A 57,671-nucleotide genomic window follows, 5' to 3' on the forward strand; every position below is an offset into this window, starting at 1 on the left:
GATTCAGGGCAATGAGATCATGTCTTATTCGAGCCCGAGCATGGCTCGCACCGTCGCCTCCACTTCGTCGGTTACAGGTTTGTTCGCCGCATCTTCAAGCGCCTCACGCTCCAGGTCTGGCTGCTGTTCAACTTGCTCAGTTAGATCTTCAACTTCTGCAACCGCATCGTTGTAGTCGACAGCATCCTGCAGCTCATCCGCAATTTCCTGCTCCTCCTTTACGGCTTCCGCAAGCTCTGCTTCTGCAATGCCCAACGCCTCTTCGATTGCTTCATCCTCACCACCGGCATCCGCCAGGTCTTGTTCCAGACCGTCGACAACCTCTTGTTTCTCGTCGACATTTTGCTGCGCTTCATCAAGCGCATCTTCGATCTCATCGGTTGTACGATCGGGCTGTTCCAGGCCCGCAAGCGTTTCGATCGCTTCTTCCAGATCCTCTTCGAGGGCAAAACCTGCCAGCACGGTATCACGATAGATTGCGATCCGGCCGACACGGGAATTCGGAGAGGCATTCAACAACGCTGTCGGGCTGGCATTGGCCGCATTCAAGGCACCAAGTTCAGAAGGATGGGCCTGAAGAAGCTCGGACGCTTTGACCTTTTTGCTCCGGCCCTGTGGCCGAACAGATGTTGTCACTTCGGTCACGGCATCTTTCTGCTGAGAGCCAGAGGATACGGAACGGCTGGACTTGGACGATTTCTTGGACGACTTATTGCCTTGGAAAAAATCCTTCAAAGAGAAGCCTTTTCCCCCAAGCGACTTACTTCCCGACCCCGCGGTTTTCTTACCGCTACGGTTGAGTCCCCCTTTACCCTTTGCGCCATCATTTTTGCCTGCGCCTTGGCCGCCATTCCCTTTGCCGCTGTTACCTTTTTCTCCACCGTTACCGCCGCCATTGCCTTTACCGCCACCGTTGCCCCCGCCATTGCCTTGCCCCCCTTTGGCAAAGGCGGGTTCAGGCACCGCGACCGTCATAACAACAGCAGCAGAGCCAACTAAGGCCACGGCAACAGCAGAAGCTTTCAGGAGGTTTGTCGTCTTGATCTTCATGTTCATTTACTTTGGCCCTCGCGGATCGAAATATTCCGAACGACAGCCCCCACTTAGTCGCCAGAGGCAGAATCACCCCTTTGACTGCATTTGACATGATGCACACTGAACACACGAAAAACTGTTTGTTCATCACTAGTTCACATAGAATTAATTAATCTTTAGGATGATCTACGCAAAGACAGTGACCGTGATGTTAAAGCTTGTAGCAGTAACGCTTTTTGCCACCCTTCTCATGACTGGTGAGGGGTTTGCTGACGCGCGCGAACTTAAGCAATCCGAGTTACGCCAGGCGACAAAGACTGGCAGTGCAATTCGGTTGAAAAGAGTTATTCGTGGCGTTGAAAAAGTGTTTGGCGGCACTCCTGTGGACGCACGCGCGTTTCAGACGGACAGGGTCTACTACCGGATTCTGGTCAAAAAACCCAACGGCAGCATTATAAGTGTTATTGTCGATGCCCAGACCGGCGTTGTCGTGTCGAATCGATCTAGTGTTGGTCGGCAAATACGAGAAGCGGCTCAGGCAAATAACGGCAAATCGGCCAATTCCAAAAGCCAAGCTGGAAACCGGGCCAACAGCGGAAACAACAATGCCGGTGGAAACGGCAAAGGCAACTCCGGTGGCAATGGTAATGGCAATTCCGGCGGCAACGGCAACTCCGGCGGTGGCAATTCCGGTGGTAATGGCAATTCCGGCGGCGGTAACTCCGGCGGCGGTAACTCCGGTGGTGGCAACAGCGGCGGCGGTAACTCCGGTGGTGGCAACAGCGGTGGCGGCAACTCTGGCGGTGGCAACAGCGGTGGTGGTAACTCCGGCGGTGGCAACAGCGGCGGTGGCAACTCCGGCGGCAACGGCAACGGAAATGGCGGACGCGGAAGATAACCGATGAACATTTCGCCGAAGCATTGTAGTTTTCACCTATGAGAGTATTGCTTGCAGAGGATGAGCCGCATCTTTGCGCTCAGATCAAAAAACTTCTGAACGCCGAAGGCCGGGTTGTGGACGTAGCCCACAATGGGCTTGAGGCGCTTCATCTTGGATCAACTGAACCGTACGACGTGATCGTTTTGGACGTCGGTCTGCCGGAACGGGACGGTATCTCGGTTTTGCGGGAATGGCGCGCAAACGGCGTCAAGACCCCAGTGCTGATCCTTACTGCACGGGATGGCTGGAGCGAACGGGTCGACGGTCTGGATGCTGGCGCCGACGACTACATGACCAAACCCTTCCATATGCCCGAGCTGGCAGCCAGAGTGCGTGCGATCCTACGGCGACAAAGCGGACAGCTTAATCCCCTGATCGAGATGGGGGGTGTGTCACTGGATACCAAAAACGGACGAGTAACCGCGAAAGATGTTCCGGTTGATCTGACTGCACAGGAAATCGCTGTGCTGACCTATCTGGCGCATAACCGCGGCCGTCTGATTTCGCGCACCGAGCTTTCCGAGCATATTTACGAATATGATGGTGATCGGGATTCGAACACGATCGCTGTCTTCATCACACGTCTTCGAAAAAAGCTGGGTCCCGAACTGATCAAAACCGTACGCGGGCGCGGCTATATGATCGACAGCGCCTGATGCTGTCACTACGGGAACGAGCCCTGCTGGGCGGCGTTGCCACGGGTGCCATCTCGGTTGCGGTGGGCACTTTGGCAGTTCTATCCTACATCAACTCAAGGGTCTCGGATCAATTTGACTCCAATCTGCGTGACCGCCACACGCAGCTCGTTGTCGGGCTGAGTGTCACGACAGACAACCCGGATGCATTGCAGGATCTGATGTTCGATCCGGCCTATGGCACACCTTATTCAGGGCGGTATTGGCAGGTGACCAACGGAAGGGATGAGGTTTTCACCTCGGCTTCTCTGTTCGATGAAACCATCGCGGAACCTGTCGTTGCCACGGCGTCCGCAACCTTCTGGAACACAACCGGCCCTGAAGGTGAGGCCCTGCGCAGTATCTATCAGGAAATCTCGTACGAGGACGGAACCGTATGGGGCGTCAGTGTAGCCGAGAGTCGCAACGAGCTCATTGCCGAGCGCCGGGCCGCGCAGCGCAGCCTGCTGCCGGTGTTTACTCTGGTGGGCCTGATTGGGGTCGCCGGATCTTTGCTTTTGATGTCTGCGATCATGGGCCCTCTTCGCAAACTTCGCACGGATGTTGCGCATCGCTGGGACACGGATGAGGGGCTCAAGCCTGACGACTATCCTGATGAGGTGTCGCCATTGGTCGACGACCTCAACAAACTTTCAAGGCGTAATCGGGATATTGTATCAGGGTCGCGTCGACAAACTGCCGACCTCGCGCATGCGCTCAAGACGCCGACAGCGATCCTTCGCAATGAATTGAGCAGCCTTGCTGAACATGGCGCCACGATCGACACCGCGCAGGAAGCACTGGACAGGATAGACGCTCAACTCAGTCGTTCATTGGCACGAATGAGGGCTATGAACACAGCCGAACTTAGCCATTCGCGCGCAGATCTGTCCAATTCGGTGGACCGGTTGTCGCGCCTGTTTTCTCGCATGGCCGAACGTGACGGCAAGGAGCTCGAAGTCATCCGACAAAAAAACCTTTGGGTACGGATGGATCCCCAGGACATCGAGGAAGTCCTGGGTAATTTGATGGACAACGCTGTCAAATGGTGTCGTCAAACTGTGCGTGTTTCGGCGATGGCCAAAAGGAACAGTATTGAAATTCATATCGAGGACGACGGACCGGGTATCCCCGAGGATGACCGGCGCGAAGCTCTTCGATCAGGCGGGCGACTAGACACCTCTGTCGCTGGAACGGGACTAGGTTTGGCGATTGCGGTCGATTTGCTCAACGCATACGGAGCCAAGCTGGATCTGGGCAGATCAAAGGTGCTGGGCGGGTTGGAATGTCGTGTTGTGATCAACTCGATCCACAAGAAACCATCAAAATAGGCGGAAGAGCACACAAATTCTGTGTTGATGGCGGAGACGAAGGCAGTATAACTAATTCATTAAAGCACTATTAAATATAAACAATATTTAATACTCTTTTGGAACCACCACCAAATGTACCACACCGATCCTAATGTCAGGCGGAGCTTAAACCGAGGCTCAAGCAAAGCAGATGATCCGCTTGCTGTCTCATAGAAGCCACTCATGCAGAGCTCAACGTATGCCGCCGATGAGCTCAAAACGGCTATCGCCGCGATAGCCAAGTGCAGTCGATCCTAGAAAAAGCAGATTGCGCATAGTCCACTTACGAGACGAAGCAGATTAGAAAGCTTGCGTTGAACAACGACCACATCGAAGCATTACAACCCGCCTATAGAAGGCAACTCAATCCTCACTCCGCCACAAGTGCAACAATATCATTGCAGGGCTCAGAATGGTCGTGATTGGCCGAATTTATTTTGTTGAATGTTCCTCGATACACCAAAGCGAAAACGGGTGGAGTGAAGTAAAACGATACAACGGTTGACAACAGAACGCCTCCGGCGATTGCCACGGCGAATGGTGGCCAAAATGCACCTCCGCCCAATATCAGAGGCAGGAAGCCGCCAAATGTTGTGACCGTGGTCGAGACAATGTGACGGCTGGAACCAATAACGACGCGAGCCATGGCCGCCTGATCGCCCTGGCTGGCCTGCCGGTCTTGTTGCAACCCGGTCAAGATAATGATTGCAGCGTTGATCGAAACCCCGATTGAACCAATGACCCCAATTATCGCGTTTATTCCAAATGGGAATTGCATAACTGCCAGCGACAACATTGAAAGGCCTGCGGACAGAACGCAAACGACCAAGGTCACAAGTGTCAGGCGAAACGAGTTAAAGGTTAGCACGATGGTCGCGATGGAAAGTGTTACGATCAAACCCACGGACGCGAGCAGATTACCCACGGCATTGGATCGAGCATCACTGTCGCCGCCTAAAGTCATCTTGTAGCCTTGCGGCAGATCAAACTCCGACGCGTCAAGCGCTGCTAATACGTCCTGCAATGCTTCTTCAGGCAAAACACCGGGCACTATAAACGCCTGTAAAGTGTTCTCGCGCGTGCCATCCGTTCGGGTTATGACGCTTTCGGCCGGTTCGATCACTGGCCGGGCTAGTTCTGACAACGGTACGCCGGGAAAAACTCCGATCGCAGATATTTCAGCAGCGTTCGGCAAAAGGATCGGCATACTGACAATTGCGCTAAGATCTGATCGTACCTCGTCGCCTAAGCGAACGCGTACTGGCAGTTGTTCTGTCCCTTCGATCAGTGATCCGCCGGTAATGCCCACAAGCGCCGAGTCCATCTGGCCAGCTATATCCGCTACGTCCAGCCCCAGCAGACGGGCTTTGACCTCATCAATCTCGAACCGAATTTGGGGATTGCCTCCGTTCACACTCGCACGCGCCTGGGTCACCAAATCGAGATTGGCCATGACCGAACGCACTTCGTCGCCAAGATCGCGTAAAACCGTGATGTCCTGCCCCTGAATTTTGACTTCAACCGGTGCGGCGACTGGGGGGCCCTGTACAAGATTGCGAACGATGATCTGGGCGTCAGGAAAGTCGACATCTAGACGGTTCTGCAACGCTCCAACAAGGCGGGCAGCGTCGTCGGCCGTGTCGGTCGTGATCATGGCTTGTGCAAACCCAGGCTCGCGAGAACGGTTACCAACGATGTTGTAGTAGAATGCCGGGCCAGACTCACCCACAGTCCAGTAAACACTCTTGACGCCATCATCGGCCAGTAGGATTTCGTCAATCTGTCGCGCGGTTGCTTCGGTGGTGGCGATTGAAGTTCCACCTGGCATGTCGACCTCGATATAGAACTGGTTTCGGTCGACGCCCGGAAAGAACTGCGCAGTCAGGGTCGGAAAGGCCGCAAAGCCAAGCACGGGCAAGACCAATGCCAACGCGATGGATCGCACCGGATTAGCAACGGACAATCGAATTGACGCCTCAAACAAGCGGGCAAGCGGTGGGATACTGATACCACGGCTCAGCATTCCTGCGTCAGGGCGATCGGATAGTAACCAGCCGGCAACGGCTGGAGTGACTGTCAACGCCACAACCAAGGACCAGACAAGCATAAGCACGACGGCTATAGCGATAGCACCGACAAAGTCGCCAGCGGGCCCCGGAAGCAAGATCATCGGCGTGAAGGCAAGCGCCGTTGTCACGGTCGACGCCAGCAACGGTGTGGCCAACCGGCGAACAGCATCTCGCACGGCCGCAAGCCGTTCCATCCCATCCTGCAGACGGCGCCGAATTTCATCGGTCATTACGATCGCTGCGTCGACCAGCAGACCGAGTGCAACAATCAAACCCGTTACGGACATCTGATGAATTGGCAATCCAATCATGTTCATTGTTGCCAAAGTTGCCAATGAGACAACCGGCAACACCAAAGCGACAATCGCTGCTGCCCGCACCCCCAAGGTAATGAACAAAACAGCCACGACCAGAGCCACGCCAATAGCCATGTTGATCGCAACCTCTGACAAACGATCCGTCGTGTACTGGCTTTGATCAAACAGCAGTATTTCCTTCATGCCCAAAGGTACCGATGCGGTCCCGGCCTCAAGCTCATCCCGAAGAAAACCGGTCCAGCGGTCGATCTGTACGCCATCCTGCGCCAGTACCCCGACTAGAACGGACGGATTGCCGTTGGCAAACGCGATTGAAGACTGCGGTTCGCGCGCGCCACGGTCCACGCTGGCAATATCTCCGAGCTGCACAACGGCACCTTCCGCGTTTTCACGCAGGACGATGCTCCTAATACGGTCCAGAGTTTCAATTTCACCGCTGATGCCTATGGTCAGGTCGACATCGGACTGCAACCGCCCAGACTGAACCTTTCCATCTGCTTCGGCGATTCTCTGCGAAATTTCTGCGGCGCCAAGCCCAAGCGCAGCGGCCTTGTCCATATCGACACTTACGAGCACCTCTTCTTCCGGCTGACCGAAATAGTCCACTGCCCGCGTAGCAGGTATCGCGCGCAATCTGTCACCCAACGCTTCGGCATGACGCGAAAGCAAAGTTATCGGAAAGTCAGGCTCTTCGGCCGCGACCGCGATAACAGCAGAATAGGCAGAAATACCCTCGGCATCGATTTCCGGCTGCCCGACTCCACTCGGAAAGTTTTGTCGAGCGTCTTCAACCGCATCCCGAGCCTCGGCCCAAACCTGCTCAATCGTGGCCTCGTCCAGCGTCTCGAGCAATTCCACCGAAACAACCGAAACGCCCGAGCGGGATACAGAACTGATTTCATCCACCTCGGCGATTTTCCGAAGCTCTTCTTCGATTTCTGCAGTAACCAACGCTTCGACCCGTTCAGGGTCTGCACCCGGGAACTGCGTCGTAACAGTAGCGAAGAGGTTGGTAATCGTTGGGTCTTCCTGCCGCCCCAGTGATAGGAACGAAGACAGGCCTGCAGATACAAGCACCAAAATTATGAGGGCGACGAGCCGGGGATGGCGAAAGGTAAGGGTTTCCATCGTGTCGCTCCGTCACTCGCCAATGCTGAAATCGACGCGCTGACCGACGGTAACGCGCTGCGGCCCTTGATCAATCAGGACGGTGCCTTCAGGAAAAACGCCTCGCACAAATACACGGTCATCTTCGGCATGAAGCACTTCGACCGTTGTCAGTCGCACAGTCTTCTGCGCGTCGGCAACCAGCAACGTCCATTGCCCGCGCGTCCCCTCTTTAAGTGAAGTCGTGGGCACCCAGGTTCCCGCGTTCTGGACGGGATCAAGTACATGCACCCGGGCAGTTTGTCCGAAGGCAACGTCCGGTCTGTTCCTAAGATCGAAAAGCGCAGTTCGGGTTCGGGTTACCGGATCAATATCGGGTCGCAAAGTTGCAAGGTCAGCCCTATAGCTTTGATCTTCTATTTTAATTTCAACGTCGGATAGCAACGCAGGGTCAACGTCGAGCGGGATACCGATCCGGACCTGCGGCGACACGACCTCGACTATTCCCAAAACCAACTGGCCCGAACGCAAAGTCTCTCCGCCGTCCACGTGCCGAGCGGTTATTTGACCCGCAAAAGGTGCCTCGATGCTAGATTTCGCGATCCGTACCGTGACGTCGCGCAATCCCGCATCCAGTTCACCAATTCTGGAAAGCAATTCATCTTGCTGGGAAACTGCCTCATCGAGGCGGGCCTGACTGGTAAAGCCTTGCTCGATGAGTTTAGCGTTTCGCTCGACGGTTTTCTTTGCGAATGCAAGTTGGGCTGCAATGGCATCGCGTGATGCTGACAGTCTTTCGCGTTCGACCTCCAACAAAGCTACGTCCAGTGTTGCGAGAAGCTGGCCCTTAGCGACCTCGTCACCCTCATCCACCAGGATGTGGTCCAGCGTACCATTCAATTCGAAAGAGATATCCGCTGAACGCTGAGGTTCGACTTGTCCGATGAATACACGGTCGACCGTGTAAGCGCTCTCCGACGTGATGAGCGTTGCTGAAACAGGGGTCACTGCGGCCGCTTCCGGTGAAGGAACAGCATCTGCCCTACGATTAAGCTCTGAAGCGCCTAGGTAAACTGCAGCAGCTGCGACGGCTATAAAACAGATAGTTACCAAGAGACGCACAATACCGCGCAGCATACGCGAAAACAGGTTCGGCTTGGTCGTTTCAGTTGATAAATCCGCAGGACTCGACATTTGGGGACCTCATCAAGTTAGCATCTCTAACATATGTTAGAAGTTCTCACTTTGACAAGGAATACGTGATCTGGCACATGTTGGATCATGAGCAGCACAGAAAAATATCACGCAACAACCAGCCATTCAGTAAGCAAGAAAGCCTACCATCACGGCGATCTCCGCGCTGCGCTGATCGAGGCAACGCGGCAGTTGGTTGAAGAGAAAGGACCAGACAGGTTCTCCGTTTCCGAGGCCTGCAGACGGGCGGGCGTATCGACTGCGGCACCGTACAAACACTTCAAAGATAAGACAGAAATGCTGGTCGCGACAGTTCTGGAAGGGATGGACCGTCACCGAAGCAAAATGCTAGCAGCGCTTGACGGCATTCCTGAAGGATCTCCCGAGCGCATTACTGCAATCGGTATGGAGTATATTGCTTTCGCCTTAAGTGAGCCCGGGATATTCAGATTAAAATTTGGCGGCTTTACAGACCGCATCGCGGATCCCCGACTGGAAGAAGGCGGTCAGCAAAACTTTTCGATTCTGCTAACTGAGGTTGCAAAATGCCTTGGGGAACCGGGAATCACAGAAGAAGTCCGTCGTCGTGGTTTTTTGTTGTGGAGCTTCGTGCACGGGCTGTCTTTCATTCTGCACGATAGGAGACTTGCGGAAAAAGGCGAAGAGTTTGATCTGCACGCTATTCTTGAGGACGTTTCGGAAAGAATGCTGAATTAATCGTTCTTTATCGAAAAAACGTGACTAGCCGCTGATAGGATACAATCTAGAGCATTATCACGCAGACTTCGACGCGACTGCCTAGGTTCACAAAAATAGGCATTAACATTGCGTACCGAATGTCCGTTCTAAAGCCAAGGTACTTCTGCGCCAATGCTAAGTACTAAGATCCGCTGTTCAAACAAAAAACGCTACTGACAGGAACGTTGGCGCAGCGGTCACTGAGGAATTACGCACAGAACGTCTTCTTCGGGCCGCTAGTTACCGATGCAGCGCGGTCAACCGACGGCGACTACGCATGGAAAGCTGACTTCGCAAAGCCTCGCGCTCGGCCCGCAGATCGGGAACACCACCTGGCAAATTCCTGCCGGGGAATAAACTGGGCTCTTTTCACAGGCCGAAAGATCGCTTTAAAACTCTAAAACCACTCATACCGGCAATGTAGTTTCTTGCAAAACAGCGACAGCAAAACGAATGCCAAATGGCAGCGCCTACCCGGCGCTGCGCGTACTGCGTTTGCGATGGGGTTTTTTGTTCTTGTATCTGCCTGTGCTCAGAGTTCAAACGACGCGGATCTCGACCCAGAACGTCAGTCCATGGCGTTGCTCGATTTCTCACAAAAACAAGCTCGAGGACAAAGGGTGTGGTGCGTACCCTACGCACGCAACCTCAGTGGCATCGAAATTCGCGGAAACGCCAAGGACTGGTGGGGCAAAGCGCGCAATAATTTTGAGCGAGGCAGTGAACCGGTTGTCGGAGCGGTCATGTCCTTTAGAGCAACCCGAGGGATGCCCCTTGGTCACGTGGCTGTCGTATCCGATGTTATCACCGACAGGGAAGTCATCGTGAACCATGCCAACTGGCACCGCAACAAGGTATCATTGAAAATGGGCGTCAAGGATGTATCCAAAAACAATGATTGGACGTTGGTCCGGGTTGAAAGCCATCCGGGGAAATATGGCAGTTTTTACCCGGTGAACGGTTTCATTTATCCCAAATTCGGCGGTTAGCCTTCATCAATTATACGTCGCATCGCGCGCAAATCCGACGGATGCGTCACAAGCGGCCGGCGGGCGCAAGCGGGTCAAGGACAGAAAAGACGGCTTACCCTTCCAGCATTGTTTTTTGGTGTTGGCTGTATCCACCTACCGCTAGACTACGATCATGCTAAGGTCAGCCGCCTTCAAAACCATCATGCTTGCGCTTGTTATCGCGCTCGTCATCATTGGAGTTTGGCTCACGTTTCAAAAACAAAGCCTTCCCTGAAACTGGGCAGAGCTTCAAAACTCTCGTGAGAAAGAAATACCCATCCCGTTGGCGGCCGCTTTCCGGGATGACGTCGGGTTTGTCTGCATAAACACACCTTACTCTGACCCGACACAACTACCTAAAGACAGCTCTACGTCACTTGTTGATCAGCTCGACATCTCTTGGGTGCCGGAGAACGCCATTCGGTTCTCGCTGTTCAACCCGGAAGTGAAGCTTATTCATGAATACGACCAGCCTTTTGTTACCGACCAACTTGTTTTTTCCAACACTGAATTACGCGGCTTTTGCGGGCAGGCTGGAGCGCTCAGGCTAAGAGTTCATGGCGCGCCCGAGCGGCTTTTGATCGAACTGTTGTACCCTGACTAACGGGCATCCGCCTTCGCGATTAGAAAAACAAACCTTGGTTCAAGATCGGCAAGCTGCAGAAAAGTCCGCAAAATAGGCATTCAACCTACTTGGCCGCGCCAGAGGGAACCGCAAGCGGCTGCTTTGGATTCGCGTTGGACCTAGTAGTGGACAGGTCGCCTCCGATTGATACTCTTCTTGTTCATACGCGCAAAGGAGCTTGGCAATGCATCCGACCGAAAAGATCGTAAGGCAATTCCACGAATCTTGGGACATGCGTGATCCCGAACGCGGCGTTGCTGTTATTGCGAGCGACGGCCAGTTCGAGGATATCCCACGAAGCGAGAGCCAGATCGGACCTGAGGGCTACAGAATGGACTATGAACGCTGGCGACGCGCGTTCCCCGATGGAGAGGTGAAGGTCACAAACGTAGTAGTAGATGGCGACAGAGCAGTGGTTGAGTTTATTAATCGCGGAACCCATACCGGCCTTCTTGAGTCTTCGCTTGGATCGTTCGAACCAACTGGTAGGTGGCAAGAGACGCGCTATTGCAGTGTTATGCGGGTCAAGGATAGCAAAGTAGTAGAAGGTAGGGATTACTACGATGCTGCTTCTATCGCTCAGCAGCTGGGTCTCGTGTCATGACGAAATATCTCAAGGCATACTGGCCATCTCGCTAGCTAACGTTGAACGTCGGCTTGATCTGCACAGCGGTCACCGATGCACTGCGCAGCGAACGACTGCCTTGAGCCCAAAGCTGGCCGGTTTAATTCCAGCACCAGCGCCTAAACGAATGATTGCCAATCGCCTAATGCAATTGAACGTTATGTGAAAATTTCGTAAGAAAAAACCTCTAAGTCTTCCTCAAAACCCCGCAAAGAATGCCGCCCCAATTTTTTCGGCTCTTCAGATACCAAGTTCACAAAATCGCCTGTTGCTAAAAGCCGCGCCTCCAGTTTTCGCGTCAGGCCCTCTAACCTGCTGGCTATCGCGACTGATGGGCCAGTTACCGTAAAGTCCAAGCGCTTTTCAGTACCAACATTCCCGTAGACAGCCGCCCCAGTGTGCAAACCGACCCCAAATTCAGCACGGTCTAATGGATCAAGTTCTTCATTCCTTTGGAACGCTTCACGCGCCGCGGACAGGGCAGCTTCGCACATGTCTTCGGGTAGTCTTCGTTGACCATCAAAAGGAAAGATCGCAAGCAATCCATCGCCAACGAATTTAAGAACCTCTCCGCCGTGATCGTGTACCGCCCCACCGACACAATCGAAGAATTGGTTGACCGTCGCGACATATTTTTCCGATGACAAGCGCTGGCTCAAAGCCGTAGAGCCGCGCATATCGCTGAACAAGAGAGCACAGTCAATTATGCTGACATCTCCCCGGGCTATTTGACCGTTCAGAACGGATCGACCGGACAACTTGCCTAGATAGACCTCCATCAACTCAGCTGCCAAGAACTGCTCCGACAATACACGCGCTGCACCAAGCAAAGGTAAAGATAGCCGCGACAGACCATCTACCTCACGGTCTGTGAAACCAGAACGACGCTTTGTAGCAAAAGACACCGACGCGCCCAAAGCCCACTCCATATCTCCGTCAAAGACAACGGTACGATTGCCGAATGGTGCACTGCATACGACATAGTCGGTAACACCTGCTTCAGCGAGTTTTCGGAAAAGCGGAAATTTGTTACGGGTCGCTTGGTCTGTCAGATTTGCTCGCATGAAAGGAAACTTGATTGTGCCGTTCGCAAGTCCATCCGCCAAGTCCCAAACTTCCTCATTAAAGTGCTGTTTCGCAATCTCATTGGCCAATTTCGAATTCTCTCCGAAGGGTGCTTTGTCGAAGAGATCAGCCGTTACTGAGCTGCGTGGAAGAACAGTCCATTCAATACGATGGTTCGATGCATCCCACGTTGCATCGAGCAAGCCAATTACAGGGTGCATCATCAGGCGGCCCAAGGAAACACGCGTGACCGGCACGCCACCATCGATCAGCCTGTTACTTAACTGCTCGACTAGTCCACCAAGATCAGCATCAAAAAAGGCCAGCTTTTGCAGCCAATCTGCAATGCGATCGAAAACATCCGCCATAACTTACACCTCCACCATCATCTTGTTACAGCCGAAGGCTCGTGTCATTCGGTTTGTCTTCGAACGCTCAATTCTCTAGCGATGGGTTTGCAAATTCTCACGCGCGTTCGCTCGCGATATTGGCCAAAGCCCGTCAATTTTTCGGCCTTGGAAAAAGTGCCAGGCACAACAGTCGATAGAGAAACGTGACTATTCAACTTTAAAGTACTCTTTCCAAGGTCCTGTGCAGCGGTGCAACTAACGGCCGCTTTGTCCGCACACCGGTCGTTCACTGAATTTTTCTGAGCGACCGCACTGAGCCCAAAGTTGTCGCTTAAAATGGGAGCAAGGAGATTTGAGAGCCCATTGGGTAAACCGCTATTCCTAATCGCGCAGAAGCACTTCTGAGAGTAGTGTCATCCTCCCGTCATGCCAGCTACGTTGACATAAAGGGCGTACACAGAATGGCTTGCTGCCATGAAAAGCCGGCTGTTGGCACGGCCTCCAAAGCAGAGATTGGCACATCGTTCAGGCAAAGCGATGCGACCTATGGGAGTTCCATCAGGGGCAAAGACCATCACTCCGTCCAGTTCGGCATCACCCATGCCCCAACCGCACCAGAGATTACCGTCCACATCCACGCGGAACCCGTCAGGCGTGCCAGAACCTGCATCGATTAGCACACGCTTGTTCTGGATCGAGGCACCATCCGTGTTCACGTCATAAGCCAGTATCTTTCGAGACGGTTCACCACGCGATTCAACAATGTAAAGCACGGTCTCATCGGGGCTGAAGGCCAAGCCGTTTGGCCCTAGAATGTCATCGGCTACGACTTTCAGTTTTCCGGTGTCGGGGTCCACTCGGTATACGTTCTGGCCTAACTCTGGTTCGGCGCGATGACCCTCATAGTTGCCCGAGATGCCAAACGGTGGATCGGTGAACCAGACACTGCCGTCGGATTTGACGATCACATCGTTGGGCGAGTTGAGTCGCTTTCCGTCAAAGCTCTCGGCTAGCACAGTGATTGAGCCATCATATTCTGTACGCGTAACCCGTCGTCCACTGTGCTCGCACGTTATCAGACGACCTTGCCTGTCCCGGGTCTGACCATTGGCGAAATTCGACGGCTGGCGAAACGCCGATGACTGTCCGGTAACCTCGTCCCAGCGCATGATCCGGTTATTCGGAATATCACTCCATAGCAGATAGCGCCCGTCACCGAACCACACTGGCCCTTCACACCAGCGACAACCAGTTGCCAATCGTTCGACGCCGGCCAACGGCAGCTTGTATTTATCAAACCGAGGATCGAGTGTCACAACGGAGGGATCTGGATACCGTTGGGATGGTTGCCAGCTATTTTCGAAGTCATTTTTGTCCGTCATAGATCGTCCTCAGTCTGGCGCCTGCTCAAGCTATGTGACTGGTCTTGAATTGAACAGGGCAGGCTATGCACTCGGTCCAAAGATCGACCAGCCTGTCGCACGAACTAACTCCTGAAATGCGATAGTCGCCAAATGGGAGTTGCCTTTTTGATCTAGCCCGGGGCTCCAGGCGACTACAGATGCGATACCAGGTACAATGCACAAGATTCCGCCACCAACACCGCTTTTCGCTGGAAGGCCAACACGGAAGGCGAACTCACCCGAGGCATCATAAGAACCACACATCATCATCAGTGCGGTTACTCTTCTGGCTCGCTGTGCCGACAATACTGTGGCACCGTTGGCCGGATTTTGACCCGCTGCGGCGAGAAAGCGGCCCGCCAATGCTAGCTGTTCACATGACATTGCGATGCTACATTGGCGAAAGTACAGAGACAAAACATCCTCTACCGGCGCGTTTAGATTTCCTTCCGCCTGCATAAAATGCGCAAGAGCGCGGTTTCTGGACCCAGTTCGCATCTCAGACTCTGCAACTGACGCATCGACCTCGGTCGAGTTGTCCTCCGAAAGCTCTTGGCACAATCTCAAAAGGTCGTTGACTGCTTCATCAGAAGAACGGTCTTCAAGCAGAACATCTGCCACTATGATCGCACCCGGGTTGATAAACGGGTTCCTTGGGATTCCGCGTTCGTGTTCAAGCTGAACGATTGAATTGAATGGATCGCCGGAAGGTTCCCGACCGACTCTTTGCCACAAAGTGGCACCAACCTGTTGAAGCGCCAATGTGAGCGAGAACACTTTTGAAATGCTCTGAATCGAGAATAGCGTGCTCGCGTCTCCAGCGGAAATTAACGGGCCGTTGATTGGTGCAATGGCAATACCGAATTGGTTCAGATCAACTGTGGCGAGTTCTGGAATGTATTGCGCCACTTTCCCCCTTTCGGACATGCCGGCAATGCGATCTGCGATATCGTCCAAGACTTCCTGAAGCCGTTCGCTATCGGTGGTTTTGAGTATCGGCATGGATCTCCTCCGTCCAGACAGTGTGATCTACGCCCTTACTAAACTCGGGAAATTTGCTTGCGACAAAGCGAGGTTCAAGGTTCTGTCGGCGTTGCGAAAAATAGTCCATCGTTAATTTGTATACGGTGCCAGACAGGAGCACTATTGCCACCAAATTGATGGTTGCCATTATTCCCATGGCAGCATCCGCGAAATTGAACACTGTGGCAACAGCTTGCACAGCGCCCCAAACAACCATTGCAAGGCAGCCCAAACGCAAGATGTAAATCGGCAGCTTCCCTTCCAATTTTAAGAACGTCATCGCGTTTTCGGCATATGAGTAGTTGCCAAGTATGGATGTGAAGCCAAAAAAGACGATAGCAATCGCGATAAAGTGGCGACCGATTTCGCCGAGATGGACCGCCGCCGCGTCTTGAGTCAGTCGCATACCCGTAGGACCATCAATTTCGATTGCGCCCGACAAAAGAATTAGCAATGCAGTTGCCGTCGCGACCAAAATTGTATCCACAAAACACCCGAATGCCTGAACGAAACCTTGGCTGGAAGGGTGGTGGGGCTCAGGTGTGGCAACCGCTGCAATGTTCGGTGCTGAACCCATGCCCGCTTCGTTGGAGAAAAGTCCCCGTTTTATGCCGTTAAGGGCAGCAGCCATGACGCCGCCTGTCACGCCTCCGGCAGCTTCTTGAAGGCCAAATGCCCCTGCAACAATCGACCACAACATAGCGGGTACTTCGGAAATGTTCAGGACTACCACAACACAGGCAAGCAAGAGGTAGAGACCTGCCATGAGCGGCACGACAATCTCAGCGAACTTTGCGATGGTCCTTATTCCACCGAATATGACCACGGCTGCGGCTGAGGCCAGCGCTATGCCAACGATCAATTTGTTCAACCCGAACGCGCCCTCGAAAGCTTCGGCGATCGAGTTGGATTGGACGGCGACAAAAACCAAACCAAAGCTAACAATCAGGCAGATCGAAAAAATGACTCCGGCCCAAGGAGCATTCAAGGCGTTGGCCATGTAGAACGCTGGGCCTCCTCTGAATCTGCCGTTGGACGATGTGACTTTATAGAGTTGGGCCAAAGTACTTTCAGAATAAGCCGTGGCCATTCCAACCAATGCTACGATCCACATCCAAAAGATGGCGCCCGGACCTCCTAAGGTCAGGGCCACAGCTACGCCAGCCAGGTTTCCAGTGCCGACGCGTGAAGCCAAGCTTACCGTCAGCGCTTGAAACGGAGTAATACCTCTTTTGTCCGTGCTCTTCGAAGACGTGAGTACGCGCACCATTTCCCCAAAATGAAGAAACTGAAGTGCGCCAAGACGAATTGTAAAAAAGATACCGGTTCCAAGAAGTCCGTAAATTAATGCGTAGTTCCAAAGAACCGTGTTTATGCCATTAACCAATACTACCATAGCACGCCTCTTAATAATTCAAACACTTCCCGGAAGACAAAAAACAGCCTGCCTAGTTTTTCATCATGCACAAAGATGCGAAAATTGTCAGGAATAAGCTGCGCGGTATCAATAAAAGGTTGACGTGGATAGCACTGAAATTGAGGCACAGGCATATAGCTACGTATCCATTTGGCAATTCGCTCAGCAGTAGTTCACGCCAAGTGCTGCGAACGACAGCGTCGAACCCAAAGAGGCAAATGCTGCGCTTTATGCGACTGTCCCATTTGATTGGATTCTTCGGAAAGCGGCAAAGCGTTCGTACAATCCCAGTGCAGCCGACGGCTGCTACTAGCACAAAGCAGAAATGCTTGAAGGGCAGCGTGCTCTTAAGTTGTCCCGCGCTTTTTCAACTATTTGCAGATAGGCAATTCTAGTGGCCGTTGTTTAGGCAAGGAAGCTCTCCAACTATTTATGATCGGTTGGAGGCTACTTTTGGGCCAGAACTTTGGTGCGCCTATTGCTTGCAAGCAAGCTGCGTTCCAATAAACTCCTGCCCGCGATAGTGATTTCCCCTTTTTCACAGCCTTAGCGACAGCATTGATATCCTTGGACTCCGGGTAGATATACAGGGTCGTCGGATTCCCTTCCACAAGCGCCAATATCTCTTTTGAGGCCGACTGTGACCAGGTTGTGCAGCCATTGCTACGGCCGCCAGTGTAGTTCACAAGTTTTCCGTAGGGGACATAGCCGTCGTTGTCTGCATGAGTGCTTCGAGGACTTTTGAATCTACATTGCCACTTAAGGAAAACAGCGGGATGGCCTCCAATGGCGCGCTCGCGAGCATTGCTCGTTTCTCCTTCCCCATCAAACAAAAGAAAGGTGCGGTAGAACGGCTGCGTTTTGCCGGAATGACTGTAATAACCTTTGAAGGACTTGCGGGTTTCAGCCGTCACATAGGCACCTCCGGCGGTAAGTTTAGATCCTTCTGCATTGCTGAAGTTCTTCGCGCATTGCCGACCATTCGAAAAATTGGCGCCCCTTAGTTTTCGGCCATTTCCATAGCCGGACGAAACCGCTCGGAAAGAATTTTGTGACTCGCAGATGACGTAAAACCGCTTCGCGGGATTGCCGTTTCTTGCAGTGCTGGGGCGGGTTGCATCCTTGGCAAAGTAGCAGGGGTTCCTTACTTCGCCTCGTCGTACTTTCTCTATGTAAAGCGCTCGCGCCCTGTTCAAAACGATCGGCGCGATTTGGCCGTCACCCGTACCCACGTGTTTTTGTAACCACACTGGGACATCTTGCGATATCGCCTCGACGCGGTCTGGGAGGACGCCCGCCGAGATGGCAATTGTAGTGGCAGTGAGAGCGAGACGGAGTGAATTCGGTAGCAACTGGAGATCTCCTGCTAGAATGTCCTCCTGGCCAGTCTAACACAGTTCTTATACTTCACGACGCCAGCCAGGTGTACCAACGAAGCTTCGTGTTGCCACAAATCCCACACTACGTTTATTTGGGGGGCTAACACTTTGCGCAATTAGGCTGCCATGTAGCGTAGAATTCTGGACATTCAGAGTTTTGCTTCCAAATAAGTGCTATGACCACACGTCGAAAGTTCCTGTTCTTAACCGTAACCGCAATGGCTGCTCCATACATAGCGCGGGGACAAACGGTAGCGCTGAATAATGTGATAAGCGGTCTGCCGCAGTTGCATTCACTTCAAATTCAACGCGGAGATGAAGTCATTTTCGTTAAGACTCAACAGGGTGCAGGCCTAGACAGGCCAGCTAACATAAAGTCCTGTTCGAAAAGCATTGTGGCTCTGTTGCTTGGGACGGCGATCGATCGGCAGGAAATCCCATCTGTAGACGCCACCCTGCGGGAGGTCGCTCCGCAGCTCTTGCCTGCCAATGCTACACCCGGCACCGAAAGCATAACCATGGAGGACCTAGTGACGCTGCGAGCCGGTCTCGAAAGAACCTCTGGCAGTAACTACGGGGAATGGATCAGCTCTCCTAACTGGGTCGCGGATGTATTGACACGGCCGATGGTTGCTGAGCCAGGACAACAGATGCTCTATTCCACTGGATCAACTCATGTTCTTGGTGCAGCGTTGACCGAGGCTGCCGGCCAAAGTCTTTTGACTCTCACGCGTGAGAGGCTGGGAATACCTCTTGGTATTGAGATACCTGCTTGGACGAGAGATCCACAGGGTTACTACCTAGGAGGCAATGAGATGGCAATTACTCCAAAGTCGATGTTGAAGATCGCGGTGTTGCTTCGGGACCGCGGGGCCTTTGCTGAAAGGCAAATTATTCCTGAAAGCTGGGTCTCGGAATCGACCAAGCCATATGGCCGCTCGGCTTTCTCTGGGTTAGACTATGGGTATGGTTGGTTTCTGACCCCTTCGGGTTATGCTTTGGCGCGTGGGTACGGAGGGCAAATTTTAGCTGCTCATACTGACCGAAACTTAGCCGTAGCAATCACATCTGATCCTACTCGTCCTGCTCGTTCCGGAGGATACTTTGGAGAATTGGTAAGATTATTGGACGGTCCAATCTTGAACGCCACCTAATTAGAACTTTCTGTGAAAGTCGCCGAGTGCGTTACAAGGGTCAATATCCGCAACGGGGGCGTAGCGCATTAATGTCGTCGATTTTCCTTGATTGAGCCCCATCTAGTTGAGGAAATCGACGTGGAATTTAATGGCCACGTCGACAACACGGTCATACCCAGATTGGATGGAGCTCGCCGGATTTCCTCCTCCAAGTTCGGCGAGCAATTGAAAAAAACCTTTCCAGAAACAACTATAACTGAATGGCTCTCGCAGCCAACATTAACCAAGGCTGTACGATCACAGTTAAAAGTCGGCTTTGTCCGCAGAGCGGTCATTAGCGAAAAATCTGCGAACGTCTGCACCGAGCCCTAAGTTCAAATTTCTGCACCTTGCATCGATGCCGGAAGTTAAGAAGAAAACTGTCGTTGAGAGTTCTATTCAAACCGGACCTTCTTCACTTTTTGGGTTGTGCTTTTGCTCCCAAGGGGTGTCTCATACAAATTGTAATGTGATCATTGGATCTTAGCCGTGTTCGACGCGTCGACATACCTCGCGATAACATCGATTGCAGTCATCGGCACTGTTCACGTCTTCTGCGTGTCTTTTTACCGGAGATTCCCCGCCCTAGCAGGCTGGCTTTCTGATTTTTCATCTGGGATCGGACTTGGCTATGCTTTCCTTTTCTTACTGCCAAAAATCGGTGAATTGTCGGCCGATTTGGCTGCAAATGGGAAATGGGAAAACTCGCTGTTCGGTTATTCGCTCCTAGGATTTCTCATTTACTACTTGCTGGAAGCCAGTCGCGACACGGGGGCCGATAACAGGTTGTCGCTTGGCTTGGACACAGTGGCACTTGGAACCTATAATTGCTTGCTTGCCATTACCGTCATGCAAACGACGGGAACATCACCTGAGCTGTACGCTGTTGGAACGTTGGCCTATTCATTGCATTTGTTTGGGGTGAATATCTTTCTCTATAAGACCCACCCCGGACACATGTCTGGATGGCTACGCGCATACTTTGTCGCGTCGCTTGCAGTCGGCATATTGATCGGCCTCAACGCGGACAAAAGTAGCATGATCTATTCAATTGCGACTGGGTTAACAGGGGGTGTGATCATAGCCCTGTCTCTTCGGGTTAAACTACCCAGCCTTTCGGCAGTGAATACAAAAGCTCTGTTGATTGGTGTGGTGTTTGCTGCGGTCGCAGTCGAGGTCACCCGGTACTAACCCGACACTGTTAAGTCTTTTCGTAGTATAAGCCGAGCCATTTGGCTCAGCTTACTAGATTAAGATAATCTGAAATTCATTTACTCAAAGTCTCTGCAATGCCTTTCATCGCAACCATCGAGTCCAGATACATAGGCGTATTTTGAACGTCTGGCTGGCTTGATAGCTTCACCATAACCACATTGGCTTTTTGGTTCACATACAACAGCTGCCCATAGACACCAATGCCGTAAAACGCACCTTTTTCTCTATCTTTGACCCAAACTTGATTACGGTAGTGGAAGCCTTCAAACACCTCTGCGTATGCACTTTTCTCATAAGCTGCGATGACGTCATCATTTGCTTGAATCGTGTCAGCTATCCAATCTGGAGGAATAACCTGAGTGTCGTTAACCTTTCCGTTGTCCAGCATCATTATGCCAAATCACAATAGGTCACGAGAGCTGGTAAATAACCCACCACTCGTTTGCACAATCCTTTTGGGCCCTAGTTCGCTATATGCAGGGTCTTGAGCACCGATGTCCTGCCACAATTCGGCCAGTACATCCAAATAGCTCTCGCCGGTCGCCGACTCGATAACCATACCCAGCAGCGCAGATAGCACTGAACGGTAATTATAAACTTCACCGTCTTCTACCAAGGTCTCGCGATCACTCAGAGAAATCATGTATTCCTTAACGCCAGACTCTGTATCACAAACTTCTACTTTTTCTGAGAGGTCCTGACCAAACGCACAGAACAGATCACCGGCATCGTCTAAGTAGCCGCTAGACGCATCTTTCCAATCAACAGAAGCGGTCATATCAAGGAGATGTCTAACCGTTGTATTTTTGAATGCTGGGCCTTCCAACTCTGGCAGGTATTCGGTGATCAGCTTTTTCGGATCTAGTTCTCCCGCCTCAACCGCCAGCCCTGCTGCCATACCCAACACTGTCTTGGTGATCGAGTGAATGCGGTGAGGCGTATCAGCTCTCATGCCATTGAAGTACTTTTCAGCGACCAATTTGCCATCGTGATAAATCAAAAAGCTATCTGTATGCGTTTGATGCAACCAATCGTTGATGTTCTGTTCTTCATTATTGCTAGCTGTGAAAACAAAAGTCTCAAGCTCAGTTGGGTATGACGCTTTTTCCAAAGTGCGTACCCAATCTGACGGTGGAACTCGTGCTAATTCGCCAAATACATTTGTGCCTTCAAATATCCAAGGGCTTCTATCTACAGACTCAACGGTTTCATCCCAGAAATATCCAGCCTCTGCGCTTGCTGGTTGTGTAGAAGCAGTAAATACCGCACCGGAAGCCAAAAGAGCGATAGCAATAGCGGAAGTCGCTAACAGCTTGTTTGCACTTCTTTTCATTTTGGGGATCTCCGTCCGACTAGACAATTTCTAAGCAATCCAGCCACGCTTCAGCTCTGGTGTCTAGCCCCTTGTGTTTGGGCCAGAGGCTGTCAAAGGACTGCTAATTAATCTCAGGTAGGACAGTTTATTAGTCGCAAACGACGGATGGCAGATACTGTGCGTTAGTCGCCTTGAGCAATGCCCGCTTCGTACGCATCTCGGAGGATGTATAGCTCGAAATGAAGGTCCGCTTCGGTGTGAGACCGGTAATTGGAAAGCGATGAGCATTAGGCGGTTTTGTCCGCAGAGCCGTCATTCGTTGAAAATTACTCCATGTCTCATGTGCGAGACTTAGCGGCCATTCGCTGCTCTGCCACAATTTGTGTCTGTCCCAACTCACAGGATCAGGACTAATCTGCCATATAGAAAATCGGGTGACTTCCCCATCTACTGATATCCGTCTGGGTCGTTAGGAGTGTTTAGTAATGTGCCTTCAAACGCGTCGAGATTATCATTCATTTGAAGCCAAGGCAGCTTGCTTTGCTTGTTTACATGAAAAGTCGGTTTGAAATCTTCCGGGTTTTCGAGTGACGCAGCATAAAGGTGCATACCACCCGGATAGTGATCGGCTTCAAATCCAATGGGTGACCCGCAAAACCCACAAAAGTGCCGGAAAACGCCTTTGGAACTTTCGTAAGTGCGGGGTTTGTCACCGGTCCACTCAAAGTTCTCTATCGGCACACCAAGCCACGCAACCACCGGCGCCGCACAATTCCGACGACAGTCATCACAGTGGCAATAGCATGCCCATGTTTGATTACCCTGGAAGACCCAGGTTGTTTTTTTACACAGACAATACCCGCGCGTCGCCATTCGTTTTGCTCCTAACCTCCCTAAGCATAAGAATCTGTTGTTTTTTTGATGAGTAATTTTGGACGTTTCATCAGCAGAAAACGTCGGAGCTCAAGGTCAATTCGGGCTTGAAACAGACGTCCGACAGCGTTGGTTGGATGGCCGGTACTATGTTCCATCGGGAACCTCTCAAGCGGTGTCTGAAACCTCGCGAGGCCGAGTTGGGGATAGTTTAGCGCACGCGAGGCCCCACTCAGACAGCGTTAAAAGCCGTGCAGACTAAGCTGGCTCAACGTCACTCACTACCGACGAACCAGCAACGTGGGTACCTTACTCTTGGACCGCAAGTGACCGTAAAGGTAAAGTGTTAGATCACAAAGGCAGTCTGCTTTTTGCAAGGGTAGCCAACGAATTAGACTGCAGATTAAGAGCGTCAATACTGTTTTTTCGGCCGTACGTTGCCTCTCCATCTCTGAAGTTTGCTTTGGCTAATGGCAGCGATACCTTGCAGAGCGGCAAAACGACATCCGATGAGTGTTCGTCATGGGCTCGAAGCAGTTTTTCTCCACGTTGCATGCTAATGACTGAACCAAACCCGGTTTTGACTTCCAGTTTTCCTGGTTCAATGCGGTCGAAAATATCTTGTGGATACCTACTAGAGTGCCAACTCACAGATAAACACGTTGGCTATCTGCTGCTTCCACTAGCGCCGTCGTAACTGCGTCGATCATTTTGGAGTGAGGCGACGCCGTCATACTCGCCAAGCCAACAATGCGTTCTGGTCCATTCTGTTCAAGGGGGATCCTTTTGAGCCGCAGATGGTCATATGCAGCTAAACGGCTGTCTGGTATGATTGATACGCCAAGTTCAGCGGCGACCATACTTGAGATTGCTTCAAGACTTTCAAGCTCCATAGCGTCTTTGACTTCAATGCCTTTCCTTTGCAGCCAAGTCTCGATTTGCCTTCCCACAACCGCATCACGCGTAAAACGAATAAACGGTGAAGCACTAAGCAGTTCTCTTGAAGATAAATCTGGGGTGTTTTCCGAGACAAGCAGGACCAATTTTTCGGATACAATTTCAGAGAATTCCAACGTGTTTGGCAGAATATCCGGTCGGGAGATGATCGCCGCTTGGATCTGCCCGCGGTCTAATTGTAGCAAAAGCTGATTGGTCAAACCTGGAACAATCCGTACAAGGATATCCGGATGCACGGACTTTAGCGTCGCTAGCGCAGTCGGCACTAATCCAGTCAGGGTCGTTGGAACGGCACCCAAAGTTATTTCACCAGAGAGTTCGTTGTTCGACTTCACCCTTTCCGCCAAACCGTCATATGCGGCCACCACCGCAGCAGCCTCACCGACGAACGTTAGCCCGGTATGAGTAAGTTTGGGCGACTTGGATGATCGGTCAAATAAATCGAGCCCCAACGCGACTTCCAGATTCCGCATCTGGTGACTGACCGCCGACGGAGTTAGATGCTCCGCCTCTGACGCGGCACGGAAGCTACCATGTCGATGAACTGCGATTAGAGTTCGCAGTGCCCGAATGCTCATTCCGATAACCTCGCCACCGCTTAAATCGTGATCCATACGTGAAAGTATTTCACGAATTTGTCAAAGATTTTTCGTTTTTGTTCATTTTTGTTGATGTGTACCATGCACACAGCACGCCTTATGAAACCAAACCCAGAGGTGCTTATGGTTGCTCCCAAATCCAACACCTATACTTCCATCGTCGCCAAACCCTTCGCTCCAAACCTCGGGGCTGAGATCTACGGGGTCGACCTAAGCCGGCCTGTGCCTGACAACCAGTTTGCAGAGATCTGCGACGCTTTTCACACCTACCAGGTGCTGTTCTTCAAAGAGCAAAAGGAAATACCACCAGCGCAGCACATTGATTTTGGGAAACGCTTTGGGCCGCTTCACGCTCACCCCGCCGCCCCAACGATGGACGGGTATCCGGAGATTTTCGAAATACATGCAACTAAGAATTCCAAGGTAGCAAACGGTGAGTTCTGGCACTCTGACGTCTCTTGCGATGAGACACCCCCCCTTGGAACTATGCTGCAAATCCATATCGCCCCTCCTTGTGGCGGGGACACTATGTTCAGTGATATGTATGCGGCCTACGACGATCTTTCTGAACCGATAAAAGATATGATCGACGGGTTATCTGCACTTCATAGTTCCGAGCATATATACAAAGGCCGCTATAGCGACCGGGGGCAAAAAGACAGCGAAATTGACTGTCCCGAAGCAGTTCATCCGATCGTTAGGACTCATCCGGAAACGGGCCGGAAATCGCTGTTTGTGAATCGAACATTTACAACAAAGATTTTGGGCTTGTCGGCCAAGGAAAGCAACGCGATCCTCAACATGCTTTTCGAGCATGCGGAGCAGATCAACTATCAAATCCGGTTCAGGTGGTCGCTGAACGACATGGCCTTTTGGGACAACCGGTGTTGTATGCATCGTGCGATCTGGGACTATTGGCCCGCAGAGCGAAAAGGGCGACGCGTAACCGTGAAAGGCGATAGACCTGTCTAGACTCGACCGAACCGAATTGCTCGATCAAAGAAACCAGATCTTTAGGAGCGCCAAGTGCGAGCTGCAGTCGTAAGAGAGTTTTGTGAAGACCTTTCGATTGAGACGGTCCCGGACCCAACCTGCCCAGACAATGGAGTGGTCCTGGAGGTCGCAGCCTGTGGAGTATGCCGCTCGGATTACCATGGATGGTCTGGCGCGCACCCCAAAGTTCAAAATGGCTCGATCTTAGGGCACGAATATTGTGGAACTGTGGTAGAGGCAGGGCCTCAAGCGCAGCACAGTGTTGGTGACCGCCTCATAGCGCCATTCATCTTGGGGTGCGGCAGCTGCAGCGCTTGTCAAACAGGCGTATCAAACACGTGTTCTAACCAAATCGTTCCAGGATTTGGAACGCCAGGTGCCTACGCAGAATATGTTGCTGTGCCGTTTGACCATAACTTAGTTCACTTGCCAGAAACGCTCTCTCCTTCATTGGCGGCAGGGCTCGGGTGTCGTGTAACCACTGCTTGGCATGCTTTGACAGACCGTGCAGATGTCGCAGCTGGTGAATGGGTGGCTGTCCACGGAACAGGAGGTATTGGCTTGTCCGTTCTTCTATTGGCAAAAATGCTTGGATGCAGAGTTGTCGTAGTGGATGTGGTTGAAGAGAAACTTGAGCATGCAAAGCTCAACGGTGCAGAGGCGAGCGCACACGGTACGCATTCGATGAGGCGGACGAAGATGACCCAGATTTACAAGAAGACAGGCAATCTTCGCGCCGTTCAGCTCCTGTTGGGGCATACGAAGATGGACAGCACCGTCAGGTATCTCGGCGTCGAGCTGGAGGATGCGCTAGCAATCGCCGAAGACATTGAAATCTAGCAACTTCGGGTCGCCTTCGGGGGCGCCCAAAGCGGCCATTTGCGTGAGCCGCATCGAAGGTCTGGTTCGAGCCCAAAGCGATCATTGGGAATTTACGAAATCCGGACGACTGTGGGATAGGATACCGCGAGAAGCGCGGCAATTTCACACAGCTTTCAGAGGTCAATGTTTGGTGCCGACAGATGGCTATGGTCTTTGGTGCTGATTGGCGTTTTATCGGCTCAAGACTTTGAAAACGGCCTGTTTGTCCAGAAATCAAGCAACATTTTCGCTATCTTGGTCTGGTGATGGGCATAGACCACCACGTCGAGCTTTTCCTGGCCCAGTTGGTTGCGTAGGGAGATCAGCTCGCCGCTTTCAATTTCCTTATGCACCATACTGAACGGCAGCCAACCAACACCGAGACCGTTCAGGATCATTTCCTTTGCTCCACTTGAAAAGGCCGTCTGGCAAACAGGGTTTTTGCTGAAATCGGCGGTTCCGAACGGGAGTTTGCTCTTGTTCAATGCTTCGCCGAAATAGCTGTTTTCGGGATAGACGATCGCTGGCGTATCCAAAGGCACGTCGCCGTTTCCGCGCACTGCATACCGCAATCCGCCACCGATGACCGGAATAAGGTAGTCGTGACCCCAAGTGCCGCGACGTATGCCTGCTCCGAACGGCATTGGGGCGACGGTTTGCGCCTCGTAACATAGCAGCATGTTGGTATCGCCGCGCAGGAACAGAGTGACGCAATCGTTCAGATTGGCAGTCCTGAGGCGAAAACGGAGCCCCTCGAACGTGGCACGTGCACGCAATGCCATATCAGGGAAGGTGGAGACGACCGATGCGTGTGTCGCGGCGATCGTCACAATCGAAACGGTGGGGCCATGTTGCGCAATTTTTGTGCGAAGGTCATTTAGCCTTGCGATCAAAGAGCGGATTTCGGCCTCGTTAGAGGCCAGTGCTGGACTGATCTCGACCCGGTTCGATTTGCGATCAAGAACTTCAATCCCCAGCCACTCCTCAAAACTGCGAATACGCCTTGAGAACGCTGGTTGTGTGATGTTTCTGCGGGCCGCAGCCCGTGTCATGTTCCGCTCTTCCAGAAGGGCCAGAACATCGTCAAACCACAGCATATTCATCCGCATCTCCCGAGTACCCAAAGAAAATGTATGAGCAGCCTGCGCAATATGCACTGTTTTTCTTCTTTTTCTTTTGAAAGTGTTTGGCTGTTGGCAAACGCAAGGAGAGTGTGGTGGCGGAGACAATTCAGATGACCGGCGGTGACGCGATGGTCGCGCCGGAGATGGTTTTGAGCTTGTGCAAGGAGCTATCGCTGACACTGGCGAAATTTCCCCGGGTATCGCTTGGTCATCTTCCTACGCCTTTGGAGCCGATGGATCGCCTGAGTGAGTTTTTGGGTGGTCCACGTTTATGGGTCAAAAGGGATGATTGCACCGGCCTCTCGTCGGGTGGGAACAAGACTCGTAAGCTGGAATTTCTGATGGCTGACGCTGTCCAGAAAGGTGCAGATACCATCATCACGCAGGGGGCGACGCAATCCAATCACGCGCGCCAAACAGCAGCGGCGGCCGCAAAACTTGGCCTTGCGTGCCATATCCTGCTTGAGGATCGCACGGGTTCTAATGATCCGAACTATATTCTGAATGGAAATGTCCTGTTGGATCGTTTGCATGGCGCCAGTGTCTCCAAGCGTCCCGGTGGTGCGGACATGAACGCAGAGATGGAAGCCTGCGCCGCGCAGATGAAGACAGAAGGCAAAACCCCTTACATCATTCCCGGCGGTGGATCGAACCCGATCGGGGCTTTGGGCTACGTGAATTGCGCGCGCGAGTTAAACGAACAGGCCGCCCATGCCGGGTTGAAAATTGACGCGTTGGTACATGCAACCGGTAGCTCGGGCACACAAGCCGGATTGGTCGCCGGTCTTGCCGCACTGGAAAGTGACATTCACCTTTTGGGCATCGGCGTGCGTGCCCCACAAGACAAACAGGAAGGCATGGTCCATGATCTGGCCGTACGTACTGTCGAGTATATGGAGACGGGTACGCCCATTGCGCGCGAAAATGTACGCGCAAATTGCGACTACGTCGGTGCAGGATATGGTCTTCCCACCAAGGGGATGATTGACGCGCTTAAGCTGTTGGCCTGCACCGAAGGACTTTTGTTCGACCCGGTCTATTCCGGTAAAGGATTGGATGGGCTCATCGACCAAACCCGCAAAGGCTATTTCGATGGTATGGACAATGTCGTTTTTCTGCATACCGGCGGAAGCGCAGCCCTATTTGGCTATCCCGAAACTTTCGAACTTCCTGGCTACGTGGCCTGAAAATAAACAACAAACCAACAAGGAGATATCAAATGAAACTAAAAAAATACTTGATCAGCGCGGCTTTGGTTTCAGCTCTCGGCGCACCACTTGCCGCTGAAGAGGTTAAGATCGGTGTTCCTACTTGGACCGGAGCGCAGGCTATTGCCCATGTCTTGGGTGAGATCGTGACCACCCGCATAGGCGGCACGGTGGAGTATGTGCCCGGTAACAATGCCACGATCTTTCAAGCGATGGATCAGGGTAAGGGCGATATCGACGTTCACCCCGATGTATGGCTGCCAAATCAGGAAGCGTTTACCAAGCAATATGTTGATGGTGCTGGCACAGTGACGTTGTCATCGAACCCATATCAGGGCAATCAGGGCTTCTGCGTCTCCAAAGACTTTGCAGCAGAGATGAACATCACCGACATCGCGGATCTTGGACGCCCCGATGTGGCGGCTGCGATGGACAGCGATGGCAATGGTAAGGGTGAGATGTGGATCGGTGCGCCCGGCTGGGCCTCGGCCAATGTCAACGAGGTGAAGGTGCGCGACTATGGCCTGTTGGATTTCATCGATCCGATCCGCGCCGAGGAAGCTGTGAAGACCGCGCGCATCAAGGACAGTATTGCCAAAAAAGAAGGATATGCCTTCTACTGCTATGAGCCGCATGCTGTTTGGTACATGTTTGACGTAGTGATGCTGACCGAACCGACTTATGACCCTGAAAAATACGTGATGGTGCAACCCTCCGACGACCCTGATTGGTACAACAAGTCGATGGTAGCCAGTAAGGACGCTCTGAAGGAAGTTCAGATCGCCTGGTCCAACTCGCTTGCGGATCGCTCGCCGGCGATTGCGGAATTCTTCGCCAACTTCGCGCTGACCGCCGATGACGTTAGCTCGCTGGCCTTCGAGATCAGTGCCAATGGGCGCGATGCTGAGGAAGTTGCGGCCGAATGGGTTAACGCCAATTCCGAGCGCGTAGATTCGATGCTGGGTCTCTGAGCCAAGCCAAAAAACAACGGGCAGCACCTAGCGGTGCCGCCCCACTTGAAGGCACGCACAGGTGGGCGGATGAGCGACGAGACTGTAATCGAAATTTCCAACATCTGGAAAATCTTCGGGGCAAAACCCGAGGCCGCTCTTGAAGCCATTCGTGCGCGGGGGCTGACCAAGGCTGAAGTCCTTGCTGAATTCAACGCGGTGGTGGGTGTTGCCGATGTCAGCCTCGACGTCAAACGCGGTGAGATCTTCTGTATCATGGGCCTATCAGGGAGCGGCAAATCCACGCTCGTGCGCCATTTCAATCGCCTGCTCGAACCAACGGCCGGCAAGATCGAGATCGAAGGCACGGACGTCATGGCACTCGGCACAAAGGAACTTCAGGCTTTCCGCAACCGGAAAATCGGGATGGTCTTCCAGAATTTTGCGCTGATGCCCCACCGTTCAGTCCTTGATAACGTGGCTATGCCGCTGGAAATCCGCCAAGTCGCCAAGAACGAGCGCATGCGGCAGGCGGCCGCCATTCTCGACATTGTCGAATTGGGGGCTTGGGGGTCAAAATTCGCTCACGAACTCTCTGGCGGCATGCAGCAACGTGTGGGACTTGCCCGTGCGCTCGCAGCCAACCCTGATGTTCTACTGATGGATGAGCCCTTCTCCGCACTTGATCCCCTGATCCGGCGGCAGTTGCAGGATGAGTTCATCCGGCTGTCAAAAATCCTCAAGAAGACCACGATCTTCATCACCCATGACCTTGATGAGGCCGTCCGCATTGGAGACCGGATTGCGATCATGCGTGACGGCAAGATGGTGCAGATCGGCTCGGCTGAGGACATTGTGATGCATCCCGCTGATGACTACGTCGCCGATTTCGTGGCCGGGATATCGCGCCTGAAGGTGGTGCATGCTCATGCGGCGATGCAGCCCTTGGACAGCTATCTCGCTAAGCACGGCCCACTGCCGGCTGACATCGACAGGGTCGACCACAATGAGACACTTTCCGCTTTAATTACACGAGCCATCGACGACGAACGGCCGGTTCTGGTGTCCGAAGGCGGCGAGGACAGAGGTGTCATCACTCGCGCAGATCTGTTGCGCACCGTGATTGAAGGGACGGAAATGTCATGAGCGAAGATCTTGGTGTGAACCCCCTTGAAGACACAGAAAGCGAAGCCGCGCAGGCCTATGCCGAGGAACGCCGCGAGAATATCCGCACTTTTGTGCGCACAAGCCCCGATTACTACATCCGCAATTTCGACAAGATCGGGGCGTCCGCACGCTTTACGGCAACCTTCAATGTGATGGCCGGGCTCTTTGGTCCAATCTGGTTCGGCGCACGCGGCCTTTGGTCATGGGCATTGGCCTTTCTTGTCGTCGAAGCGATCGGCTTTGTGCAGATCGCGCGGGGCCTGTTCGGAGATCTGGGAGCAGACGCGATGGCCCGTGTGACCTCGATCGAAGGTACGCTCGATTTGCGCTACCAGCAACTCGCGGCCGCGCAAGAGAGCGGCTCGGATAGAGCCGCAGCCATCCAGCGCCAGATCGAAGGTCTAGAGGCCAATATTGAGGGGTTCCGCGCTGAGGCAGATTTGCTCGCTGCGCAAGGCCCATCGATTGCACTCACCGGTGTCGTCATCTTGCTTGTGGCCAAGCTCATACAGGCTGTGGCCGCCAATTGGGCGCTGGAGGCCCGCTTTTCTGACTGGCTCTCAGATCGCACCATTCGCTCCGGCATGCCGGTCAGCCAGATTGTTTTCAGCGCGGGTTTCATGATCCTGTTGGTCGCGACTGCAATGGTCCACTACAGTTTCCCGGGCCGTTTTTCATTTCTTAGCGAATTCCCGACAGATAACTCAATCCGCCTGGCCAGTATTGACAGCGTAGAGGGTTTTATCGCTTGGTGCGTCGCCAACAGTGTGGCGTTCTTTGACGGGCTCACCGCGGCCATTCGCTGGTTGCTGGATGCCATGGAGGTTGCGTTAGTTCAGACCCCTTGGATCGTGGTGGCCGCGCTGATCATTCTTTTGACCTGGCTTACCGCTGGCTTGCGCATGGCTATATGGTCTGGCGCCTTTCTGGCCTACATGGGTCTCCTCGGCTTTTGGGAAAAAGCTATGACCACATTGGCGCTTCTCGGCACTGCGGCGCTGCTTTCCATCGTGATTGGGATTCCTTTAGGCATGTTCTCTGCGCGTCGACCGCGGTTCTACGCGGTCATCCAACCGATCATGGATTTCATGCAGACCATGCCTGCCTTTGTCTTCATGGTGCCTGTGATTGCATTTTTCGGGGTTGGCAAGCCAGCGGCAGTCATCGTCACCATGATCTTCGGCGGGACCCCCGTGGTACGCCTTACCGTTTTAGGCCTGCGTGGTGTTCCTGAAAGCGTGCGTGAAGCCGCGATCAGTTTTGGCGCCAACAAGTGGTACCTTCTCACCAAGGTCGATCTGCCGCTTGCCAGCCCCTCCATTCGCGCAGGCATCAACCAGACAATCATGCTGTCGCTGGCCATGGTCGTGGTGGCCTCGCTTATTGGCGCGAAAGGGCTGGGCGAAGACGTTCTCGAGGCGCTGCAATACGCCAATGTAGGCCAGGGTATCCTCGCAGGCTTTGCCATTCTCTTCTGTGCGATGATCCTTGATCGGATCGTTCAAGGTCAGCGAAAGTGATCCCCCTTGTCCTTGTTCATGGTTTCATGGGGGGCAGCGCACAATGGGATGGGTGTCGCGATACACTGCAGCAGCATGCTGATGTGGTTGCCGTCGACCTGCCTGGGTTCGGCGCAAATGCCTATCTGCCGCCAATTGACAGTATTGGCGGATATGCGGATTGGGTCGTCCGGCACCTCCGCGGCCTTGGAGTAGAGGAATACCATCTGCTGGGTCATTCCATGGGCGGTATGATCGCTCAGGAAATTGCCTTGCGCGACGGTGAAAGGATTAACCGACTTGTGCTTTACGCGACTGGCGCGGTCGGTGTTTTGCCGGGGCGGTTCGAGACTATTGAGCACAGTAAAAGGCGCGCTGGGAAAGACGGCCCGGCGGCCACCGCACGTAGAATCGCAGCGACTTGGTTTCTGGATTGTGAAGCTGCAACAGGATATGAACACTGCGCTGGGATCGCCGCTAAAGCCAAACTGGCCGCCATAAATGCTGGGCTTGAAGCCATGCAATCCTGGTCAGGAGAGCAGAACCTTAGCCGGATCCGGCAGGAAACTCTTGTGCTCTGGGGCGATCAAGATCGGACATATCCGTGGAGCCAAATTCAAATGCTTTGGGAAACAATTCCCAATACTTTGTTGGCAGTTGTGCCAGGTTGCGCTCACGCTCTACATGCCGAGAGACCTGATTTTTTCACACGTTTAATCTCCGACTTTTTGGACCGCTGAGCAATACCAACAACTTGGACTTTTGCAGGGCGGCAGCCAAGATCAGCTTTGTCCGCATAGCAGTCATTCACGCCGAGTGCAGCGAACGACTGTTCCAAGCCCATAGCAGAAATACAGCTATCCACTGAATACGAAACCGCACTAAATATTTATGTTACGATACCATCACGTTGTACCGGCCCGATGCCGAAGGACTCGTCCCATCCAGAGCGACGAAGTCCTTGACCAAATCCGATACGGTGATTTTCAATGCGAAAAAAGAGTTCAAGTGCGCGGAAATTGCGACTCAGTAAACCGCAACGACCAACCGGAGAAAGGGATGCATGCTGGTGCATCGCAGGTGATAGTTCTGCAGCCGCCGCACGCGAAAGGATCAAATGTCTGAAATCTCGCGTTGGCTAGAGAAACATGGCTTGTCCAAGTATGCTGGGTCGTTTGCAGAGCATGAAATCGAACTAGGTGATCTAACCGAATTAACTGACAAAGATCTCACTAAAATCGGGCTTCCCCTAGGTCCGAGGCGCCGTTTCATGAAAGCTGTTCGAGCTGAAGCAAAGGGAGAGACTTACCCGCACAACACTGCGTTAGGTCCCGCGATTGTCGCTGAGCGCCGGCAGCTTACCGTCATGTTCATAGATTTGGTTGGATCAACGGAAATATCCCAGCGCGTCGATCCGGAAGATTTGGCGGAAGTACTCCGACTGTTCAAAGAAACCTGCGCTGCGTCGGTGGCAGCTTTTGATGGCCACATCGCAAGTTACTATGGTGATGGGATAATGGTCTTTTTCGGGTTTCCTTATGCGCACGAAGATGACCCTGAGCGAGCCATTCGCGCAGGTCTTCGTATTATCGAGGAAATTCCAGCTATCCGCACTCATGCGAAACTGAATGTCCGAATTGGGATCGCAACTGGGTTGGTTGTTGTCGGTGACTTACGTGGTGAAAAAATGTTTGAGGACGGAACGGCGATGGGGGAGACGCCGAACCTGGCCGCACGTCTACAAGCAATGGCTGAACCTGGGACATTGATCGTCGCTCCCAATACTCATCATTTGGCGGGTGATGCTTTCGAATACGTTCTGCGTGGCGCATTCAAGCTTAAAGGTTTTGCCAGAGAGATCGAAGCCTGGCAGGTGACAGGAGCACGGGAAACAGTCAGCCGTTTCATGGCAGAGGAAGACGAGTTACTGAATCCTTTGATCGGACGCGCCGCAGAATATGAAACTCTCAATGAAAAGTGGAAGTTGGCAAGTGATGGTCAAGGACAAGTTGTGCTGGTGTCCGGTGAGCCAGGAATTGGCAAGTCTAGATTAGTCGAAGAATTAAGGCAGAGCATTCCGAGGATGTCGCATACTCAAACGCGATATCAATGTTCTCCCTACCATTACGCGAGTGCGTTTTATCCGGCCATTCGCCAAATTGAGAATGCTGCAGGCCTTCGTTCAGACGACAAAAACGAATTGAAACTCAGAAAGATATCCTCTGTTCTAAGTGACCAGTCGGATCACACACTGAAACTGGCCGCGTCCCTACTTTCGGTTCCTTTTGAAGACCAATTGGGTGAACTGAATCTGACGCCACAGCAACTCATGAATCAGACCTTAGAAATGCTGTTGGGCAATCTGACTTCGCAGGCTGAGGAAAAGCCAGTGTTGCTCTTGTTTGAGGACGCGCATTGGATTGATCCGACAACTAAACTGTTGCTTGACCGAGTTGCTGATCGGATTCGTGACCTTCCAGTATTGGTCGTGATGACGTTCAGACCTGAATTTGACCCAGGTTGGGCATTGCAATCCAACCTTTCTAAATTGGTCTTGAAGCAATTGGACTTTCACCAGGTCAAAAGCATTGTGGACGAAGTTGCAAAAGGGCATTCGATTTCTGACGAAATGTACAATGTCGTCGCTGCCAGATCCGATGGCGTCCCGCTATATGTCGAGGAAGTGACAAAAGATCTATTGGAATCAGGGGTTTTGACAAAAGGAAGGGACGCATACTCGAAGGGTGGAGCGTCCCCGGCAAGCTCGGTTCCAAGCACGTTGCATGATGCACTTATGGCGCGGCTTGACCGACTGAGTTCCGTCAAGGAGGTCGCCCAGATTGGGGCGGTTATCGGACCTCAATTTTCTTTTCCGTTGATCGCCAAGGTCGCTCGGATCAGCGACAAGGCGTTGCGCACGGGATTGGAACTTTTAGTCGACGCAGGCATTGTGACAGTTTCTGAAGAAGAAAACCTTGAAACTTTCAGCTATCGCCACGCCCTAATTCGCGACACAGCTTACAACAGTCTCTTGAAGAGCGAGCGCAGGGTCTTGCACGCACGTGTTGCGCGAGCGTTAAGTGGTAAATCGACCCATATTGGCGATGCCAGTCCGGAAATACTTGCGCACCACTACACGATGGCAGGTATGAGCAAGGAGGCAATCGACTATCGCTATCTCGCAGGCCAACGCGCAGTCCAACGTTCTGCCAATATCGAGGCGAACACACAGCTTTCCTTGGCGATCGAGCAGTTGAGTCAACTGTCTCATGGTGTTGAGCGGGATCAGAAAGAAATTGAGGTTCAGGTTCTCAGAGCGGGTGTTCTACGATCGACTGCAGGAATAGCCGCCGATGAAACAGGGACCGTTTATGCAAGAATACGCGACTTGTGTGAACGGGTGGACGAAACAGAACATCTGTTCCCTGTTTTGAATGGCTTGTATTCCTTCCATTTGGTGCGTGCTGAGTATGATTTAGCCAAAAGTGTTGCAGCGCAGTTGCTGAATTTGGCAGATACAACGGGCGAGACACACCATCAGATGGTAGGGCATCGAGCCATGGGCGCAGTGCTGTTTCATATTGGAGAACTAAACCCTGCATACGAGCATTTGAGCAAAGCGCTAGAGCTTTACAGTCGGAAACGCGATGGGCACCTGGCCTACATATACGGTTCGGACCACGCAGCGATAACGTCGTGCTTTTTAAGCATGGCTGTATGGATGCGCGGTGCGCCAGACAAAGCACTTGAGATACAAAAACAAGCGGTTGCTGCAGCTCAAAAGCTGGAGCATGCGCACAGCATAGCACAGTCGCTAACTTACCTGTGCATGCTCTATCTTCTGCGCCGCGAACCTGGAAAAGTCATTGAAGCCGCAAATCAGTTGGAGGAACTGTCTTCAAAACATTCGTTCACCTTCATGTCGCTGACTGCAACGCTCTGGCGAAGCTGGGTGGATGCCTACCTTTCCCCTGAGCCCGAAAACATCCACGCATTGCGACAAGCATCGGAAGCGTGGTGGGCCAGCGGAGCTGGGAATTACAAACCTTTCTTTTTGACGATGATTGCGGAACTCACGTTGAAAACGGGTGATCGGGAAAGTGCCTTGCAGTTGTTAGCCGAGGCCCGCAGGTACCAAAGCCTTACAAACGAAGGATGGGCGCAAGCTGAGACCGACCGCGTATATGCGCTCGCAATTTCTGAAAGTCGGTTCGCCGAAGTAGAGTTTTGTGAGGCTTTGAACACGGCAAAACGACAGCAGGCAAGGATGTACGAACTTCGGATTGTTATAGACTACATAAAGAGTTGCCAAAAATTTAGACAGACCCCCACTCCCAGCTTTGGCTTAAATGCTGTCTTAGAAACTATCATAGGAGGAGAGCTAACAGTCGACGTGAACAACGCCCATAATCTGCTTGATCAGACTACTTTTGACTAACTCTCAAAAATTCAGAGCGGTGCAGTTAGTTAGGTTGGAACTCATACTCGTTAACTAGTTGTTCGTCTCTTCGAGCGTTCGACAGAAACTGTATCCAGGATTATCAGACCCGCGTTTCTTCCTAAGTTGTTCCCTAACGGACAGTACTCAATTTCGCTCAATTTATTCGCTGCCAAAAAAGTGGACAATCATACCCAGAGCAGCGAATGACCAAATCGTCCGCAACTCGGACGTAGGTCCCGCTCAAACCTATGACCGGTTCCAATCGCGCTATGGGCATTCGACAATGATGCTCAGATTGCCGCGTCGAGCCGGCCCGCTTCTGGGTTTGAAATCGGAACTCTGCTAAGTCCCCAAGAGCAGCGCAACAAAGGAGCACATCATGGAGATTCACCGCGCCGGGGACCGGCCCTCTCAATTCCCCGGTAATGAGTATTTCACCGGCACCGTCCGCTTTGATCCTGTTGTAACAGGGAATGATCCCTCGCCAGTCAAGGTCCTTACTGTGACTTTTGAGCCTGGCGCACGGACAGCTTGGCACACGCACCCTGCCGGTCAAACGCTGCATGTTTTGTCAGGCTTGGGGCTGGCTGGATCTGAGGGGCAGCCAGTGCAGGTGTTGCGCCCTGGCGATACGGTGTGGTTCGCGCCAGGAGAGCGGCATTGGCACGGCGCGTCGCCAGACTGTGCGATGACCCATCTGGCTGTGCAGACGTCTGTCGAGGGCAAGACTGCGGATTGGATGGAGCATGTTTCGGACGAGGATTACGGCTCAGCGCGCGCAGAGTGAAGCACTTGAACCTTACCGAGCGGGTCGCCGCGGAGTGATCCCTCTAGGGCTTTGTCCTGACCAATTCTACGCCCATTTAAATGGATGCAGCAAATCTTTCGCCTCCAGAGCGCGGCCGTCGTTTCGCCCCTGAAAGACCCTTACTGCGTGTTTTAACTCTTCCGGCTTTCTGGCCTCATCAGCCAGCAATTTACCCTGCAAAATCCCATCGCTGCAGAACGTCTCTCGCCCGTGCCATTGTCTGCGCGTTGGCCACAAGGTCATGCGCTCCGTCGCGCAACTCCTCATCGAACAGAAAAGGCTCCTCGTACCCACATGCATTACAGGGGGCTTTCTCACCTGTAATCAACGTATCCGGCGATCCGCATTCTGGGCATCGTGCCTGGACGTCATCGTTGAACATATAGCGACCCCTCCTTTGTTTACCGATTGCCAGAACCGGGTCCGCCCGCCAACATCGCTGATTGGCGCATCCGCTTAAACTCGTCTGGGGTAACGGTCCCACTGCTGACATCGATACCTTTTGGGATGCGAGCTCTCTTGTGTCCGATCGCGCGAACGCTGCCCCTTGTTATCTCCAGACAGGTCGACTCGTAACATGTAAGCCCGCTTGTGTTGATTTGGATGGCAGTCTGACCGTTCGCATCAGTTACCAATGGGGCCTGGGACGGTGGGTTGCAGGCTGAAACCAGCAATGCGAACCCAGAATAAATCCATCTGTTCATATGAAATTCCCTTTTTCTCTAAAATAGGCTGGCAGCGGTTCAGTCAAATCTGTCGGGTGTCAGCTTCGAGCGCATAGAAGCCTCTCACGAGTATCATCGCTTGACCGAATGGAGTCCACTGTAGCAGCCTGCGGTCACACTTGCTCTGGGGTGAGAAGGTCACAACAGATTCCATGTAGAGCTTGTACATCGGGCAATGGACAAGAGAAGGCTTTCTGGCTCCCCACCAAAATTTGGGTTGGTGATGGACCTCTGAAGGTAACCCAGTTGCGATTATCAACGTGTCGTAAAGGCTGAAGCGCTCCAGTTGCGATATCGATCCAGGTGCGAGACCGAAGATTGACGGGATATGAATTACTCAATAATTTTCTGATAAAACTTCCACACAGAAAAACGTGGAACAGTCTGCCTAACTTTTGGTGCTGCTTGTTGATCAAAAGCTGCTTTCTGCGAGAAAGCAGCCTCCAATACTGAATATCCGTTACGCTTTTGCTCTACGCGAACCGATCAAATGGATTGTGTTCCTCCTCTGCTTCAGGAACCTGAATATTGCTGCGGTTGGTTGGGCTCCCGCCCAATGCGCTGACGTGTAAACGAAGTTCTCTCAACAGCGCCGCGCTGAGGTCCTGTTGGACCTGTACTCGAGCCCTCAGGATCCACGCCGATTCCAACAAGGCACGGTCGCTGTGAACCAACCAGGGCAATTCGTCTGCAAAGGCACGCCAGACGACCTTTTCAGTCTCGTTGAGATAATTCGGCGCCCCCCCCCGAGCTCGCCCAGACCTTCCGTTTCGTTTCGTTCTCTGTACCGCTGGGGGTCTTTCTTTGCGGCGCCTATCAGGATCGCCTTGCCAAGTGGTGTCTTTGGTCTGGGCATTCTGTGCCTCGAATTTCTGAATTGCGGATATGTGTAAACAGCGGGTGGGTCGGTGTGCAGAGCGAAAGCGATGATGATTGACCTACCCCCCCGTTAAGATGGTGCGCTGGCCTGCTCCTCAGTCGACCTTCATTGTTCCTTCGTATGTCTCTTTGCTTCTCACAGAGTGGTTAGTATTAGTGTTCCAAATCAGAACCGACCGATCGGAGAGAAACCGGCCTGACGGGTTCTGGTTTGGAACCATGGGAGGTCTTTGGGTTCTCAAACGTAACCACACAGGATGCTGACGGGTCCGTCTCAGAACCGCGTTTGTTTTTTGGGCTGCCAGAACCGCCAGTCGTTGGTGGCGGCTTTCTTGCCGGATCGGGTTTGCGTCGCCTTGGTCGTCAACCGCCACTCGTGGGCGCGCCGGTGATACCAGTTGCCTTCGCGCTCCAGCACAAGGAAGCCTTTGTCCTGCAACTCCTCGAAAGCACGCTGAACCGTGGCCTTGCCCAATCCCAGTATCTCTGCTGCTTCATTCATCGACAGAAAAACCTTGCCGTTGTTGCCGCCGTTGTAGCGGGAGTGAAGCTCCAGCCAGAGCTTCACTGCAGGACCGGACAGAGCCCGCCACGCCGGGGACTTGATCATGGCGTAGGGCAGATAGACGAACTGGCCCTCATCCGACCGTTTGCCATTGGGAGACCGCCGCTGGAAAATGCTCGGGCAAGGCATCCAGTTCGGGGATGTGACAGCCGACATGTACCCGGACGAGCCGGGTTAGGCCGGATTTGGACGCACAGCACCCAAGCGTGTCTCATGCCGCTCCACCGGTCGGAAATTGGGGTCTCTGACGCTCAAACAGCCATTGGATACCATCCCGGCAGACAGAGACGCAGTAGATACCATATCGAAAGAGTTCACCCTGGTAGTTCTCAGCGGTTTGGACTTTGCCACGTCGAGCACCGTCTTGATCCGCTGCGACAGTCGCTTTGCGGTTTCGTGTTTCTCGGTCCAGATGGGGGACAGGCACATCAGCACTTCAGGCTGATCAATGCTGTCCACGGGCATGCGACCGATCTTGGGGAACGCATAGTCACGCAAGGTATTGAGCTATTGCTGGCCATGCTTGGCATTCTTCCACGTGGGCAGGCGGTCAATGTGAACCTGGCGGCTGAGTTCTTCGAAAGTAGGTATTTTACGTTGGGCATTGAAGCGCGGGCTCAGTCCGGACTTTGCCATTCTTCGATATTCGAGGGCTCTTTCTCGCGCTTGGTTCAGAGTGACCACATCAGCGCCGCCTAAACCGAAGTCCGTTCTCAACGGTGCGCCCTTGCGGTTCTTTTGCCCTTTGACCGTTACACGCACAATACAGCGCCGTGCGCCCGAGGGATCGACAACAAGGTAGAGACCAGACCCGTCGCCATGACGACCCGGACAGAGATTCTCCACCAAATTCTTTGTCAGCTTCCCGCTTAATGCAGCCAATAAAATACCACAAATATACCACTTAATGAATCACACTGAAGGTAATTCAGTAAAATTCAAGCCTGCGCTAAGAGACAATAAATGCTTATTATCTATTAACTTACAGTAAGTTAAACATGCCACACTAACTCATCAAAATGGGTAGATGGCGGAGACGAAGTCTGCCGACTTGTGATCCAACTAGTTCCGATAAACTCCAAATAACCTTTTATATATAGCTGTTTGGTTCTTGCGGGTTCCAACACAATCCTTCATATTCTAGAAATTAATGGGGGACGATATGGCGGACGAAACCGGCACCATAAACGAGCAACGGCTGAAAAGCGGCAAGCATCCCGAGAAAGCTCTGTCTGCTGCGTTTGTTCGCACTGTATCTGAACCGGGGAAATATAACGACGGTCACGGTTTATTTCTCCGCGTTGACAAAAGCGGTGCAAAACGTTGGGTGCAACGTATCGTCATCAAAGGCAAACGCACGGAGTTGGGACTAGGCCCGTTGGCGCTCGTACCTCTTGCTGAAGCCCGCGAGGTAGCACTCGAGAACCGCAAGATCGCACGTTCGGGTGGCGATCCGTTGCGTGCGAAGCGAGAAGCTCAGTCGGTGCTGACATTCGAAGAAGCAACACGCAAGGTGCACGAAATACATGAGCCGTCATGGAGCAACAGAAAACACGCTGCACAGTTCCTCTCGACACTACAAACGTATGCTTTTCCGCGCATGGGTCGCATCAGGGTTTCAGAGATCAGCACGGCGGATGTTCTGGCGGTTTTGCAGCCCATCTGGTTGGAAAAACCGGAGACCGCGCGACGCGTGCGCCAACGCATCGGAACTGTTTTGAAATGGGCGATCGCACAAGGTTGGCGTCAGGACAACCCCGCGCAGAACATTGGATCCGTGCTGCCACGGCAAGACAAGACGCAGGCGCACCGCAAATCGATCCACTACAACGAAGTTGCTGGTTTCCTCGAAGCGGTGAAGTCTTCGGGCGCATTAATGTCGAGCAAGCTGGCTTTGGAGCTCATCATTCTGACAGCAACGCGATCCGGCGAAGCGCGGTTCGCTCGCTGGGATGAGATCAACATTGAAAATGCTGTCTGGACGATCCCTGCTGATCGAATGAAGGCCAAGAAAGAACATCGAGTTCCTTTGTCGCCGCGTGCTTTAGTTATTTTGGAACAGGCAAAGCAGCTTGATGACGGGTCCGGTCTGGTCTTCCCGGCGACAATGGTGGGGCGGCCGTTATCAGACAACACGCTTTCCAAGCTGACACGAGAACTGGGCTATGATGCGCATGTTCACGGGTTCCGCACATCATTCAAGACATGGGCGCAAGAACGCACGAATTTCCCACGCGAGGTTTCCGAAGCAGCACTCGCGCATACCATCAGGGATAAGGCTGAAGCAGCCTATGCCCGCTCGGACTTATTCGACAAGCGGCAAAAGATGATGGAAACCTGGGCAGCATTCTTGTCTGAGAGAGAAGCAAAAGTGGCGAGGATTGGATAGTGTTTGCACCTACAGGTTATAGCTCATTGTTCGATTTCTCTAACAGGCTTTATGCGAAACACATGTCGGAATTCCGTAAGACGGAGCAACGGCAGAAAAAAATCAAATTGCGTGATCTGGGCTTATCCGTCGAAATCTCCGCGCCTCCAAAGACACGAAACGACGCGTTGATGGAGTTTTCTGAGGCTGCTTGGGCGTTTATCGAGTACGAAGTTGATGTAGCTGTTCTTTCTCCGAGCGGCGCGGTACTACCTGCCGAGCTTTGGTTGATGTCAGTTTTTGATCCAACCAGCCCAACGGGCGCTTATGTTGATCTTCTAATTGGCACTGTCGGCTCTGGCGGTTACCCAAGTGAGTTTCACGGGAGGCCAGACGAGGAGTTTCCCATTAGTGATGAAGAGAGAAAACGCGAGAGACTGAACAAAATGACCAATTTGTTTGGCCCATTTCTCTTTTGTCCCATCTTAGTTCCCGAAAAGGCGGCAGACGATTTCATCGGAGACCCTTTTTTTGAAAACCCGAATTCAAACCAGGATCCAAAAGATTTGGATTTACATGTAGACGAGCCAGAGTTCTCAACTGTCTGGGAGTTCGTTCAAGAAGCCTTTCCGGACGGGAAAGGTTTGGCAACCTGGAGCTACGTAGAGGAAAAGGTTGGCTACTCTCGCCGGCATATTGTTCGGGCTGTCAAGGCAAACACAGACTACGAAACTTGGGCACGAGGTGGGCACATCCGTTAAATTGTTGAACGCCCACCCTGTGCCCATTTGCCCATCTGGTTGATGGGCAGAGAAAGCGACACCTTTCCAGCATGTTCCGCAACAACACAAGGACATGCGACATGGCATTGAGCAGCACACAGACACACGAGCGCTTCCAGCGCCGTCCGATGGTGGAGGAAATGACGGGTCTTTCCCGGTCATCGATTTACGCCAAGATGGATCCGCGAAACCCGCATCATGACCCGGATTTTCCAAAACCGGTTCGGCTCGGCAAAAGAGCGGTAGCGTGGCGCGAAAGCGAAATCCTCGCCTGGATGAACGACCGCGAAAGCACTGCCGCATGAGACATCCATCCGAAAACCCGCTCATCGAAATCTCTCCTTTTGTCAGCGACGGAGGTCAGTTGATCGGTCGCGATCCACGAGACATACCGGCCGAAGACTACATGGACAGACCTTTCCTCATCGGGCTTGAAGCAATCCGGGCAAAGTGTCTCGATTGCGCCTTCGATCCCAAAGAGGTGCGCAAATGCGTCCAGACGGATTGCCCGCTCTGGCCGCTGCGCATGGGGCGCGTACCAAAAGGCTACAGAAACGCCGCCGTGAGGGCCAAAACGTTGGGCAATCCATCCGCGGCTACCACCCTAGCCGAGCAGTTCGAAGCTGAACAAAATCCGGACGATGAGGCGGAAAATGATGCGGAGCGGGCGATATGACGGTCGTTATGCCTCTGTCTCCAAAGCCCGAACCAGCTGGCAATCATTTGCTCGCGAGAAAGCTCGCCGGAGCCGGTCTGCCCGTGTTTCCTTGCCTGGAAGAAGATCGCGGCACAAAGAAAGCCAAAGCACCTTACACGTTACGCGGCTTCAAGGATGCCACCACCGACGTAGCCACCATTGATCAATGGTGGCAACTTTATCCGGGCGCAGTCGTCGGTTTGCCGACTGGGGATATCTCCGGGCTGTCTGTCGTAGATGGCGATATCGACAAGGAAACTGGAGAAGCCGTTGGCGAAGACCAGATCGAGCAACTGTCGCTGTCGCATCCGGATGCTGTGAAAGTGCGCACGCAATCCGGAGGCGTTCAGTACTTCTTCAAACATGTAGAGGGCGTGCCGACTTCCAGCAAGAAGGCCGCCAACCACGTCGATACGCGCGGCGACGGCGGATACGTCATCGCGCCCGGATCCGTCATGGCCAGCAGAGCGGTGTATACCTACGAGGGCCGAAACCTATCGGCCTCCCTTGAGGCCAAAGACTTGCCCGATTTTCCGATCGACGCTTATCGTGACGCTGTCTTAGCAAAAGCGGCGACAACAAAGGGTCAAGATTCATCGACGCCGAAATTCGAAGTCATTGATTTCAGCCGAGCCCAAGCGACGGATGCCGAAACGTTGGAAGTGGCGCGGGCATTGCTTGCTGCCGCCCCGAACACTCTGATCCGAGAAGACTGGGTAAAGCTGGCCGTTTCGTTGCGAGTCGGTTTCGGCGACACGCTGCGCGATGACTTCATCGGCTTTTCTATGAAATATGCCGGTGGCGATTGCTCCGCAAGGGACGCCACTAGAGTTTGGAACTCGTCCAACAACCCACACAGCGTAACCTCCATCGCACCCGCACTGGCCTTGTTGAAACAGGCTGTCGGTGAGGCGGAAAACAAGGCAACCTGGCGCAGGGTTCTTGGCAATCGGCCTTTGGAAACATCTGGTTTTCAGGCACACCCTGATGCGCCTGAAACAGTCAACCTGAGCCACGATACCCTAGCGATCGCGCTCGGCGAGAGCGGATGGAATGAGGATGCGCGTTACGTTGCAGCCTGGAACAAATGGCTTTTCTGGACTGGCACGCACTGGGCGATTGACGATCGGCTGCAGCATATGACATTGACGCGGAAATTCTTGCGACAGCGTGCGGAAGTGCTAATCGAGCAAGCCGAGAGTGACGGTCAGCGCAAGAGGGCAGAAAAACAGGCCGACATCATTCGTGGAAAAACCACCGTTGCCGCCGTCGCAGATTTTGCCCGCTCAAACCCCGCAAGCGCAGCCAGCCCCCACGATTTCGACGGCACCCGAATGCTACTCGGCACCCCCGGCGGAACCGTCGACTTACGCACTGGCAAAATACACGCGGCACGCCGGGACAACATGATCACCAAGCAAACCGCCGTGGCACCAGCTCCTGATGGTACAGAACCGTCGCTTTGGTTGCAGTTTCTGCGTGACGTTTTTGACGGCGACACGGATGTAATTTCTTTCATACAGCGTGCGGCCGGTTATGCGCTGACGGGCATGACCAGCGAGCATAAGATGCTGTTTCTCTACGGCACCGGGAGGAACGGCAAATCTGTGTTTCTTAATACGCTCTTCGATCTCTTCGGCGACTATGCGCGTCGCGCCCCGGCGTCGATTTTCCTTAACTCTAGGTTTGAGCAGCACTCCACTGGTATCGCGGGACTACAAGGCGCGCGTCTCGTCGTCGGATCTGAGCTGCCAAAGGGCAAAAGCTGGGATGAAGCAACGATAAAGGATCTGACCGGTGGCGATAAACTGACTGCACGCCTGATGAAGCAGGATTATCTCGACTTCGATCCGCGGCTGACGCTCTTCATCGCCGGAAACAACTTGCCGTCTTTTGCTGGCATCGACGAAGCAATTCGAGCACGTGTCGTGCTGGTGCCGTTTACTGTGACGATCCCGCCCGAAAAACGCGACAAGACGCTGCCGGATAGACTGCGCGCGGAAGCCCCAGCCATTCTGCGGTGGGCGATCGACGGAGCTCTGCAATGGCAGCATCGCGGGCTCGATGTGCCAGACAGCATCACCGCGGCATCCAACGCATATTTCCATGACGAGGACATTCTAGGCCAGTTCCTAGAAGACGAGACCGACGCCGACACCGGTAGCTTCGTCACGAACAGCGCGTTGCATCAACGCTTCGTGCAATGGTGTGAGCAGCAAGGCCTGCAGCCCTGGACACAGCGCACGCTGCAAAAAGAGATGAAGAGCAGTCAATTTGTGAGCACGCGGCGCAACACGGGTCGCGGGTTTCTGCACCTCAAATTGAAATTCGGGTGACGAAAGTGATGGAAGTGACGCTATTACCTTTTTGCGACGTACGCGCGAGATCTCACATGAATCTCAGATACGTCCTACATAGGTAGAACCGTCACTTCCGTCACTTTTGCCAATTACTGGAGAACAGACGATGAGTGAGATCGAGAAAGACCGACCGCCAAAACACGACCTGTTCAGTTTCAGCCATGACGAAGACGGCGTTTTGCACGTTGCACAGCATGGCGAGGACGCAATGAAAAAGATCCTCGGCAGCGAGAGCCCTGCCGTTAACGAAGGCCTCTTCCTTCAGGGATACATGACCCTCAAGCCTACTGAAGTCGAAGACGGCACCACAGACATGCGGGGATCTATGCCCGCGATCGTCCGAGAAATCGCGCCGCGCGACGGTGTCGAACGAATGCTGGCGGTGCAAATGGCAACCACGCACGTCGCTTTGATCCGACAAGGTGGCCGCATGGCGAATGCCGAGCAACTCCCTCATTTCGAGGCGCACGAACGGGCATACAACAAGCTTGCTCGAACCTACACGTCTCAGGTTGAGGCGCTCCGCAAATACCGAAATGGTGGAAAGCAGACGGTTACCGTACAGCACGTCAACGTAGAAGATGGCGGGCAGGCCATTGTCGGTAACGTTGAGACCCGGGGGCGGGGCGCACATGAAAAGTGACGGCAACCCCGTGAGCAAGGCACATGCAGCGCCAAGATGCACGGCAAAGTCAAAACGAACTGGAGAGCGATGCAAGGGCCCCGCAGTAAAGGGGTGGACGGTATGCCGGTTCCATGGTGCCCGCGGCGGCCACGGCCCCGGCAAGGCCAACCCGGCTTACAAACACGGGATGCGGACGCGAGAGTGGGAAGAGATGCGCAAGGCGATCAACGATTTGGTGCGGATGAAAAAAGATATCGAAGAACTGATATCTGAGTGATCGCAGTCATTTAATGTCGGCTTCTTGTTCCAAACCCGTCATCTGACGAAATGAATCAGATGTCGCCTTCGAGCCCACTTGGACCGATGCTGCGCGATGCCCCAATTGCAGCAATGCGCAGAAAGCGGACTTTGCAAAGTCTCGCCAAGGCACCAAAACGGACGCTTATCGCTGTCTCGTATGCAGCAGGATAATTTCCCAAAAATGATCGTTAGTCTTCTGTGCCGCTGACCCAAGCCACCTTCAAGTTTGGATCGAAGAGCAACGGTTTCACCTCTACTTGCCTAGTTCTAAGCCAGACAGGCTCAAATTCTCTGTTGTCCGCCAAAGCATCAAGGCTTGTATCGTGCGTAGTCGAAGTCCATATACACGAGGCTTACGTTTTTCTTTTTCGACCTGCTGTCTCCCCAATTCGGCGTTCAGTCTTTCGATTCAGACCGACCACGCCGAGTCGCCGCAATGATGCGGGCGGCACGTATTAGGAGACTTCCACCATGGCAAATGGCACAGTAAAATGGTTCAACTCAACCAAAGGTTTTGGCTTTATCGAGCCTGAAGATGGCAAGCGCGACGTGTTCGTGCATATCTCAGCAGTTGAACGTTCCGGCCTTAGCGAATTGAAAGACGGTCAGAAAGTTACTTTCGACGTCGAAGCTGGCCGTGACGGACGCGAAAGCGCCGCCAATCTGGCACTCGCCTGACCTTTCACGGGCACCCATAAGGGTGCCCGTTTGAACAATGGGCGACTATAAGCCGTCGGAGACCAAGTAAGTTGCAACCTAAAGACTGGACGCGGGTGCTCGCGCAGTACCGTGTGCCCGATGCGAAGCGCAGTGTTTTTGAACTTGCGATCACTGTTTTCCCCTTATTCGCGCTATGGGCCCTAGCGTGGTTTGCGTTGTCATTCAGCGTCTGGATCGCAATATTTCTGGCCATCCTGAATGCCGCATTTCTGGTCCGTATCTTCATCATCATGCATGATTGTGGTCATGGATCTTTCTTTAGAAGTCGCCGCGCATGCAATTGGATCGGCCGGGTTCTGGGTGTTCTTACCGTTACTCCCTATGACGTTTGGCGGCAAAGCCATGCGATTCACCATGCCTCAACCGGTAACCTTGATCGGCGTGGTATGGGTGACATCCCTACATTGACCATTGAGGAATACCTGAAACGGAATTGGTTCGGGCGTGCCGCGTATCGTCTGACCCGGAACCCCGTCTTCCTGTTCGGTGTTGCGCCGATCTATACGTTCTTTATTCAATACCGCTTACCTGTTGGCTTCATGCGGTCGGGCTGGCTGTATTGGGCAAGTGCGATGGGAACAAACGCCGCAATTGCAGGGTTATTGGCTCTGATTTTATGGGCCGGAGGCTTTGAGGTGTTGGCGTGTGTTTTCCTGCCAACCGTGATTGTCGCATCATCCATTGGTATTTGGCTTTTCTACATTCAACACCAGTTCGAACACACGACTTGGGATCGGGAAGAGGGCTGGAACCTTCAGAACGCCGCGTTCTATGGCAGTTCTCACTATGCCCTGCCAGGCATCCTGCGGTGGTTCTCTGGCAACATTGGTGTGCACCATGTTCACCATCTCGCCAGCCGCATACCGTTTTATCGGCTAAACGAGGTTTTGCGTGACCATTCTGAGTTGGAAGATTGCCAGCGTATTACTTTATTTGAGAGCCTTCATTGCGCACGGTTGCATCTTTGGGATGAAAAAAGTCAACGTCTGCTGACATTTTCCGAGGCTTTGTCGAACGCCAATTCCAATAGGTATTTAGTGTAGTCTGGCGCGGACCAGATAGGCTTCGACGGTATCACCTCCTAGGGCGCGAATGGCCTCTAATCGGTGAAGGCCTTCAATCAGCACGAACCTCTTGTTGTCCGAGCGTATCTGGATCGGGGTCTTCTGGCCGTTCTTCAGAATATCTTCGGCCAGCGTCAGCACTTTTTGCTGATCAAGTGTTTTTGCACGTTTCACAGGTACATAGATCAATTCAAGCGGATATGGTCTTTTCTCCAACATAAGCTACGTGAGTAACCTTTCGTGCACTTGTTCCGGTTCGGGTTTCGCTTCAAAAGCAGGCGCTGGAACGCACGTCATAGAACCGAACGAACAGCGTCGCGCAGTTCCTGATGCATGATCCAAGTTGCTGGCTCATCGTCACTTTCGATGTGAGAAAAGGCCAGGACCTGGGCGGCGCCATCATTCTGTGCCGATCCGGCTTCGGGAAGTTCGAGTTCCAGATATTCAGCAATTAATAGTCCGATTTTCTTGAAGACCTTGATGCAGGCCTCGCGCGATTTGTAACAGGCTGCCTGAGACAAGTGACCAATAGTCAGACCTTCCTTGCCTGCGATTGTAAGTGCTTTGAGCATTGTTACCTGCGCAGGGGTGAGCCTGATCTGGCGTAATGCCTCTGCATATTCTCTTTCACTGGGAACGAAGGTGCCGGAGTTTCCCTCCAAACGGCGTTGACCGCTTCGCTTCCTGTCTCGTTCTTCGAGAATTTCTTTTAAGGCTTCAATGGCCAATGCTGGTGTTTCGCCAACTGCATCGGCAATCATTGCCTGCGTTTTAGCCGGTGGCTTAGGAAATGCCCGTGCAACACTATTGCCGCTCAGAACGCCAGCCTTAATCAAGTACTTTCCAAATTCTTCTTCAATCACTCCTGATACGTCAGCGTTCCGCGACTTACGAACACTGCGGTCCTGAAATGCTCTTTGTTCCAGACCATGAGCTGACATCTTTGAACCGGGAAGAGTTACTTGAGGGGCATTTTTACGCATCAGAGAAACACCACGGTAATTATCGCCACAACACACACCGCTGACGCAATAGATATCTTAATCCTGTAGGACCGGCGACGCGCCTTTTCGGCTTTGAGACTTTTACCCAGGTTTTCGTCAATCGAGTTATAGTTCACGGCTTAGTCCTTCCGGATTTGTCAGGCGACTTTGGTTTCCACTAACTTATTGTCGCGGCACATTTTCGGTGCACTGGTCGTTCTGTCTCGTGAACGGCCGGTTACATTCCCAACCATCACCTCTTCGATTCAAATGAGCGTTTGAAGGGACAAGGATCGCAACGCACTTGTCCCGGTTTGCGCGAAAACCACGTTCGCATTTCCATCCGGAATAAGTTTCAGGCGCGAGGTATGCATGCTGTGGAACTGCCACGGGCTCACAGCCGCTATCCGCTGCCCTATAACCTCTGATGCACACCCAACCATCCGCGCTGTTTTTGTCAGTCAGGCGGCCGTTGCTCGGGACATTTATCGCAACACAATCCTGGTTCTCCTTACGAAATCCCCAGTTGCAGTGTATTTCCTGCACGCCAAACCGGGTTTCGACGTATCCATTTTGAGGTGCCATCACTTCTTCACAGAGTTCTCCGACACGCTGGAACAGCCGATTGCACTCCCACTGATCTCCGGTTGATGCAAGATAGGCATTTTCAGGAACTCTTATTTCCTCACAGAGTTCTCCAACATTCTGGAAACCGTGATTGCATTCCCAGCCGCTACCATAGGAGCTACCCGTCAAATATGCGTTTTCTGGTACGTCTGTTCTTTGGCACGATCCGTTCTTGTTTTCGAAACCTTCGTCACAAACCGATCCATCGGCATTGCCTGCGACTTGGGCAGGAAGCTGCGTTCCTGAGAGCAACACCAAGAGTGTCGGGATCAGACAAAGAATGCAGCGCGTAAACACGATGAACGACTGATTGAAACTGAGCCTGAGACCTGATCTATCGGGCATCAAGCACGCAATTTAAGAGCCATGTGCTGTTCATACGGCGCCTTCTTTCATGGGTCACGCGATGACTGGAGCACGTCAGGTGACAGTTGCAAATGCTTGCGAGGAACGAGCTCATAGCGAAGACCCCAGCGGAACCCGTTCCTATGCTGAGGCACATGCTACAATTAGTCTGAAGGCCATTGGATTATCGTAACCGGCAGCATCGCGGCAGCGAGTAATTTTTTACCAATACACACTTGTCGTTCCTAGTCTGTGAAGAGTCAAGGACGCACGCTCGTCAAGAAGCGTGTGCTGCGGAATGGTCAATTTTTGAGACCGGCGAGTTATTAGGTGGTTAAGAGAGTAACTGAGAGGCAAAATTCACTTTGGGGCAATTTAGGTTGACAATTCATCTGTGAAATCGCCGGATTTCTTGGGCAACAATCTTGGAGGTGGTGAACGCTCGCCGCTCCAGCCTATTGCCGACACCGAACTAGGAGATTCGCAATTTCTATCGACAGTTTTGCGGACACTGAGATTGGAAGACACCTGGCCGACGCTGCACGTCGTTGCCGCATGGTTTTCTTCACTGGATTACCAGCATCAGGAAAGTCATTCCTGTTGCGTCAGCAGATATCCATTTCGGTCTCCTTGGGACGTCGCGTGCATATTATGCGTTGGGATACAGGTCTCGCGGCGTTTCAGACCGAAGACATACTCGCAAAGTATCCAGATGTTTCGGATGGAACTCATCCGTTGATCCGAAAGGCAGCCGGGCTGTGGGGGCGGAAAGCCCTGGCGCGATGGCTGGCGAAGCATGCCGACCCCACAGACATGATTGTCGGTGAAGTCCCTATCATCGGAAACAGGTTTTCAGAGTTCATCCAGACGCAGCCGGATCAGATTGAGCCTGCCTTAGCTTCAGAGGAAACCAAATTCATTTATCCGGTTCCCACAAAGGGCTTGCGTGCCAATCTCGAAGCTATTCGAAGGTCTACGTTTGCGAACCCTAAACATCCTGATGAGGCCAGGGACGCGCCACCATCCACAATGGAACTGGCTTGGCGTTTGACGTGTGCCAAGGTCGCAGAATTGGGTTTGATCTCTGAAGCGGACAGTCATTCTCCGTACGAGGAGATGATTTATGTGCGGTTTTTTGAGCACCTACTGCAACACCGAAACGCTATCAGAATTGGGGTTGATACAATTTATTCAAATGCCGGTTCAGCCCATGACCTAGATGCGAACGTCTTAGAAATCAGTGCTAGCTCAGGCGATGTAAAGTACGCAATCGCAGAGGTAGAGACTACTTTTACAGCCGAAGAAGCCGCCCGAGAAGTTGAAAACTGGTATCGGGTGTAGCCCTCGTGCGAAAGTTCGCTCTTTGGCGTTTTGGAAACTGCAAAGTCTAACTGTGAACGTCCGGTTTGGGCTGCCTCCAGTCACTAGTGCGAACAGTGGTGAACGCGGCTTCGAGCCTAGCGCCGGTAACTCGCTGGAGCGGTAAACCCTCCATTCCGAAGTTTTATTGGGCCGCAGCTAGCGGTGATGCCGCCACGGCCCACGTGGTAAAACGTCAATTCGTTGGGGTCACATCGATTAACGTTGGTTCGCGATCACCGCTGGTTTCAAAGACGATCATCTCGCCTCCCATAGCTCCGAAGTCAATCTGCTTCATATCAACCATGTGCACCGTTCGGTCGTACATCGTGTGATAGTAGTAAACGAGGTTCAGGGAGTCCGCAGCGGTTGTGATCTGTGTTGCGCTGTAAAGTAGGTCATCCGACTGCACATCGTCTTGAGCGCCCTCAGCGGCATCGGCAGGAATGTTGAAGTTGTCCAGTATTCGGAATGCCTCGCGTACGGTGTCATAGCCACCTTGCGTCTCCCGCGCTGTCTGGGAAAAGGCGACTGCGCGGACAAACCGGGATGGGGGTGTGAAGTCGCCTGGCAGTCCTATCATACCGCTCCCAGCGCCCAGGGGCGCGAAAGTAACGCCGCTTGCCTCAACTTCGGGAAGCCCAAGAGCCGACAGGTTTACATAGTTGTTTAGGTTCGTCATGTGCCAATCGTAGTTTGGCGAATTGGTGATCACGCCAAGCGGGGCATCGAAAACCGTCAGGTCACCATCAATGTACTCGACGACGATCCTTCCGCCGAACCGGTCAGCAACCAACATATGAAACGGGAATGGAAATCCTAAGGTCTCATCCACGACCCCGACGACACGGACATTCGCCAACCCTGTGGCAGCCTCTTCAACTGTCTCAAATTGGGAAAGGACATAGCTGGCGAGCAAATCGCCGGGAATCGTGTTGCCGGAAAGGTCAGGGTCGTACTCCTGATACTCGGTGAAGCCGGGCAGATAAAACAACCCGGCGGTCAACCCAGCTTCGTTGATCCCATCTGCGGGAGCCCCATGATCCAACATGCTGATACCGACCATTCCAAATCGGCCGGTCCAGTTTGCTCCGTCTTGCCCATCTGGCATTTCGCCTGCGGTGTAAGTGAAACCTCGCGGAATAATGTTGATCTTTGTCTCAAGATCGAACGGCCCCCATTCGGCGGTCCTTGCGCGAACGATGCTTCCATCCTGCCCTGTCAACATGATGCCAGTGCATCCCCAGGCCATCGATACTGAAGCCACAAAGGCTATGGTCGCTTTTGGTAATATCCGAAATAACTCGATATGACGCATGGTCGTTCTCCAATTGGACTGATCTGATCTCATGAACTCACTCGACCAAGCTACCACACCGGTTCTCAAGTTGAATGAAGTTTGCATGATCTTCAAATAGGCAAGAAAGTCCGCCTATTCCGTCCGCCGGACTTTGCAAAGTCCGACTCTGAATGTCTGGTTTGGGCTGACTACGGTCCTTTGGAGAAAAAATGCGGATGGCTGCAAAGTCCACACAGCGGTCGCTCGCGACATTTCGGCGAATGTCCGCACCGAGCCCGAAGCAGACCTTCTCGACCAGTAGACCACGCCGTTGCAGCATTACTGCTCGTTAACCGGAGCGCCGCGGCGCAGATTAAAGACCAAACACTCATGCCGGCTGCGGCGAAATTCGGAGGCACTACGTCTCCATCGCGGACAAAACACTCGTTGTCTCTGGGGCCGCTGCATGGACTAAACCCACTCGATCGGATTCGTCTTTAACACCGCAGCGAATAAGCCGTCGTTGCGCGAAACAGCGGCTCACTGTAGACTTCAAACAGGGGAGGTAGATCCATGCGTTGGATTATTACCATCTTTACAACGGCATTCTTTGTACTTGGGCCCGCTCAAGCAGGTCAGTTATTCGATGCAGCAAAGCAGGGTGATACAGCGACCGTTAAGGCTCTGTTGGAAAGCGGTATCTCGGTTGATGAGCGGGGGCCGAACAAGGCTACGCCCTTGATCGCTGCTTCGTTGGCGGGAAACACCGAAACCGCTGCGGCTCTGATCGAAGCAGGGGCTGACGTGATGGCGCGTAACCACAGCGGCTTCACTCCACTTCACGCGGCTGCCTTCGGCGGTAAGATTGAGACAGCACAGCTGCTTCTCGCTAAAGGCGCAGACGTGAATGGACGCATCAACAGGGCCGAAAAGTCACCCATCTTCATGGCGGCCGATGAGGGTCATATCGAGATGATCGAGCTACTACTCGACAACGGTGCGGATATTGTGACACTCGATAACGATGGCTTTTCGGTTCTAATCCGAACGATGTTCCGTAAACACTATGATATCGTTGGGCTGCTGAAGCAGAACGGAGCCACATGCCCGCCGCCAGACGCCTTCGGCCCGGAATTTCACCGCCTGTGTTTGGAGGCAGGCACATAAGGTAAGGTCAAAAAATGAACATTCGACTTCTGATGAGCGGGCTGGTTATTGCAGGCATGACCACGAGTGCGCTGGCGGATGAGCCCATCAACACTGGGCCTTTCGGCGATGTTGCAATCAAAGGTTATGATACTGTTGCCTATTTCACCGAAAGCCGAGCGGTAAAGGGGTCAAGTGAGTTCGCATATGATTGGCTTGGCACGCCGTGGCACTTCAACAGCGCGGAGAACCGCGAACTGTTTAAGTCTGACCCAACCAAATACGCTCCGCAATACGGCGGGTATTGCACATTGGGTGTCGGCCTTGGGGCCAACGCATCTGAAAATATCGACCCAGTAAATTCCTGGCGGATCATCGATGGGAAGCTTTACTTTATATCGGACCCGACCGGAGCAGAAATGCTTGACCACCCAGAAGGGGAGGCGGTGATCGCCAAGGCGGATGCGAATTGGGAGAAGACCAAGCCGCTGGCAGCCAAGGATTACTCCAACTGACGCGCACCTCGGATGATGGTCATCCGCCAGGTCTAAAGTGAAACAGAATATGCGGGTTGATGTAGCTGTAAGGCGCGCTCGCCCCGACCTCTTCTTCGGCATTTTTGTAGACCATGCCACAAGCCGGGCGACCAAGCGAAAGACCGGGTTGTTGCAAGCACAATATGTCATCTTTCACAAATGCCGATCCAGTGACAAACAATGTGGATGCGCGTAAGGCCATACTTCCGTTCTCTGAAATCTGCATCAAGCCGGGTCCGCGGCCTTCGAAGTTTCCCTGCCATACGTTGCCATCGATCAGAGCAGTAATCGCGTCGGCAGATAGCTTTTCGCGCGCGCCAGGTTGAAAGTCGAAGGGCCATTCCTGCACGCCCGCAGTCAACATTGCATCAATGATCCGATCGAGTTCTTCCTGCTTCCGAAAATGCGCAAACAAGACCTTGTAGAGTTGCGCCGAAGTATGTGGAGCAAATTCGGCCACCTCGTCTGCAGTTGCTTGCGCCTTTTGCGTCTGGCCAGCCTCTCCATAGGCGGCAGCGAGGATGTTAAAGTAGTCTTCAATGCCTTGAGAATTGCCTTTTATCTCCTCAAGGATTTCTACGGCACGTTGGGGACGCCCTGTCAGAATATAGGACAAGCTTGCGATCTGACGTGCATAGCCCGGCAATAGTGGGTTGAGACGCAGAGCCGTTTCGAAATTCTCGATCGCCTCTTCATGTCGTCCGTAGAATGTTTGCGCAAAGCTCAGGGCAAGATAGGCAGATGCTTCACCGGGGGCCTTCTCGACAGAAAGCTGCGCCGAGCGCATCGCTTCCTCATACCTTCGATCCACAGTCTGCAACTCGCTTAATACTGCAAAAGGCATCGCCGCATCGGGATCAATTTCTAAGGCACGACCGGCATGTTCGTAGGCGCGTTTCCGGGCGACAGGAAAGGGCAGCACATCGTCATAGTTGCGGCGCATGATCAATGCCTCGGTGCGGGCCTGTGCCGCGAATGCCCTGGCAAAAGTCGGGTCGATTGCGGTTGCTTCCGAATAGAGGCTCAACGCTTCGCGCAGCTTGGGCCGAAAGCCGCTGCGAGCGGCTTCTTCGGCTCTGAGAAAGAAGTCATATGCTTCCAGATCCGTTGTAGGTAGGCGTTCGATCCGCTCCTTTTCGGACACACTCACATCCACACCAAGTTGATCAATGATCTCGTTTATCAGGCCAGCCTCCATGGAGAAAATATCGGCTTCGTCTCGCTCCAACCGCTCGGCCCATACTGTCTGCCCGCTGCTCACATCTGTCAGCCGCGCGTTGACCAAAAGCCGAGTTCCCGCTCTGCGCACGCTGCCTTCGAGAACATAGCCCACCCCCAACTCGCGACCGATAGACCTGCTGTCGATTGTCCGGTCCCGATAGGAAAACGCGGTGTTGCTGCCGATCACCATCAGCCCGGCGACTTTCGAGAAATCTGTAATCAGATCGTCCGTGAGCCCATCTGCGATGTAGCGTTCCGCGTCTGGCAGCCCGAGGTTTTCAAAGGGCAACACGACGAGAGAAGGCAACCCGTCCTCTGCCGCGATGATTTCACTTTCAGCGCCGCCGAAAAGGGCAACTATGCCATCACGCAATATAAAAGCGGCACCTGAAAGAACCGCTATTACCACCACCGCCGTGACAGCGCCTCGAACTTTGAAGCGAGACAGTGAAGTGTATTTCGAGCCATTCGGGTCCGCCATCCGAAATACCGTGAGAGGCTCAGGTATGTTTTTGACCCGGTGGACTCCCGCAGATTCAAATGGCTTACTGACTTTGCCGCGCGTGTGTTCGTAAACCTCGCGCGAGATGCAGATGCCTCCGGGCGTAGCTAGGGGTTCCAGGCGCGCCGCAATGTTAACACCGTCTCCGTAAATGTCGTCGCCATCGATGATTAGATCTCCCAGGTTGATACCAATCCGCAATTCGATACGCTGGTGGGGATCAATGGTGTCGTTTCTGTCCTTAACCGCCTCTTGTATCTGGATCGCAGCCTCGACTGCATCAACAACGCTTGCAAATTCGGCCAGCAGTCCGTCGCCGATAAGCTTGACGATCCGCCCGTTCTTTTCATCTATCAAACGGGTGAGGATGTCTTGGCGCACCGTGGTCAAACGTTCGAAAGTGCCCACCTCATCCTCGGCCATCATACGGCTGAAACCGACTACGTCTGCGGCGAATATGGCGGCAAGCCTGCGTTCCAAGGTTTGCCCCTCTCCTCCAAAATGCGGGCAGCACTGCGAAGTTAACACTAAAAAAAACGTTACGGAAACTGCGCTCGCTAAAAATATTTGGCTGGGCGGGTGCTTGTCTTTCAAAGGTACAGTGGCGCAACAAGCCAGTTGTCTCCGCAGCAGCATAAGGCAGCTTGCTCCGCATTTGAAACAATGTATCCGAGCGAAGCGAACGGCCTGATAAAGTTTTGGCCTATATGCATGATTTGAACGTCCGGTATCGAGAAATCGTGCTGCCCGTCGCGGGCGATACCGTGACACTGTCGAGCAATCGATTTGATTTCCGCTGCGCCAGCATCGGGCGGCTTTGTCCGCAGAGCGGAACTCCAGTTAGTTTTCAAAAATGCCCGCTTTCGGAAGAAGCAGACATTCAAGCCGCTGAAATTGGGGCGACGCTACGTGTTGTCTGCTTTCAGCGAGACCGGACGTTCAGAAAAATAGGCTCTAGGTCCGAGTTGCGGACAAAGCTGCCGATAAGTCATTTTGTCGGGATGTGTGACAACGGCCCATTGCGGACATTTAGGACGGAATTCAAATGCTGCGGTGGCATACCGGTCTGCGGACATCCGC

Annotated in this window: 50 protein-coding genes and 1 pseudogene; 31 read left to right on the plus strand and 20 right to left on the minus strand. The window is 53.1% G+C overall.

Annotation, left to right across the window (positions count from 1 at the left end; translation table 11 throughout):
- Positions 1-24 precede the first annotated feature (24 nt).
- Positions 25-1,056: a hypothetical protein gene (locus GOW48_RS05380; protein WP_170353642.1), complete on the minus strand. Its 1,032-nt coding sequence runs from the start codon at positions 1,054-1,056 to the stop codon at positions 25-27.
- Positions 1,057-1,243: 187 nt separating this feature from the next.
- Here GOW48_RS05380 and GOW48_RS22300 point away from each other — a divergent pair, with 187 nt between their 5' ends.
- From GOW48_RS22300 to GOW48_RS05395, 3 genes are read left to right on the plus strand one after another with little or no spacing between them, the layout of a single operon-like run.
- Entirely contained in the window at positions 1,244-1,933 is a 690-nt protein-coding gene (locus GOW48_RS22300; RefSeq protein ID WP_214648655.1) for a PepSY domain-containing protein, read from the plus strand.
- Positions 1,934-1,971: 38 nt separating this feature from the next.
- Positions 1,972-2,631 carry a response regulator transcription factor gene (locus GOW48_RS05390; protein ID WP_170353643.1) on the plus strand — a complete coding sequence of 220 codons (660 nt, stop codon included), beginning with the start codon at positions 1,972-1,974 and terminating at the stop codon, positions 2,629-2,631.
- Positions 2,631-3,980 (plus strand): sensor histidine kinase, encoded by a 1,350-nt coding sequence (locus tag GOW48_RS05395; protein ID WP_170751985.1) that lies wholly within the window; start codon positions 2,631-2,633, stop codon positions 3,978-3,980. Before GOW48_RS05390 ends, GOW48_RS05395 begins: the two co-directional genes overlap by 1 nt.
- Before the next feature lie 391 nt (positions 3,981-4,371).
- Here the strand turns inward: GOW48_RS05395 and GOW48_RS05400 are convergent, their stop codons facing one another.
- Positions 4,372-7,515 carry an efflux RND transporter permease subunit gene (locus GOW48_RS05400; protein ID WP_170751987.1) on the minus strand — a complete coding sequence of 1,048 codons (3,144 nt, stop codon included), beginning with the start codon at positions 7,513-7,515 and terminating at the stop codon, positions 4,372-4,374.
- A 12-nt stretch (positions 7,516-7,527) separates the two neighbouring features.
- Complete coding sequence (locus GOW48_RS05405) at positions 7,528-8,502, minus strand: efflux RND transporter periplasmic adaptor subunit (RefSeq protein ID WP_170751989.1); 975 nt, start codon at positions 8,500-8,502, stop codon at positions 7,528-7,530.
- Between the two features lie 273 nt (positions 8,503-8,775).
- On the opposite strand from GOW48_RS05405, the gene GOW48_RS05410 reads away from it, so the two are divergent.
- From GOW48_RS05410 to GOW48_RS05425, 4 genes are all read left to right on the plus strand, one after another.
- A complete protein-coding gene (locus tag GOW48_RS05410; protein ID WP_170751991.1) occupies positions 8,776-9,405 on the plus strand; it encodes a TetR/AcrR family transcriptional regulator in 630 nt (209 codons plus the stop codon).
- 449 nt (positions 9,406-9,854) lie between these two features.
- Positions 9,855-10,415 (plus strand): CHAP domain-containing protein, encoded by a 561-nt coding sequence (locus tag GOW48_RS05415; protein WP_331251768.1) that lies wholly within the window; start codon positions 9,855-9,857, stop codon positions 10,413-10,415.
- Between the two features lie 304 nt (positions 10,416-10,719).
- Positions 10,720-11,040 (plus strand): hypothetical protein, encoded by a 321-nt coding sequence (locus tag GOW48_RS05420; RefSeq protein ID WP_170751993.1) that lies wholly within the window; start codon positions 10,720-10,722, stop codon positions 11,038-11,040.
- A 205-nt stretch (positions 11,041-11,245) separates the two neighbouring features.
- Complete coding sequence (locus GOW48_RS05425; RefSeq protein ID WP_170751995.1) at positions 11,246-11,665, plus strand: ester cyclase; 420 nt, start codon at positions 11,246-11,248, stop codon at positions 11,663-11,665.
- A gap of 179 nt (positions 11,666-11,844) precedes the next feature.
- Here the strand turns inward: GOW48_RS05425 and GOW48_RS05430 are convergent, their stop codons facing one another.
- The 4 genes from GOW48_RS05430 to GOW48_RS05445 form a co-directional block, all read right to left on the minus strand.
- Entirely contained in the window at positions 11,845-13,119 is a 1,275-nt protein-coding gene (locus GOW48_RS05430) for an adenylate/guanylate cyclase domain-containing protein (protein ID WP_170355765.1), read from the minus strand.
- 395 nt (positions 13,120-13,514) lie between these two features.
- Positions 13,515-14,483 carry an SMP-30/gluconolactonase/LRE family protein gene (locus GOW48_RS05435; protein WP_170751997.1) on the minus strand — a complete coding sequence of 323 codons (969 nt, stop codon included), beginning with the start codon at positions 14,481-14,483 and terminating at the stop codon, positions 13,515-13,517.
- A gap of 63 nt (positions 14,484-14,546) precedes the next feature.
- Positions 14,547-15,506 (minus strand): glutaminase, encoded by a 960-nt coding sequence (locus GOW48_RS05440; protein ID WP_170751998.1) that lies wholly within the window; start codon positions 15,504-15,506, stop codon positions 14,547-14,549.
- Entirely contained in the window at positions 15,481-16,923 is a 1,443-nt protein-coding gene (locus GOW48_RS05445) for an alanine/glycine:cation symporter family protein (protein ID WP_170752000.1), read from the minus strand. Before GOW48_RS05445 ends, GOW48_RS05440 begins: the two co-directional genes overlap by 26 nt.
- A gap of 797 nt (positions 16,924-17,720) precedes the next feature.
- On the opposite strand from GOW48_RS05445, the gene GOW48_RS05450 reads away from it, so the two are divergent.
- The 3 genes from GOW48_RS05450 (at position 17,721) to GOW48_RS05460 (ending at position 20,689) form a co-directional block, all read left to right on the plus strand.
- The gene (locus tag GOW48_RS05450) at positions 17,721-17,948 is read left to right on the plus strand and encodes a hypothetical protein (RefSeq protein ID WP_170756384.1); all 228 of its coding nucleotides are present in this window, start codon (positions 17,721-17,723) and stop codon (positions 17,946-17,948) included.
- 551 nt (positions 17,949-18,499) lie between these two features.
- Positions 18,500-19,477, plus strand: a complete 978-nt coding sequence (locus tag GOW48_RS05455) for a serine hydrolase domain-containing protein (protein ID WP_170752004.1) — start codon at positions 18,500-18,502, stop codon at positions 19,475-19,477.
- Positions 19,478-19,987: 510 nt separating this feature from the next.
- Entirely contained in the window at positions 19,988-20,689 is a 702-nt protein-coding gene (locus tag GOW48_RS05460) for a hypothetical protein (RefSeq protein WP_170355774.1), read from the plus strand.
- Between the two features lie 76 nt (positions 20,690-20,765).
- Here GOW48_RS05460 and GOW48_RS05465 read toward each other — a convergent pair whose 3' ends face one another.
- The 4 genes from GOW48_RS05465 to GOW48_RS05480 form a co-directional block, all read right to left on the minus strand.
- Positions 20,766-21,104 carry a hypothetical protein gene (locus tag GOW48_RS05465; protein WP_170756385.1) on the minus strand — a complete coding sequence of 113 codons (339 nt, stop codon included), beginning with the start codon at positions 21,102-21,104 and terminating at the stop codon, positions 20,766-20,768.
- A 9-nt stretch (positions 21,105-21,113) separates the two neighbouring features.
- Complete coding sequence (locus tag GOW48_RS05470; protein ID WP_170752008.1) at positions 21,114-22,046, minus strand: serine hydrolase domain-containing protein; 933 nt, start codon at positions 22,044-22,046, stop codon at positions 21,114-21,116.
- 429 nt (positions 22,047-22,475) lie between these two features.
- Complete coding sequence (locus tag GOW48_RS05475; protein WP_174821683.1) at positions 22,476-22,901, minus strand: GFA family protein; 426 nt, start codon at positions 22,899-22,901, stop codon at positions 22,476-22,478.
- Positions 22,902-23,548: 647 nt separating this feature from the next.
- On the minus strand, positions 23,549-24,472 hold the full coding sequence (locus tag GOW48_RS05480) for a LysR family transcriptional regulator (protein ID WP_170752010.1): 924 nt from the start codon (positions 24,470-24,472) through the stop codon (positions 23,549-23,551).
- A 108-nt stretch (positions 24,473-24,580) separates the two neighbouring features.
- Between GOW48_RS05480 and GOW48_RS05485 the strand changes: the two genes are divergently transcribed.
- The 3 genes and pseudogenes from GOW48_RS05485 (at position 24,581) to GOW48_RS22720 (ending at position 26,290) form a co-directional block, all read left to right on the plus strand.
- The gene (locus tag GOW48_RS05485) at positions 24,581-25,429 is read left to right on the plus strand and encodes a TauD/TfdA dioxygenase family protein (RefSeq protein ID WP_170752012.1); all 849 of its coding nucleotides are present in this window, start codon (positions 24,581-24,583) and stop codon (positions 25,427-25,429) included.
- 135 nt (positions 25,430-25,564) lie between these two features.
- A pseudogene (locus GOW48_RS22715) lies at positions 25,565-25,825 on the plus strand (alcohol dehydrogenase catalytic domain-containing protein); the annotation flags it as partial.
- A 186-nt stretch (positions 25,826-26,011) separates the two neighbouring features.
- Positions 26,012-26,290: a tyrosine-type recombinase/integrase gene (locus GOW48_RS22720; RefSeq protein WP_331251771.1), complete on the plus strand. Its 279-nt coding sequence runs from the start codon at positions 26,012-26,014 to the stop codon at positions 26,288-26,290.
- Positions 26,291-26,511: 221 nt separating this feature from the next.
- On the opposite strand, the gene GOW48_RS05495 is transcribed toward GOW48_RS22720, so the two are convergent.
- Positions 26,512-27,414, minus strand: coding sequence for a LysR family transcriptional regulator (locus tag GOW48_RS05495; protein ID WP_170752014.1), 903 nt, complete (start codon positions 27,412-27,414; stop codon positions 26,512-26,514).
- Between the two features lie 194 nt (positions 27,415-27,608).
- On the opposite strand from GOW48_RS05495, the gene cuyA reads away from it, so the two are divergent.
- From cuyA to GOW48_RS05530, 7 genes are all read left to right on the plus strand, one after another.
- Positions 27,609-28,622, plus strand: a complete 1,014-nt coding sequence (cuyA, locus tag GOW48_RS05500) for a D-cysteate sulfo-lyase (protein ID WP_462362595.1) — start codon at positions 27,609-27,611, stop codon at positions 28,620-28,622.
- A 32-nt stretch (positions 28,623-28,654) separates the two neighbouring features.
- Positions 28,655-29,614: an ABC transporter substrate-binding protein gene (locus tag GOW48_RS05505; RefSeq protein ID WP_170356586.1), complete on the plus strand. Its 960-nt coding sequence runs from the start codon at positions 28,655-28,657 to the stop codon at positions 29,612-29,614.
- 69 nt (positions 29,615-29,683) lie between these two features.
- Positions 29,684-30,739, plus strand: coding sequence for a quaternary amine ABC transporter ATP-binding protein (locus tag GOW48_RS05510; protein WP_170387591.1), 1,056 nt, complete (start codon positions 29,684-29,686; stop codon positions 30,737-30,739).
- On the plus strand, positions 30,736-32,280 hold the full coding sequence (locus GOW48_RS05515) for an ABC transporter permease subunit (RefSeq protein WP_170752016.1): 1,545 nt from the start codon (positions 30,736-30,738) through the stop codon (positions 32,278-32,280). The genes GOW48_RS05510 and GOW48_RS05515 overlap by 4 nt, the downstream gene beginning before the upstream one ends.
- Complete coding sequence (locus GOW48_RS05520) at positions 32,277-32,999, plus strand: alpha/beta fold hydrolase (RefSeq protein ID WP_170752018.1); 723 nt, start codon at positions 32,277-32,279, stop codon at positions 32,997-32,999. Before GOW48_RS05515 ends, GOW48_RS05520 begins: the two co-directional genes overlap by 4 nt.
- Positions 33,000-33,376: 377 nt before the next feature.
- Entirely contained in the window at positions 33,377-36,697 is a 3,321-nt protein-coding gene (locus GOW48_RS05525) for an AAA family ATPase (protein WP_170752020.1), read from the plus strand.
- A gap of 382 nt (positions 36,698-37,079) precedes the next feature.
- Positions 37,080-37,487 (plus strand): (R)-mandelonitrile lyase, encoded by a 408-nt coding sequence (locus GOW48_RS05530; protein ID WP_170752022.1) that lies wholly within the window; start codon positions 37,080-37,082, stop codon positions 37,485-37,487.
- A 190-nt stretch (positions 37,488-37,677) separates the two neighbouring features.
- On the opposite strand, the gene GOW48_RS05535 is transcribed toward GOW48_RS05530, so the two are convergent.
- From GOW48_RS05535 to GOW48_RS05545, 4 genes are all read right to left on the minus strand, one after another.
- Positions 37,678-37,890, minus strand: coding sequence for a eukaryotic translation initiation factor eIF-2-beta/eIF-5 family protein (locus tag GOW48_RS05535; protein WP_170752024.1), 213 nt, complete (start codon positions 37,888-37,890; stop codon positions 37,678-37,680).
- A 1,496-nt stretch (positions 37,891-39,386) separates the two neighbouring features.
- Positions 39,387-39,833, minus strand: a complete 447-nt coding sequence (locus GOW48_RS05540) for a helix-turn-helix domain-containing protein (RefSeq protein WP_234899371.1) — start codon at positions 39,831-39,833, stop codon at positions 39,387-39,389.
- An 18-nt stretch (positions 39,834-39,851) separates the two neighbouring features.
- Positions 39,852-40,175 carry a phage integrase central domain-containing protein gene (locus GOW48_RS22400; protein ID WP_414478909.1) on the minus strand — a complete coding sequence of 108 codons (324 nt, stop codon included), beginning with the start codon at positions 40,173-40,175 and terminating at the stop codon, positions 39,852-39,854.
- A gap of 9 nt (positions 40,176-40,184) precedes the next feature.
- On the minus strand, positions 40,185-40,559 hold the full coding sequence (locus GOW48_RS05545; protein ID WP_234899373.1) for an Arm DNA-binding domain-containing protein: 375 nt from the start codon (positions 40,557-40,559) through the stop codon (positions 40,185-40,187).
- A 280-nt stretch (positions 40,560-40,839) separates the two neighbouring features.
- Here GOW48_RS05545 and GOW48_RS05550 point away from each other — a divergent pair, with 280 nt between their 5' ends.
- The 8 genes from GOW48_RS05550 (at position 40,840) to GOW48_RS05590 (ending at position 48,572) form a co-directional block, all read left to right on the plus strand.
- Positions 40,840-42,066: a tyrosine-type recombinase/integrase gene (locus GOW48_RS05550; protein ID WP_234899374.1), complete on the plus strand. Its 1,227-nt coding sequence runs from the start codon at positions 40,840-40,842 to the stop codon at positions 42,064-42,066.
- Positions 42,066-42,806, plus strand: a complete 741-nt coding sequence (locus tag GOW48_RS05555) for a hypothetical protein (RefSeq protein ID WP_170752028.1) — start codon at positions 42,066-42,068, stop codon at positions 42,804-42,806. The genes GOW48_RS05550 and GOW48_RS05555 overlap by 1 nt, the downstream gene beginning before the upstream one ends.
- Before the next feature lie 101 nt (positions 42,807-42,907).
- Positions 42,908-43,132, plus strand: a complete 225-nt coding sequence (locus GOW48_RS05560) for a helix-turn-helix transcriptional regulator (RefSeq protein ID WP_170485243.1) — start codon at positions 42,908-42,910, stop codon at positions 43,130-43,132.
- Positions 43,129-43,503, plus strand: a complete 375-nt coding sequence (locus tag GOW48_RS05565; protein WP_170752030.1) for a hypothetical protein — start codon at positions 43,129-43,131, stop codon at positions 43,501-43,503. Before GOW48_RS05560 ends, GOW48_RS05565 begins: the two co-directional genes overlap by 4 nt.
- The gene (locus tag GOW48_RS05570; protein ID WP_170752031.1) at positions 43,500-45,860 is read left to right on the plus strand and encodes a phage/plasmid primase, P4 family; all 2,361 of its coding nucleotides are present in this window, start codon (positions 43,500-43,502) and stop codon (positions 45,858-45,860) included. Before GOW48_RS05565 ends, GOW48_RS05570 begins: the two co-directional genes overlap by 4 nt.
- 130 nt (positions 45,861-45,990) lie before the next feature.
- On the plus strand, positions 45,991-46,527 hold the full coding sequence (locus tag GOW48_RS05575; protein WP_170752033.1) for a hypothetical protein: 537 nt from the start codon (positions 45,991-45,993) through the stop codon (positions 46,525-46,527).
- Positions 46,528-47,280: 753 nt separating this feature from the next.
- Positions 47,281-47,487: a cold-shock protein gene (locus GOW48_RS05585; protein WP_170328727.1), complete on the plus strand. Its 207-nt coding sequence runs from the start codon at positions 47,281-47,283 to the stop codon at positions 47,485-47,487.
- Positions 47,488-47,558: 71 nt separating this feature from the next.
- On the plus strand, positions 47,559-48,572 hold the full coding sequence (locus GOW48_RS05590; protein ID WP_170752037.1) for a fatty acid desaturase: 1,014 nt from the start codon (positions 47,559-47,561) through the stop codon (positions 48,570-48,572).
- Here GOW48_RS05590 and GOW48_RS05595 read toward each other — a convergent pair.
- Together GOW48_RS05595 and GOW48_RS05600 are read right to left on the minus strand one after the other, a co-directional pair.
- On the minus strand, positions 48,564-48,812 hold the full coding sequence (locus GOW48_RS05595) for a ParB N-terminal domain-containing protein (protein WP_170334757.1): 249 nt from the start codon (positions 48,810-48,812) through the stop codon (positions 48,564-48,566). The two genes, GOW48_RS05590 and GOW48_RS05595, sit on opposite strands and share 9 nt — an antisense overlap.
- A gap of 74 nt (positions 48,813-48,886) precedes the next feature.
- Entirely contained in the window at positions 48,887-49,576 is a 690-nt protein-coding gene (locus GOW48_RS05600) for a hypothetical protein (RefSeq protein ID WP_170334759.1), read from the minus strand.
- A 1,527-nt stretch (positions 49,577-51,103) separates the two neighbouring features.
- Here GOW48_RS05600 and GOW48_RS05610 point away from each other — a divergent pair.
- Positions 51,104-51,889 carry a DEAD/DEAH box helicase family protein gene (locus tag GOW48_RS05610; protein WP_170752039.1) on the plus strand — a complete coding sequence of 262 codons (786 nt, stop codon included), beginning with the start codon at positions 51,104-51,106 and terminating at the stop codon, positions 51,887-51,889.
- 214 nt (positions 51,890-52,103) lie between these two features.
- Here GOW48_RS05610 and GOW48_RS05615 read toward each other — a convergent pair whose 3' ends face one another.
- A complete protein-coding gene (locus tag GOW48_RS05615) occupies positions 52,104-53,225 on the minus strand; it encodes a linear amide C-N hydrolase (RefSeq protein WP_170334764.1) in 1,122 nt (373 codons plus the stop codon).
- A gap of 534 nt (positions 53,226-53,759) precedes the next feature.
- Here GOW48_RS05615 and GOW48_RS05620 point away from each other — a divergent pair.
- Both GOW48_RS05620 and GOW48_RS05625 read left to right on the plus strand, forming a co-directional pair.
- Complete coding sequence (locus GOW48_RS05620) at positions 53,760-54,353, plus strand: ankyrin repeat domain-containing protein (protein WP_170752041.1); 594 nt, start codon at positions 53,760-53,762, stop codon at positions 54,351-54,353.
- Positions 54,354-54,367: 14 nt separating this feature from the next.
- The gene (locus GOW48_RS05625) at positions 54,368-54,847 is read left to right on the plus strand and encodes a YHS domain-containing (seleno)protein (protein ID WP_170752043.1); all 480 of its coding nucleotides are present in this window, start codon (positions 54,368-54,370) and stop codon (positions 54,845-54,847) included.
- A 19-nt stretch (positions 54,848-54,866) separates the two neighbouring features.
- On the opposite strand, the gene GOW48_RS05630 is transcribed toward GOW48_RS05625, so the two are convergent.
- A complete protein-coding gene (locus GOW48_RS05630; protein ID WP_170752045.1) occupies positions 54,867-57,071 on the minus strand; it encodes an adenylate/guanylate cyclase domain-containing protein in 2,205 nt (734 codons plus the stop codon).
- Positions 57,072-57,671 lie beyond the last annotated feature (600 nt).

This window comes from Ruegeria lacuscaerulensis, from assembly GCF_013033355.1.
Taxonomy (GTDB): domain Bacteria; phylum Pseudomonadota; class Alphaproteobacteria; order Rhodobacterales; family Rhodobacteraceae; genus Ruegeria; species Ruegeria lacuscaerulensis_A.

Excerpts from the sequence above, each read along its gene's own strand:
- GOW48_RS05380 (WP_170353642.1), bottom strand. The coding sequence starts at position 1,056 with ATGAACATGAAGATCAAGACGACAAACCTCCTGAAAGCTTCTGCTGTT.
- GOW48_RS22300 (WP_214648655.1), top strand. The coding sequence starts at position 1,244 with ATGTTAAAGCTTGTAGCAGTAACGCTTTTTGCCACCCTTCTCATGACT.
- GOW48_RS05390 (WP_170353643.1), top strand. The coding sequence starts at position 1,972 with ATGAGAGTATTGCTTGCAGAGGATGAGCCGCATCTTTGCGCTCAGATC.
- GOW48_RS05395 (WP_170751985.1), top strand. The coding sequence starts at position 2,631 with ATGCTGTCACTACGGGAACGAGCCCTGCTGGGCGGCGTTGCCACGGGT.
- GOW48_RS05400 (WP_170751987.1), bottom strand. The coding sequence starts at position 7,515 with ATGGAAACCCTTACCTTTCGCCATCCCCGGCTCGTCGCCCTCATAATT.
- GOW48_RS05410 (WP_170751991.1), top strand. The coding sequence starts at position 8,776 with ATGAGCAGCACAGAAAAATATCACGCAACAACCAGCCATTCAGTAAGC.
- GOW48_RS05425 (WP_170751995.1), top strand. The coding sequence starts at position 11,246 with ATGCATCCGACCGAAAAGATCGTAAGGCAATTCCACGAATCTTGGGAC.
- GOW48_RS05430 (WP_170355765.1), bottom strand. The coding sequence starts at position 13,119 with ATGGCGGATGTTTTCGATCGCATTGCAGATTGGCTGCAAAAGCTGGCC.
- GOW48_RS05435 (WP_170751997.1), bottom strand. The coding sequence starts at position 14,483 with ATGACGGACAAAAATGACTTCGAAAATAGCTGGCAACCATCCCAACGG.
- GOW48_RS05440 (WP_170751998.1), bottom strand. The coding sequence starts at position 15,506 with ATGCCGATACTCAAAACCACCGATAGCGAACGGCTTCAGGAAGTCTTG.
- GOW48_RS05445 (WP_170752000.1), bottom strand. The coding sequence starts at position 16,923 with ATGGTAGTATTGGTTAATGGCATAAACACGGTTCTTTGGAACTACGCA.
- GOW48_RS05450 (WP_170756384.1), top strand. The coding sequence starts at position 17,721 with ATGGCCTCCAATGGCGCGCTCGCGAGCATTGCTCGTTTCTCCTTCCCC.
- GOW48_RS05455 (WP_170752004.1), top strand. The coding sequence starts at position 18,500 with ATGACCACACGTCGAAAGTTCCTGTTCTTAACCGTAACCGCAATGGCT.
- GOW48_RS05465 (WP_170756385.1), bottom strand. The coding sequence starts at position 21,104 with ATGATGCTGGACAACGGAAAGGTTAACGACACTCAGGTTATTCCTCCA.
- GOW48_RS05470 (WP_170752008.1), bottom strand. The coding sequence starts at position 22,046 with ATGAAAAGAAGTGCAAACAAGCTGTTAGCGACTTCCGCTATTGCTATC.
- GOW48_RS05475 (WP_174821683.1), bottom strand. The coding sequence starts at position 22,901 with ATGGCGACGCGCGGGTATTGTCTGTGTAAAAAAACAACCTGGGTCTTC.
- GOW48_RS05480 (WP_170752010.1), bottom strand. The coding sequence starts at position 24,472 with ATGGATCACGATTTAAGCGGTGGCGAGGTTATCGGAATGAGCATTCGG.
- GOW48_RS05485 (WP_170752012.1), top strand. The coding sequence starts at position 24,581 with ATGGTTGCTCCCAAATCCAACACCTATACTTCCATCGTCGCCAAACCC.
- GOW48_RS05495 (WP_170752014.1), bottom strand. The coding sequence starts at position 27,414 with ATGAATATGCTGTGGTTTGACGATGTTCTGGCCCTTCTGGAAGAGCGG.
- GOW48_RS05505 (WP_170356586.1), top strand. The coding sequence starts at position 28,655 with ATGAAACTAAAAAAATACTTGATCAGCGCGGCTTTGGTTTCAGCTCTC.
- GOW48_RS05510 (WP_170387591.1), top strand. The coding sequence starts at position 29,684 with ATGAGCGACGAGACTGTAATCGAAATTTCCAACATCTGGAAAATCTTC.
- GOW48_RS05515 (WP_170752016.1), top strand. The coding sequence starts at position 30,736 with ATGAGCGAAGATCTTGGTGTGAACCCCCTTGAAGACACAGAAAGCGAA.
- GOW48_RS05525 (WP_170752020.1), top strand. The coding sequence starts at position 33,377 with ATGTCTGAAATCTCGCGTTGGCTAGAGAAACATGGCTTGTCCAAGTAT.
- GOW48_RS05530 (WP_170752022.1), top strand. The coding sequence starts at position 37,080 with ATGGAGATTCACCGCGCCGGGGACCGGCCCTCTCAATTCCCCGGTAAT.
- GOW48_RS05535 (WP_170752024.1), bottom strand. The coding sequence starts at position 37,890 with ATGTTCAACGATGACGTCCAGGCACGATGCCCAGAATGCGGATCGCCG.
- GOW48_RS05540 (WP_234899371.1), bottom strand. The coding sequence starts at position 39,833 with ATGTCGGCTGTCACATCCCCGAACTGGATGCCTTGCCCGAGCATTTTC.
- GOW48_RS05550 (WP_234899374.1), top strand. The coding sequence starts at position 40,840 with ATGGCGGACGAAACCGGCACCATAAACGAGCAACGGCTGAAAAGCGGC.
- GOW48_RS05560 (WP_170485243.1), top strand. The coding sequence starts at position 42,908 with ATGGCATTGAGCAGCACACAGACACACGAGCGCTTCCAGCGCCGTCCG.
- GOW48_RS05565 (WP_170752030.1), top strand. The coding sequence starts at position 43,129 with ATGAGACATCCATCCGAAAACCCGCTCATCGAAATCTCTCCTTTTGTC.
- GOW48_RS05570 (WP_170752031.1), top strand. The coding sequence starts at position 43,500 with ATGACGGTCGTTATGCCTCTGTCTCCAAAGCCCGAACCAGCTGGCAAT.
- GOW48_RS05575 (WP_170752033.1), top strand. The coding sequence starts at position 45,991 with ATGAGTGAGATCGAGAAAGACCGACCGCCAAAACACGACCTGTTCAGT.
- GOW48_RS05585 (WP_170328727.1), top strand. The coding sequence starts at position 47,281 with ATGGCAAATGGCACAGTAAAATGGTTCAACTCAACCAAAGGTTTTGGC.
- GOW48_RS05595 (WP_170334757.1), bottom strand. The coding sequence starts at position 48,812 with ATGTTGGAGAAAAGACCATATCCGCTTGAATTGATCTATGTACCTGTG.
- GOW48_RS05600 (WP_170334759.1), bottom strand. The coding sequence starts at position 49,576 with ATGCGTAAAAATGCCCCTCAAGTAACTCTTCCCGGTTCAAAGATGTCA.
- GOW48_RS05610 (WP_170752039.1), top strand. The coding sequence starts at position 51,104 with ATGGTTTTCTTCACTGGATTACCAGCATCAGGAAAGTCATTCCTGTTG.
- GOW48_RS05615 (WP_170334764.1), bottom strand. The coding sequence starts at position 53,225 with ATGCGTCATATCGAGTTATTTCGGATATTACCAAAAGCGACCATAGCC.
- GOW48_RS05620 (WP_170752041.1), top strand. The coding sequence starts at position 53,760 with ATGCGTTGGATTATTACCATCTTTACAACGGCATTCTTTGTACTTGGG.
- GOW48_RS05625 (WP_170752043.1), top strand. The coding sequence starts at position 54,368 with ATGAACATTCGACTTCTGATGAGCGGGCTGGTTATTGCAGGCATGACC.